Here is a 54,294-nt window from a genome sequence, read left to right on the forward strand (position 1 = left end):
CGTGGGACATGAAGGCCTCCTGGTCGTGAAGCGGTTCCTAGATAGCTCCACTCCACAACAGGAGGCCTTCACCCGTCAGATCGACTCGCCCCGCAAAACGGGACAACCTCCCTGGACATCACACCTAGGAACGACGAACGGCGGGCCCCCGAGGGGACCCGCCGTTCGATGGTGACCTGATCAGAAGATGATCTGGCCGCCGGAGGTTGCTGCGGTGAAGCGCTCCTGGGCGTCGGCCCAGTTGGCGATGTTCCACCACGCCTTGACGTAGTCGCCCTTGACGTTGAGGTAGTCGAGGTAGAACGCGTGCTCCCACATGTCGAGCTGCGTGATCGGGATCAGCGTCGCCGGGATGTTGTTCTGCTGGTCGAACAGCTGCACGATGACGAGCTTCTTGCCCAGGGAGTCCCAGGCGAGGATCGCCCAGCCGGAGCCCTGCAGACCGAGCGCCGTGGCCTCGAACTGGGCCCGGAAGCCGTCGAACGAGCCGAAGTCCTGGTCGATCGCCGCGGCGAGCTCACCGGTCGGCTTGTCGCCACCCTCCGGCGAGAGGTTCTTCCAGAAGATCGAGTGGTTGATGTGACCACCGAGGTGGAAGGCGAGGTTCTTCTCCAGCAGGTTGATGTTGCCGAAGGCCTCCTTCTCGCGCGCCTCCTCGAGCTGCTCGAGGGCCTGGTTGATGCCGGCGACGTAGGCAGCGTGGTGCTTCGAGTGGTGAAGCTCCATGATCTTGCCCGAAATGTGCGGATCCAGAGCGCCGTAGTCGTACGGCAGGTCCGGAAGTGTGTAGACAGCCACGTTCCTCCTCGGGACGAGGGCACCTCGTGCCCTGTAGTTGAGTCGTATGGGTTCAACGCCCAGTCTGTCAGCACTGTTCCCGTGCGCAACGGCGGTGCCCAACCCGTGGTCACCGGACCCGTGTCCGGGACGTGCGGTCCGGGACCCATGTCCTAGTCTGTCTGTGGACATTCCGGACCTGGGACGACGTGAGGAGGCGGTCACCGTGAACGACCGCATCCTCACCATCCCCAACCTGCTGAGCTTCGTGCGCCTGCTGCTGGTGCCGGTGTTCCTGTGGCTCGTGCTGGGGCCCGAGCGCGACGGCCTGGCCCTGCTGGTGCTGATGATCTCCGGCATCACCGACTATCTCGACGGCAAGCTCGCGCGCAAGTTCAACCAGGCGTCCAAGATCGGTGCGATCCTCGACCCCGTCGCCGACCGGTTCTACATCCTCGCGGTCGTGATCGGGCTCAGCTTCCGCGACATCATCCCGTGGTGGCTGGCCGTGATCCTGCCGCTGCGCGACGTCTTCCTGTTCAGCCTGGTGCCGTTCCTGCGCACCCGGGGCTACAGCTCGTTGCCCGTCCACTTCCTCGGCAAGGCCGCCACGGCCAGCCTGCTCTACGCCTTCCCGCTGCTCCTGCTCGGCGACTCGACCGGCACGGTGGCCGACCTCGCCAACGTGTTCGGCTGGGCCTTCACGGTGTGGGGCGTGGCGCTCTACTGGTGGGGCGGCATCCTCTACGCGTTCCAGGTCAGGCGGCTGCTGACCACCACCGAGCGCGTCGTCCGGAGCTGACGATGGCCGAGTCGGACACCGCGAGCCAGGCCGAGGGCCTGCTCGAGCAGATCGCCGACACCGCGCTCGACGACGACTACTACGTCGTCCGCAGCGGGCCCGGCGACCAGCGTCGCGAGTTCAACACGGTGCTGACAGGTCTGGTCCTCGGGGTATTCGCCCTGCTGGTCGCGGTCGCCGCGATCCAGACCCGGTCCGACCGGCCGGCGACCGAGCGCGAGCGCGAGACGCTCATCAACGACGTCGACTCCCGCAAGTCCCTCCTGGCCAGCCGTGAGGCCTCGGCGGCCCAGCTGCGCACCCAGGTGCAGGACCTGCAGAGCCAGGTCGACAGCTTCGACCCCGCCTTCCAGGAGCTTCGGCTGCTCAGCTCCGACGTCGGTGCCGCCGGACCCGGCGTCACCGTCCGGGTGAGCCCGAGCGCGTCGGGCGACGTCCTGGGCCAGATCCGCGACCGCGACCTGCGGATCCTGGTCAACGGGCTCTGGTACGCCGGGGCCGAGGCCGTGTCGGTCAACGGCAACCGGGTCGGGTCGCTGTCGGCGATCCGGTTCGCGGAGGGTGTCATCAAGGTCAACTACCGGGGCGTCGCGCCGCCCTACGTCGTCGAGGCGATCGGCGACCAGGACACGTTGGCCGATCGGTTCGAGGAGAACCCCGCCGGCCTCTACTGGGCTGCGAGGCAGCAGGATGCGGGAGTGGCGTTCACCGTGGCAGGATCATCCGACCTGACGCTGGGTGCCGTGCCGGACGCGCGGCTCACGATCCGACACGCGACAGCCATCAAGGGGGAAGAATGATCCCGGTCATCGGGCTCGCGATCGGTGTCATCGCCGGACTGGTGTTCCAGCCGACCGTTCCCACCGACCTGCAGCCATACCTCCCGATCGCGATCGTGGCTGCGCTCGACGCGGTCGTGGGAGCATTGCGCGCCCTGGGGGAGCGGCGGTTCGACGACCGCGTCTTCGTGGTGTCGTTCATCTCCAACGTCGTGATCGCCGCCTTCATGGTCTATCTCGGCGACCAGCTCGGCGTCGGGTCGCAGCTCTCCACCGGCGTCGTCGTGGTCCTGGGCATCCGCATCTTCGCCAACGCCGCCGCCATCCGTCGCCGGATCTTCCATGCCTGAGCCCCGGACCGACGACCGTCCGAAGCGGTCACCGTTCAAGGTCAGCGTCTCCCAGCTGGTGGTGGCGGCCCTCATCGGCGGGCTGGCCTTCGCCATCACGGTGCAGGTCCGCGACGACGACACCGACGACTACTCCGGCGTCCGTGGCGACGACCTCGTCGAGCTGCTGAAGTCGCTCGACTCGGCCAACGAGCGGCTCAACGGACAGATCGACGACCTCACCGACACCCGCAACGGGCTGCTGAGCAGCACCCAACGCAGCCAGAAGGCCCAGAAGCAGGCCAAGCAGCGCGCCGAGCAGCTCGCGATCCTCGCCGGCAGCGTCGGCGCCTCCGGCCCCGGGATCGAGGTCGTCGTCCAGGACCCCAACCAGCAGATCGACGCCGCCGCGATCCTCGACGCCGTGGAGGAGCTGCGCGACGCAGGTGCCGAGGTGATCGCTATCAACGGCGTCGCGCGCGTCGTCGCGCAGACCTACTTCCTCGACGACGCCGACCAGATCCGGGTCGGTGGCCGGGAGATCAAGAGGCCGTACCGGATCGAGGTGATCGGCGACGCGTCCGGCCTGGCGGAGGCGGTACGCTTCCCCGGCGGACTCGTCGACAGCCTCGAGAATCGCGGCGCATCCGTCATCGTGACAAAGAAGGACAAGATCACGATCACCGCGTTGGCCGACGTCAAGAGCCCAGAGTACGCTCGACCCACATCCTGACCCGGCAAGGAGCTACACGGTGATTCCTGAGGACCTCTTTTACAGCGAAGAGCACGAGTGGGTGCGACTGGACGAGGACATCGCGACGATCGGCATCACCGACTTCGCTCAGGACCAGCTCGGAGACATCGTCTATGTCGAGCTGCCGGCGGTCGGCGACCGCGTCGAGTCGGGCTCGGTCATCGGTGAGCTCGAGTCGACCAAGTCCGTCAGCGAGATCTACTCGCCCCTGACCGGCGAGGTCGTGGCCCGCAACGACGCCCTCGACGGCGGAGCCGAGGTCATCAACTCCGATCCGTACGGCGAGGGGTGGCTCATCAAGGTCCGCTCGGCCGAGGACGACCCCACAGCAGCGCTGCTCGAGGCCGAGGCCTACGCGGCTCTCACGACCGACTGATCCACCCGCGTGAAGTCCCGCGTGGCGCCACGCGCCGGGTGCTACGTTGGACTCGGAAGTCTCCACCCGCACTCTAGGTCGAACCCACAGGAGAGATGACGATGTCAACGCCGGACCACGAGCCCGACGACACCGCCGTTGCGCCCGCGCCGGAGCCCGTCAGCGATCACACGACGCACATCCCGATCCTCGATGCCGACACCGAGGAGATGTCCGCGTCCGACGTGTCGGCCGTCGAGAACCTCCCGGCCGGCAGCGCGATGCTCCTGGTGCAGCGCGGACCTGACTCGGGCGCCCGCTTCCTGCTCGACAGCGACGTCGTCACGGTGGGGCGTCATCCCGACAGCGACATCTTCCTCGACGACATCAGCGTCTCGAGGCGGCACGCGACCTTCACGCGCAGCGCCGGTGGCTATGCGATCGCCGACCTCGGCAGCCTCAACGGCAGCTACGTCAACCGCGACCGCATCGACAGCGAGATCTCGCTCTCTGGCGGCGACGAGGTCCAGATCGGCAAGTACCGGCTGATCTACTTCTCCGGCGCGCCGAAGGGCCTGGCGTGACCGAGCCCCTTCCGGAGCTGTCGCGGCTCGGGATCGGCAAGGTGCTCGACGAGCTGCTGCCGGAGTTCCCGGACCTGACGATCACCAAGATCCGCTACCTGGAGTCCGAGGGGTTGCTCGAGCCCGAGCGCACGCCGTCGGGCTACCGCAAGTTCTCGTTCCACGACGTCGAGCGACTGCGCTTCATCCTGCGTCAGCAGCGCGACAAGTTCTGGCCGCTCGGTCACATCCGCCAGGTCCTCGACGAGATGGACCGTGGTGTCGTGCCCGACACCGAGCAGGGGGCGACGGCGCGGGTGCCGCACCTGAGCCTGGCCGAGGACGGACTTCCTGACGAGCAGTCGTTCCTCGACGGTTCCAGCACGGTCCGCTTCTCGCGGGCCGAGCTGCTCGAGTCGGCCGGCATCGACGACGCGACGCTCGACGCGATCGAGGAGTTCGGGCTGATCTCGCGTCGTCCCTCCCAGACCTACTACGACGGCGCCGCCCTGCAGGTCGCCGCGCTCGCCGGGGAGTTCGCCGAGCTCGGGCTCGAGCCTCGCCACCTGAGGATGTTCAGCGCCGCCGCCGACCGCGAGGTCGCCCTGTTCGACCAGGTCGTGTCGCCGAGGTCGCGCCAGCTCGACAAGGAGGCAGCCGAGCGGACGATCGCCGCACTCGCTGCGCTCTCCATCCGCCTGCAGACCGTGCTCGTCAGAAGCAGACTGCGCGGCTGACCTGATGCGCGAGGTCGAGGTCGTGGGCGTCCGCGTCGAGATGCCGACCAACCAGCCGCTGGTGCTCCTGCGCGAGACCGAGGGCAGCCGCTACCTGCCGATCTGGATCGGTGCGGTCGAGGCGTCCGCCATCGCCTATGCGCAGCAGGGCACCGAGACGGCGCGACCCCTGACCCACGAGCTCATGCAGCACATGGTCGAGGCGCTCGGCGACGAGCTCGACGAGGTGCGCATCCTCGACGTCCACGACGGTGTCTTCTTCGCGCGGCTGGTGTTCGTGTCAGGGGCCGAGGTCGAGGCGCGTCCGTCCGACTCGATCGCGCTGGCCCTGCGGGCCGGGGCACGGATCGTGTGCACCGAGGACGTTCTCGACGAGGCCGGCATCGCGTCCACGACCGACGAGGACGCCGAGGTCGAGAAGTTCCGTGAGTTCCTCGACGACGTCGCCCCCGAGGATTTCGAGGCGTAGGAGCGCTCAACTCTCAACCTTCGAGTGAGGGTTGAGAAAACGACACGCCGACTCGCACGCTCGGTCGTTGACCGGACAAACTCTCACCCCTACCTTGAGAGTGCTGCCGAAGGTACACGGATGTAGTTCCGTGGCGGTAGTCTTCCCCCATACCAGCTTTGGAAGGCCCCCGGATGATCGAGTCACAGGACAACGACGCCACCGCCACGACTGATGCCGCAGCCGAGGCCAGCGACCAGGGTCTGTTGTTCAACGACGACGTCTCCCCGCTGCCGCAGGACGCGGGCTTTCGCGGCCCCACCGCGTGCAACGCGGCCGGCATCACCTATCGCCAGCTCGACTACTGGGCCCGCACCGGGCTGGTCGAGCCGACGGTCCGCTCCGCGACCGGCTCGGGCACGCAGCGCCTCTACTCGTTCAAGGACATCCTGCTCCTCAAGATCATCAAGCGACTGCTCGACGCCGGCGTCTCGCTGCAGCAGATCCGCATCGCGATCGACCACCTGCGCGTGCGCGGCACCGACGACCTGACCCAGGTGACCCTGATGAGCGACGGCGCCAGCGTCTACGAGTGCCGCTCCGCCGACGAGGTCATCGACCTCCTGCAGGGCGGCCAGGGCGTCTTCGGCATCGCCATCGGCGGTGTCTGGAAGGAGATCGAGGGCTCGCTCCACACGCTGCCCAGCGAGCGTGCGATCGAGGAGCCCGTCGCCGACGACGAGCTCGCGGCCCGCCGCCGCGCCCGCCTCTCCAGCTAGTCGAGGCACCGCGCAGCACCTCAGTGCGCGACATCACCTGATCGAGGCGCCCATCACGGGCAGGCCTTGGTAGGCTGGCCACGCTGTCGATCGCGCGTGGGAGAGTTCGCCCAGGCGACGCCGAAGGGGCAATTCCTCCCCGGAACCTCTCAGGCACCAAGGACCACGCGACCGAGGCAATTCTGAAGCAGTCCGCCGTCGACCGGTGGGGGTGACAGAAGGGGAGGCGTCGTTCGACCACGCCTCTACCCTCGGAGCTCCCCAGTGCCTCTCGACAGCGCAGTCCACGTCTTCGCCAGCCGCCACATCGGTCCCACGCCGTCCGACCAGGAGGCGATGGTCCGCCGGGTCGGCTACGACTCGCTCGACGCGCTGATGCAGGCGGCCGTGCCGTCCGGCATCCGCAGCACCTCGGCGCTGAACCTGCCGCCTGCGCAGAGCGAGACCGAGGCGCTGGCCACCCTGCGTGCGCTCGCCGACCGCAACAAGCCGGGCGTCGCGATGATCGGTCTCGGCTACCACCCGACCGTGACGCCGGCCGTGATCCGCCGCAACGTGCTCGAGGACCCGTCCTGGTACACCGCCTACACGCCCTACCAGCCGGAGATCTCGCAGGGACGGCTCGAGGCGCTGATCAACTTCCAGACCCTGATCTCCGACCTCACGGGCCTGCCCACGGCGAACTCGTCCCTGCTCGACGAGGGCACCGCGGTGGCCGAGGCCATGACCCTGATCCGCCGCGCGACCAAGGGCAAGGACGAGCTGCCCATCATCATCGACGCCGGCCTGCTGCCGCAGACCCTCGCGGTCACGCACACCCGCGCCGAGGCGCTGGGCATCGAGCTGCTCGAGCTCGACCTCGCCGACGGCGTCCCGCAGGTCGAGGCGGCCGGCACGATCATCGCCTACCCGCGAGCCGACGGTCGCATCGTCGACCCGCGTCCGGCGATCGAGGCAGCGCACGCGAACGGCGGGCTCGCGGTCGTCGTGGCCGACCCGCTGGCGCTGGTGCTCCTGTCGTCTCCCGGCTCGCTCGGCGCGGACGTCGTGGTGGGCTCCAGCCAGCGGTTCGGTGTCCCGATGTTCTACGGCGGACCCCACGCCGGCTTCATGGCCGTGCGTCAGGGCTTGGAGCGTCACCTCCCGGGCCGCCTCGTCGGTGTCTCGGTCGACAGCGCGGGACGTCCGGCCTACCGGCTCGCGCTGCAGACCCGTGAGCAGCACATCCGCCGCGAGAAGGCGACGTCCAACATCTGCACCGCACAGGTGCTGCTGGCCGTGGCTGCGTCGATGTACGCGGTCTACCACGGTCCCGATGGGCTGCGTCAGATCGCGACGGAGGTCAACGGGTCGGCACGGCTGCTGGCCGCCGGTCTGCGTGACGGGGGAGTCGAGGTCGCGACCGGCGAGTTCTTCGACACCGTGATCGCGTCGGTGCCCGGCTCGGCCGCTGGCATCGTCGCGAAGGCTCGCGAGGCCGGCATCCACCTGCGACTCGTCGACGCCGACCACGTCGGCGTCACGACCAACGAGTCGACGACGCGTGACCACCTTGACGCGGTCTGGAACGCGTTCGGCGTCGCCGGGGTCACCGAGGCGCCGGACTCGCTGCCGTCCGAGCTGCTGCGCACCGACGACATCCTGACCCACCCGGTGTTCCACGAGCACCACAGCGAGACCCAGATGCTGCGCTACCTCAAGAAGCTCAGCGACCGCGACTACGCGCTCGACCGCGGCATGATCCCGCTCGGCTCGTGCACCATGAAGCTCAACGCGACCGCCGAGATGGAGCCGATCAGCTGGCCGGGCTTCGCCGACCTGCACCCCTTCGTGCCGGCCGAGGACGCCGCAGGCATGATCGAGCTGGTCGAGACGCTCGAGGCCTGGCTCGCGGAGGTCACCGGCTACGCCGGGGTCTCGATCCAGCCCAACGCCGGCTCGCAGGGCGAGTTCGCCGGCCTGCTGGCGATCCGCGCCTACCACCTGAGCCGCGGCGACGACCACCGCACGGTGTGCCTGATCCCGAGCTCGGCGCACGGCACCAACGCCGCGTCGGCCGTGATGGCCGGCATGCGGGTCGTGCTGGTCAAGTCGACCGACCAGGGTGAGGTCGACCTCGACGACCTGCGCGCCCAGTGCGACAAGCACTCCGACGACCTCGCCGCGATCATGGTGACCTACCCGTCGACGCACGGCGTCTACGAGCACGGCATCACCGAGCTGTGCGACATCGTCCACGAGCACGGCGGCCAGGTCTACGTCGACGGCGCCAACCTCAACGCGCTGCTGGGCCACGCCCAGCCCGGCGTGTTCGGCGGCGACGTGTCGCACCTCAACCTGCACAAGACCTTCTGCATCCCGCACGGTGGCGGCGGCCCCGGCGTCGGGCCGGTCGCGGTGGCCGAGCACTTGGTGCCGTTCCTGCCCACGCACCCGCTGCACCCGGTCGAGAGCAAGCGCGAGGGTGTCGGCGCCATCAGCGCGGCTCCCTACGGGTCAGCGGGCATCCTGCCGATCCCGTTCGCGTACGTCGCCATGATGGGCGCCGAGGGCCTCACCGATGCAACCTCGGTCGCGGTGCTGTCGGCCAACTACATCGCCAAGCGCCTCGAGAGCGCGTTCCCGGTGCTCTACACCGGCGACAGCGACCTGGTCGCGCACGAGTGCATCCTGGACCTGCGGCCGCTCACGAAGGCGGCGGGCCTCAGCATCGACGACGTCGCCAAGCGACTCATCGACTACGGGTTCCACGCTCCGACGATGAGCTTCCCGGTGCCCGGCACGCTCATGGTCGAGCCGACGGAGTCCGAGGACCTCGCCGAGCTCGACCGCTTCTGCGACGCGATGCTGGCGATCCGCTCCGAGATCGACCAGGTCATCGCCGGTCAGTGGCCGGACGGCGACAACCCGCTCGTCCACGCGCCGCACACCATGCGGACGCTGCTCGACTGGCAGCACGCCTACGACATCGGCACGGGAGCCTTCCCGGCCGGATCGGTCGACGACAAGTACTGGCCGCCGGTCGGCCGCATCGACCAGGCGTACGGCGACCGTCACCTCGCCTGCTCCTGCCCCCCGGTCGAAGCCTTCGCCGAGCGCTGACGAGAGCGTTCCCGCCCCTCGAGGAGAGGGTTTCCGCCCCTAAGAGGGCGGCAACCCTCTCGCGAAGGGACCGCAGAGGTCTCGCGAAGGGGCGGGAAGGGTCTCGTCAGCGGGGGAGGGTGGACCACCAGTCGACGATGCGGTCGACGACGGGGTCCGGCGTCCGCGCCCAGTGGACGTGGTCGGTCGTGCCGCCCTCGGGCACCGCGTCCTTGGTGTAGACCCACCGGGTCGTCACCGTCTGGTCGAGCAGCTGGTCGGCAAACGCCTTGTTGGCCTTGGAGACGGCCAGCGCGTCGCCCTGCAGCTGCACGACCAGCGACGGCGTGCCGATCGTGCCCTCGGCCCGGAACGGGGGACGTCCGGTGCGCAGGAAGCCCGCCCACTCGCGCATCAGCGTGCGGGCGCCCGGAGCACCGAAGAAGGGCTTGGGCAGGTAGCCCCGCACCCGGGTCACGACGGGGATCATGACGCTGATCGCCAGCAGCGGCGCTCCGCCGTAGGGATAGTTGCGGAAGTGGGGGATGCCGGCGCCGACCGTGACGAACCCGTCACTCGGCGGGTGGTTGAGCTCGTGGCCTGCACCGAGCTGGGCACCGAGGCTGTGCCCGAGGACGATCACCGGACGCTCCGGACGATCGGCACGCGCCTTCGCCACGGCGTCGGCGATCTGCTGGATCTCGTCGGCATAGCTCCAGTCGTGCTGCCGGGAGGCGACCGGCTCCCCGCGCTCGAACCCGCGCGTCGGGAGCGCCTGCGCCTCCCAGCCACGGTCCTCGAACGCCGCGACCAGCGGGCGGTAGAACGCCGACGGCACCGCCATCGCGGCGGAGATCAGGACGAGTGGTGAAGTCACGTCGTCATGATCCCACCGCGGTGACGGTGCCGTGGTCGCAGGTCAGACGGGGATCGTCGCGACCGGCGCCGAGGTGGGCTGCTTGGAGCCGCCCTGGGGCTCGACCGTGACGGCGACGCGATCGGCGCCGGCCACGCCCTTCATGATCATCTCGCCGTCGTCGACGAACGTGCCCTGCGAGGTCGGACCGGACTTGTCGATCATCCAGACCTGGTAGACCTTGCCCTTGCCCGGGCTGGGCATGTCGTGCGCGATGATGACCGCCGCGTCGGCGCTCGGCGAGGCGTACATGCGCACCGTCCCACCCGCGGTGAAGCTCTTGGCGGACGTCGCGACGTCATCGGCACCGATGACCTGGGAGATCGCCACCTTGTCGTTGCGGGCCTCCGAGGCGTTCTCGTGCTCGACGACGTAGCCGCCGACACCCACAGCGCCGACGAGGAAGGCAGCAGCCATCGCGAGCCGGGGGAGCGTACGGCGCAGGCTCCGGCGCTGGGCGAGGGCCGTGACCACCGGACGCTCCTGCGAGGTCTGCGTGATCTCTGACAGCAGCCGGTCGCGCAACGCCGGGGGAGGCGTGTGGCTGACCGCGTCGCCGAGGCGCACGGCCGTGGCCATGAACCCGGCCAGCTCGGCCTGGCAGTCGACGCACTGGTCGAGGTGGGCCTCGAAGCGCGTGCGCTCGTCGCGTTCAAGGGCGTCGAGCGCATAGGGCGCCATGAGGGAGTGCAGATCGATGCTCATGCTTCTACTCCCATGCAGTCGCGCAGACGGACGATGCCGTCGCGCATGCGGGTCTTGACGGTGGCGGTGTTGGCGCCGAGCGCGGTGGCGACCTCGGCGTAGGTGTAGCCCTTGTAGTAGGCCAGGTTGACGGCTTCACGCTGCAGCTCGGTGAGTCCTTCGAGACAACGCTTGACCTGCTCGTGCTCCAGGCTGATCGTCACGGTCTCCTCGACCTCGTCGAAGTCGGGGCCGTTGGACCAGTCGTACTTGTTCTCGCGGTTCGTCGCCGCCTGGTCGTGCCGGACGGCATCGACGGCGCGACGGTGGGCGAGGGTCAGGACCCAGCTCTTGGCGCTGCCACGCGACGCGTCGAAGCGTGCGGCGGACTGCCAGACCTGGATGAAGACCTCCTGGGCCACTTCCTCGGCGCGGGAGGGGTCACGGATCACGCGGCGGGCCAGTCCGTAGACCGACGAGCCGAGGGCGTCGTAGACGGCGGCGAACGCCCTCTCGTCACCGCGACCGACCAGGGTCAAGAGATCACCGAGGTCGGCAGTGTCCGACGCGTACGCCGGTGCATCTGCGAGTCTCAGCTGTGCTGATGGCGACACCGTGTTCTCCTTTCCGAGAAGCTTCCTACGAGCCATTCGGTGCAGCCTCCGGTCGGGATGGGTCGATCTCGCCAGAATTTCCGGCGTGTCCTCCATCTCATCGTAGGCGATTCGTCCCGAGGGATACCGTGAGCGCATGACTGCCTTCGACCGACTCGACCCGCTCTCGCTCGACGACGTGCTGACGTCCGACGAGATCGCCGTGCGCAGCAGCGTCCGCGCCCTGCTGGACCAGCAGGTGCAGCCCCACATCGCTGAATGGTTCGAGGCAGGCGGGTCGCCCGCGCCGCGCGAGCTGTTCCGCGAGTTCGGCAAGCTCGGCCTGCTCGGCATGCACCTCGAGGGCTACACCTTGCCGGGCATGTCGTCGGTCGAGTACGGGCTCGCGTGCGTCGAGCTCGAGGCGTGCGACTCCGGCATCCGGTCGATGGTCTCGGTGCAGGGCTCGCTGGCGATGTACGCCATCTGGCGCTGGGCGTCGGAGGAGGAGAAGCAGCGCTGGCTGCCCGGCATGGGCACGGGCGAGATCGTCGGCTGCTTCGGCCTGACCGAGCCCGATCACGGCTCCGACCCGGCCAACATGCGGACGACCGCGCGCCGTGACGGCACCGACTGGGTCCTCGACGGCACCAAGATGTGGATCTCCAACGGGACGTTCGCCGATGTCGCCGTCGTCTGGGCCCAGACGGACGAGGGGATCCGGGGCTTCGCCGTCCCGACCGACACCCCTGGGTTCAGCGCCCGCGAGATCAAGCACAAGATGTCGCTGCGCGCGTCGGCCACGGCCGAGCTCGTCCTCGAGGGCGTACGCCTGCCCGACTCCGCCCGCTTCCCCGAGGTGCGCGGCCTGAAGGGGCCGCTGTCGTGCCTCAACGAGGCCCGCTACGGCATCGTGTGGGGATCGATGGGCGCGGCGCGGTCGTCGTACGAGGCGGCGCTGGAGTATGCGCGCACCCGTGAGCAGTTCGGCCGGCCGATCGGTGGCTTCCAGCTGACCCAGGCCAAGCTCGCCGACATGTGCCTCGAGCTGCACAAGGGGCTGCTCCTGGCGCTGCACCTGGGCCGCCGCAAGGACGACGGAGGGCTCACGGTCGAGCAGGTCAGCTTCGGCAAGCTCAACAACGTCCGTGAGGCGCTCGAGATCTGCCGGACGTCCCGCACGATCCTCGGCGCCAACGGCATCTCGTTGGAGTATCCGGTCATCCGGCACATGAACAACCTCGAGTCGGTGCTGACCTACGAGGGCACGGTCGAGATGCACCAGCTGATCCTCGGACAGGCGCTGACGGGGGAGAACGCCTTCAGCTGACCGCTGCCGCTTGGGCCATCAGGCTTCGCCCTGCCCGCCCGCGGCCGACGTGACCAAACCCTCAGCAACTCGTCGTGCGGGCTCAGGGGTGCCGTGTCAGCATCGGTGTCGTGACCGATCCCCGCCTCGACTCCTTCAGCGATCCCGCGCAGCCGCGCGCGATCATGCTGCTGCTGCACGGCGGCCAGGAGCACAGCGAGGAAGCGGTTCGCAACAAGCACGCCAGCTGGTGGCGCATGGCGGCCATGGCGCGCTCGCTGCGGGGCTTCGCCGATGACGGTCACCTGTCGATGACCCTGCTGCAGTACCGCATGCGCGGGTGGAACGGCTCGCACGACCCTGCTCCGGTGCGCGACGCGCGCTGGGCGCTCGACCAGGTCACGGCACAGCATCCCGGGCTGCCGGTCGTGCTCGTGGGTCACTCGATGGGCGGACGCACCGCGTGCCGGGTCGCCGACGACCCGCGTGTCGTCGGGGTCGTGGCCCTCGCGCCGTGGCTGCCCGAGGGGGAGCCCAACGGGGCCGTCGCCGGCCGCCACCTGCGGGTGCTGCACGGGTCGCGCGACAACTGGACGTCCGCCTTCTGGAGCCGCAGCTACGTCGAGCGCAGCAGGCCGATTGCCGCGAGTGCGACGTGGGAATCCCTCCCCGGTGCGGGACACTTCATGTTCCGCCGCCCGTCGGTCTGGCGGCGCTTCGTGGAAGACTCTGTGTCGGACATCCTGGACAACGCCACCTCGCACGAGGAGGCATCGAGCAAAGGCAGTGCGTGACTGATCTGGTCGCCTATGGCATCGCGATCGTGGCCCTCGGCGTGGCGGCCTACGCGGGCTGGCACACGTACCACCGCCGGGACTTCAGCAATCCGCTGTTCTACGCGATCGCGGTGCTCGAGCTGCTGCTGATCGCCCTGCTGATCGGCGGGTCGGTCGCTCTCAGCTCCACGACGCGCGACGTCGACGGAGTCTTGTTCGTCTCCTACCTCGTGACGCTGGTCGTCATCCCTCCCGCGGCAGTCCTGTGGGGCATCGCCGAGAAGTCGCGATGGGGCACCGGCGTCGTCGTGATCGCGATGCTGACGGTGGGCGCACTCTCGGTCCGCCTCCTCGGCATCTGGAAGGGCACCTATGCCTGATCGCTCCGACACCTCGCACGGCTTCGGCCGGGTGCTCGTCGCCGTGTACGCCGTGTTCGCACTCGCCGCGTCGGCGCGGTCGATCTTCCAGCTCGTCTCCAAGGTCGAGTCCGACACCGTGGTGCCCTACGCGCTCTCGGCGTTCGCCGGCATCGTCTACGTCGTCGCCACGTACGCCCTGGCGCGCAACCACACGCGCCTCGCCCTCGTCACGATCACGATCGAGCTAGTCGGCGTGCTGCTGGTCGGCGCGCTGTCGCTCGTCGACCAGGGGCTGTTCCCTGACCAGACGGTGTGGTCCGACTTCGGCCAGGGCTACGGCTTCATCCCGCTGGTGCTGCCGTTCGTGGGGCTCTGGTGGTTGCGACGCTCGAGGTCGCCGCAAGACGTTTGAGGCCCCACGCACTCATACTGCGTAGGGCCGACTTCATTGAATCCCGGCGGTCACCCTGGTCTTGGTAGCGACACGGAGAAGCGATGATGAATTCGGACTACGTGCTCGTCTCGCGATGGTCCGTGCCGTTGTCGCGGGAGAACCTCTGGGACGTGCTCGACGAGCTGCTGGCGACCGACGACCCGATGGTCTGGTGGCCGTCGGTGCAGGTCACGGCCTATGACGGCGACACGATGACGGTGCGGGCCTCGAGCGCCTTCGGGTATGCGTTGACGTTCTCGCTCGCCGACCTCACGGCACGGCGTCCGGACTCGTTGACGTTCACCTCGGTGGGCGACCTGCGGGGGAGTGGCGACGTGACGTTCGCCGATCTCGGACCCCGCGGATGTGCCATGACGATCGACTGGCGGGTCGCCACTGATCGACGGTGGATGCAGGTCACCGGCTGGGTGCTGCGGCCGGTGTTCGTCGCCGGGCACCACCTGATCATGCGGCAGGGAGAGAAGCACCTGCGGGCCTATTTGGAGAAGCGAGACCGCTGACGTCGGCCGCGCCCGGTCTTCGACAGGAACCGCGATCGTGGTGTAACGTCCTGCGACGCATCGCACCACGACGACGAAGGAAGGCCGAGATGATGACCACCTCATCGACCAACGGCTATTTCGTCGTGCCCGAATGCTCGCTGCGACGCGAGCAGAAGTGGCCTGCGGTCGATGCGCCCTGCCCGGAAATCTGTACTGGCTGACCCGCCAGCAGCTCCGGAACCCGAGCCTCGACCGCACCTGCGGTCGGGGCTCTTGTCATGTCAACCACCACTCACAGAGAGAGAACATCATGGAGAAGATCACCCAGCGGTTGTTCAGCTGGGCATCCATCCTGGACGCGAAGGCTCGCGACCAGGCGCTGGCGGCGAGCACGATGCCGTTCATCCATCCGCACCTCGCGCTGATGCCCGACGCCCACCTGGGCAAGGGGGCGACGGTCGGCTCGGTCATCCCGACGCTCGAGGCGATCATCCCCGCCGCCGTCGGCGTCGACATCGGCTGCGGCATGATCGCGGTCAAGACGCCGTACGCGGCGGCCGACCTGCCGGCCGACCGGCGTGCCCTGCGCGAGGCGATCGAGCGTGCGGTCCCGCTGTCGGCTGGCAACTACAACGCCGACGTCACCCGGGACCACACGGCCGAGCGTCTGGCCGAGCTCACCGACGACGCCCGGAAGGCGGGCTTCGACCCGGCGTCGTACGCGTCGAACTGGCAGCTGCAGCTCGGCACGCTCGGCTCGGGCTGCCACTTCATCGAGGTCAGCCTCGACGAGGACGACCAGGTGTGGCTGTTCCTGCACTCCGGGTCGCGGGGAGTCGGCAACAAGATCGCGCAGCACCACATCCGGGTCGCGCAGGACCTCTGCACGAAGTGGTGGATCGACCTCCCCGACAAGGACCTGGCCTACCTGGTGCAGGGCACGGACGAGTTCTGGGCCTACATCCGCGAGCTGCGGTGGGCACAGAAGTTCGCGCTGCTCAACCGGGCCGAGATGATGGACCGGGTCGTGACGTGCTTCGCGGCGTGGGTGGGGGCTGACTCGATCGAGCGGCTGGAGGAGATCAACTGCCACCACAACTACACGACCCAGGAGAGGCACTTCGGCAAGGACGTCTGGCTGTCCCGCAAGGGCGCGATCGACGCCTCGCTCGGGACGCCGGGGCTCATTCCGGGGTCGATGGGCACACGGTCGTACGTCGTGGTCGGGAAGGGCAACCCGGTGGCACTCAACTCGTCCCCGCACGGGGCCGGGCGGGAGTTCAGCCGAGCGGCAGCTCGGCGTGAGTTCACCCAGGACGACCTGCGGGTCGCGATGGGGGACATCGAGTACCGCGACACGGCGGCATTCGTCGACGAGATCCCCGGCGCCGACAAGGACATCGACGTGGTCATGCAGGACGCTGCCGACCTCGTGGAGGTCCGGCACACGCTGCGGCAGATCGTCAACGTCAAGGGCGACTGACGGGCCCCGCGGTGGTCACGGCCACCACGGGGTCAGTGCCGTCTGCTCACTCCAGCCCGCAGCTGCTGCGGAAGAAGTCGAAGAACGCCAGCTTCTGGTCACGGGTGAGCGGCAGGAAGTACGACGCGTCCGTGCCGACGTCGTCGGCCAGCACCGTGACCGGGAAGAGCCGGCCGACCTTGTCCTCGGCGAGCGCGTGGGGGTCGCACCGTGCGGGGACGACCTGCATGTCGAGGCGGGCAGGTGGATCGCCCGGGCCGAGCGGGACGTCGACGTCAGCGGGGGAGTCCGCCGTCTGCCGGAAGAGGACCGTGCTGCCGAACCCGCCGAAGCGCACGTCGGACCGGTCTCCGGTCGGCGTCATCGTCACGGGCAGGCGCAGGACGGAAGCCCGGCCGGTCCCGGACACGGTCGGCTCGCCGACGACCACGTCCGCGGCGTCCTCGAGGGTGATCTCGGCACAGTCGCGGTCGGCGAAGGCAGCCGCATTGCCATAGCGGTCGTCGGCCGTCGTCGTCGACTCCTGCAGCTCGCCGCCGTCGACGCGGTAGGTGAACCGGACCGTGGCGTCGATATCGGCGCCGCAGCGGCCGACCGGCATGGTGAACTCCAGGTCGGTCTCGTACGTCGAACCGATCTCCTCCGCGCCGCTCCAGGCGACGTCCTCCAGACGGGGAGAGGTGAGGACGAACCGCTCGATCGTGATGTCGTGCCGGGTGTCATTCTCGACGCGGAGGAACACCTCCCGTCCCTGACGCTGGATGCGTGACTGGTCGAGGTGGACCGAGACACCGTTCGGGAGCTGTGTCTGCGCGATCGAGTCGCTGCAGGCTGACAACCCGGCGACCAGCGAGAGCGCTGCGACGATCCGTCCGGGGTGCACGTCTCAGCTCCTGGCCTCGACGAGGTGCTCGATCGGACCAGAGAGCAGCAGGATCACCAGCGCCCACAGCCCAATCGCCGGCACGAGCACGGCGACGACCAGCGCCGCCGTCATCAGGCCCAGTGAGACCAGGTCGGAGTGCAGCGGACGCGCCGTGCCACCGTCGCGCAGGATGAGCCACTTCTGCGCGGCCTGCGCGGCGCTGGCCGCGACGAGCGTGCCGATGTAGAGACCGTGCGTCAGGCGTTGGTCCTGGTCAGCGCCCAGCAGCTCGGTCGGGAACGGGAGGAACACGATGGTCGCCAGCCACGCCAGGTTGGCCCTGACGAGGGCGGGTGTCGAACGCTCGACGTGCTCATACATGGAGTGATGCAGCCGCCAGAAGAGGGCGATCACGACGAAGCTCAGCGCGAACGAGAACAGCTCGAAGGACTGCTCGTCGAGGAACTCTCCGACCGGCTTGTCCTGGACCTCCTGCGCGATCTCGACGAGCGGGAGAACCAGCAGCGTGATCGCGATGGCCACGGTCGCATCGCTGAAGGCGAGCAGCCTGTCGAGGCCGCGAGTGGTGGACATGTCCATCAGTATGGTCGCTCGCGACAGGCTGTGTCCGGGGCGTCGTCTAGGCTGGTTTCACCGGTTCTGTCGGTCCACAATTCTGCTGTTATTGCAGCGAAATATTGGCTCGAATGCCTTGTATTGACGGGCGCATCCAGATACACTCGAACATACGTTCTAGTCCATCTCGGAGCCGCGCATGATCATCGACCAGCTGTCATCCCTGACGGGTGACGCTGCTGCGCTCGAGCCGTGGACGTTGACCGGTGCCGAGGTCCGCGAGGTCACCCGGGCCGTGCTGCAGGCCCGCACAGCGCTGGACGCGCTGGCCTCGCGGTTGGCGGGTTGCGCTGAGGGGATGGGGCTGCCCAAGGATGACGGTGCGACCTCGACCACCGCGTGGGTCGCCGCACAGACCGGGATCTCCAAGGGCGAGGCATCGCGACTCGTCGCCCTGGCAAGGGTGAGCACCGACCACACCGAGGCCACTCGGACCGCGTGGGCCAACGGGCAGATCTCGACCGATCAGGCCAAGGTCATCATGGAGGCCGTCGACGCCCTGCCGGACTGGGTTGACGATGAGCCCCGGACTGACGCCGAGGCTCACCTGCTGCGACTCGCTGCCGAGCACACCCTGGACGACCTGAGGAGACTGGCCAACCGCGTGCTGGAGGTCATCGATCCCGACGGGGCTGACGAAGCCCTGGGCAAGAAGGTGCTCGCCGAGGAGCAGAAGGCCTGGGAGGCGACTCGGCTGTCGATGAAGCGGCGCGGTGACGGCACCACCCGGATCATCGGCACCATCCCGGACGCTGACAGCGACACGTTGCGCGCCGCGATCGAGGGGATCATCGCCCCGCGCCGGTCCGCCGACAACGCGATCCGCCTCGGCATGGGCGTCGGCGAGTACAACGCCCTGCCGAGGGACCAGAAGATGGGGCACGCCTTCACCGAGCTCATCGCCCACCTGCCGACCGGAGCTCTCCCGCAGCACGGTGGCCTTGCCGCGACAGTCGCCGTCACCATCGACGTCGACGATCTGCGCACCGGCAACGGCACCGCGACCAACACGTCCGGCACCACCACCTCGGCCGCCAGAGCCCAACGGATGGCGTGCAATGCCACCCTCGTCGCGCTCTACCTCGACTCGGAGTCTCGCCTGCTCGACCTGGGCACCTCCAAGCGCCTCTACACGCGCCACCAGCGACTCGCCCTGGCGGCGCGAGACCAAGGGTGCATCTGGGCCGGCTGCGATCGGCCGCCCGCCTGGTGCGAAGCGCATCACATCACCTGGTGGTCAGAAGGCGGGCCGACCGACCTGGCCAACGCGGCTCTGCTGTGCCACTTCCACCACTTCCTCGTCCACGAGGGCGAATGGGTCGTCGTCATGGCTGACGACGGCATCCCCGAGGTCGTCCCGCCCAGCCGGGTCGACCCCGACCAGAAGTCCCGAAGACACGCCAGGTTCACCCGGCTGCAACCGCGAGCCTGCTGAGCAGGGGCACGCAAGCAGGTCCTGAACTACGGCGAGCGCAGAGAGAGTCGGCGTCGTCGACGTTGCTTCACGCGTGATTCGAGCGGAACCGCACCAGAGCCGCTCCCATCCCTGCGAAACCCAGCGCGCGAACACCAGCCGCACCGAGCTGAATCCCGTCCGACATGCCTTGCGTGGCCGCAACCAGTGCCACGCCAGTCATGAGAGCGACGGCCGTCCAGGCCGGGAGCTTCCGTGCTCGAATCACGGCCCACCCGAACCCCAGACCGGCGACGACCATGATGACGCCGTGGACGAGCATCAGCAGTCCGAGGTCGTCGCTGAGCGTCTCATAGTCGGGGGTGTCGTTCGCGAGAGCGTAGATCACGGTGCCGGTGAAGAACACGTACACGTAGGCGTACGCGGCGGCGCTGATGAGTCCCACCCGTCCCCAAGCAGGCCGATGGGCCAAGGCGAGGCCGACGACGAAGATCGGCACAGCTGCTTCAGCGATCAGGGTGAGCCACAGCTGGGCCGAAGAGAACCCGCCCTGGACGCTTTCGATGACGTCGGACAGGAAGTAGACGGCTGAGAAGCACAACGCCATGATGCCGACGATCTTGTCTGGTCGTCGGCGAAGGGCACGGTTGTGGCACGTCGACGGTCGATGCGCGGTTCGGTGCACGGGTGCTCCCTGACTCGGGGCGGCTGGCGGCCGCCGGTTGCCCGATCCTGCTCGCAGCACGCCCCCTCGGCCAGAGCCGAATGACCTCCTTCGCGGGCCTGTCGCGGCCGCGCTCAGCTCTCGGACGTGTTGTCGGTGAGGTTCTCGCGGTCTTGGGCGGAATGAGCTCGGTCGCCCTTCGCGTGGACGCGGTCGAGGGCGGCGTCTCGACGGGCTGGCATCCTGTCCACGTATCCCGGCTCGTCGCCGAGGAGCGCCTTCAGGTCCGCGTCACGCTCGCGGCCGTCGGCGACGTCATCACGATCGTCGGCCCTCGCGTCACGGTCGTCCGCGTCCTTCAAGATCGACCTCGCTGACTCGAGTCGCTCGTCCAGAGCGGCCTCTCGACGCGCCAGGTCCTTTTCGCGCTGCTCGATGTCTCGTGCCTGCTCTTTGACCATGCTTGGAGTCTGCACCCCGAACGCCGACGAACCTAGGCGATGTGGGTCATTGGTCCCGTCAGGTGGGGACGATCGCGCATGTCGTGGACGGCAATGGTCCGCGACGCTCAGTGCTATCGGAGGACATTCCTCCCCATCGGGGAACGATCATGAAGCCAAGCTCGACGTCGCTGGTGCTGGGCATCAGCGACGGCGACACCTCAACGGTCCGACAGCGCGGCTGTGTCGACCCCCGTCCGGCGATAGACGTTCGATGAGCCGCAAGGCAAGGCGCAGCTGGGACTGCTGCTGTTCAACGGATTCAGCTCCGTGGTCGGAGGTCTCGCACTCATGACGGACTGGATCCCCGAGCAGTCGACCTGGGTGAGGAGCACGGACTTCCCCAGCAACTACTTCCCGGGAGTGGTTCTGCTGGCGGTGGTCGGAGGCAGTTCCTTGATCGCGGCCATCGCGATGGTGAAGCGCAGCGAGGGCTGGCCGCTCGCAAGCATCGTGGCCGGGACCATCATGGTGTTCTGGATCGTGGGAGAGATCGCGTCGATTCGGGGCTTCCACATTCTCCAGCTGATCTACTTCATGACTGGGGCACTGGCGGTGACGTGGACACCGTCGCGCAGCGACTCGCCTGACCTGCTCCGGCGCCGGGACGAAGTGAGCGACGCAACCTGACGGACTCCGTTCGCCTCAGCGCCACAATCTCGCTGTTCTGGGAGGGGTCAGTCAAGGCTCTCATCGACGTCGCGTCCGATCGCGCGGCGGGTGACCGCCTTCGGGGCTACGCTCCTGCCACATGACTGATCAGCCGACGGTGCCACGTGACGGGCTGACCTATGCCGAGGTGGGCGCCACCGAGGGCGTCCTGCCTGACGGCTTCCACCACCTGCAGGAGTCGCGCGAGATCGGTCATGGCCGGGCTGCGTTCGAGTCTGCATCGGCGACGTTGCTCACGTGGGGCATGCACCGCCGTGCCGGCGTGCGCAGGACGGGCGGGCCGGATCGTGCCGTCGCCGGCGCAGACGTCGCCTTCGTGTGGCGAACGGTGAAGTTCGAGTGCCGGGTCGTGTCGGTGGTCGACGAGGCTGTCCGCCGCGGATTCACCTACGGCACTCTTGCGCGGCATCCCGAGAGCGGTGAGGAGCGCTTCATGGTCACCATCGACCCGGCGAGCGGCACCGTCACCGCGTCCATCACAGCGTTCTCGCGCCCCGGCAGCGTCCTGACCCGCCTGGGCGGCCCGGTCGCACGGCTGGTCCAGCGCCGGATGACACGCCGATACCTCGATGCTCTCGAGAGTGCTGCCCGTGACGGAGAGCCTCGCTGACCTAGGCGCCGGGCGGCCAGGCGGGCGACAGCGTGACGACGTCGCCGACGATCGTGATGGCGGGTGGCTCGACACCGGCCGCCTCAGCCGTGTCGGCGAGGGTCTCCAGCGTCGCGACCGTGACCCGCTGGGTCGGGGTGTAGCCGCGCTCGATGATCGCGGCCGGCGTGTGTGCGGGGTGACCGGAGGCGATGAGCTCGTCGCAGGTCTCCGCGAGGCGCTTGACGCCCATCAGCATCACCAGGGTGTGCGAGCCGTCGTGGGGGAGGGCCGTGATCTCCTCGTGCCCCGTCACGACGGTGAAGCCGCGCGAGACGCCCCGGTGCGTCACCGGGATGCCGGCGGCGGCAGCCACCGAGATGGCGCTCGTGACACCGGGGACGACCTCCACCGGGATGCCGGCGTCGCGGCACGCGATGAGCTCCTCGCCACCGCGTCCGAAGACGTATGGATCACCGCCCTTGAGCCGTACGACGATCTTGCCCTGCTGGGCGCGGTCGACGAGCAGGGCGTTGATCTCGTGCTGGGGGATGGGGTGGTGATCGGGCTTCTTGCCGACGTCGATGACCTCCACGTCGGCGTCGAGCTCGGCGAGCAGTGCGTGCGGTGCCAGCCGGTCGACGACCACGACGTCGGCCTCGGCCAGGAGGCGTCGGCCACGTGTGGTCAGTAGCCCGGGGTCGCCGGGGCCACCGCCGACCAGTGCGACGAACCCGTCCGGGTGGTGGGTGCGGTGGCGCATCGGCAGCTCGCCCGCCTGCAGTGCGGCCGCCACGCCGTCGCGGAGCGCCGACGCACGTCCCGCATCGCCTCCGCCACTGACGGCGACCATGACGTCGTCGACCCGCGCGACGGCCGGGGCCCACGCCGTCGCATTCTCGGGGTCCCCACCCTTGAGGCACCAGATCTGTGCGGCCTCGGCGTCTGCCGCGACCTGGTCGTCGACGGGGGAGTCGGTGGCCGTCTGCACGAGCCAGGCGCCTGCGAGGTCACCCGGAGCGTACGTGCGGGGCACCCACTCGACGTCACCGCGACCGATCGACGACGCCAGGGAGTCGGAGACCTCCGGGGAGACCACGACCACCGCGGCGCCGGCGTCCACGAGCGACAGCGTGCGCCGGGTCGCGACGTGACCACCGCCCACGACCACGACCCGCCGCCCGGCGACCCGCAGCGTCAGCGGCAGGCTGCCGGTCATGCCGTCCCCGTCATGCAGGAACTGTAGCGGCGCTGACCGCTTCGACCTCAGCCTTGGTGTCGAGCAGGGCGTCACCCACCATGCCGGCGGCGAGCGTCGTGCCGTCCTGGGCGTCGATCAGCAGGAACGCACCCGTGCCGCGGGCGTGAAGGTACTCCTCCGCCGGGATCGGGGCGGCGAGGCGGAGCGTCACGTGGCCGATGTCGTTGAGGCCCAGCGACTGTGCCGGCAGCAGCCGGGCGTCGTCGAGGTCGAGCTTGCCGCTGATGACCTTGACCATCGCCTGCACCGTCTTGGTGCCGTGCTTGAGCAGCACCTTGGTGCCGGGCACGAGGTTGCCGTCGGCGAGCCACGCGATCGTTCCGTCGATGTCCTGCGTGACGGGCGGGACGCTCCGCGAGGTGACGATCAGGTCACCGCGTGAGATGTCGATGTCGTCCTGCAGGCGCAGCGTGACCGACTGCGGCGCGAAGGCCTCGTCGAGCTCTTGGCCGGCGAAGTCGATGCCGGTCACGACGCTGGTGCGGCCGCTCGGCTGCACCGTGATCGCGTCGCCGACGCGGACGAGGCCCGACGCGACCTGCCCGGCGTAGCCGCGGTAGTCACGGAACTCCTCGCCGGCAGCGGACTGCGGACGGATGACGAGCTGCACCGGGAAGCGGAGCGGCTCGGAGTGCGGGTCGCCCACGGGGGAGAGCTGCTCGAGGAACGTGAGCAGGCTGGGCCCGTCGTACCACGGCGTCCGCTCGGACCGGTCGACGACGTTGTCGCCAGCGAGGGCCGAGACGGGAATCGTGGCGACGTCGTAGAGCCCGAGGCTCCGAGCCGACTCCAGCACCTCGTCCGAGACACGCGTGTAGGTGTCCTCGTCGAAGTCGACGAGGTCGATCTTGTTGACGACCACGACGACGTGGGGAACCCGCAGCAGCGACGCGACGGCGAGGTGGCGACGCGTCTGCTCCTGGATGCCGTGACGCACGTCGACCAGCAGGACGACGACGTCGGCGGTGCTCGCGCCGGTCACGGTGTTGCGCGTGTACTGCACGTGGCCGGGGCAGTCGGCGAGGATGAACGAGCGCTCCGCAGTGGCGAAGTAGCGGTAGGCGACATCGATCGTGATGCCCTGCTCGCGCTCGGAGCGCAGCCCGTCGGTGAGCAGAGCAAGGTCGGCCGAGGCGAGACCGCGGTCGCGGCTGACCCGCTCGACGGCGTCGAACTGGTCGGCGAGCACCGACTTGGAGTCGAACAGGAGCCGTCCGACGAGGGTCGACTTGCCGTCGTCGACCGAGCCGGCGGTCGCGAGACGCAGGAGCGTGCGCATCAGAAGTAGCCTTCCTTCTTGCGGTCTTCCATGGCAGCCTCGGACGCCCGGTCGTCGGCGCGGGTCGCGCCACGCTCGGTGAGGCGGGTGGCCGCCACCTCGACGATGACGTCGTCGACCGTCACGGCGTCGCTCTCGACGGCACCGGTGCACGACATGTCGCCGACGGTGCGGTAGCGGACCTGACGCTTCTCGACCGTCTCGCCCTCGCGGGGGAGCGACACGTCGCTGACGGCGACCAGCATGCCGTCGCGCTCGAACACCTCGCGGTGATGGGCGTAGTAGAGCTCGGGAAGGGCGATGTCCTCGGCGCCGATGTACTGCCAGACGTCGAGCTCGGTCCAGTTGCTCAGCGGGAACACGCGGACGTGCTCGCCGGGGCGATGGCGACCGTTGTAGAGGTTCCACAGCTCGGGCCGCTGGTTGCGCGGGTCCCACTGGCCGAACTCGTCGCGCAGGGAGAACACGCGCTCCTTGGCGCGGGCCTTCTCCTCGTCGCGTCGGCCGCCACCGAACACGGCGTCGAACTTGCCGTCGGTGATGGCGTCGAGCAGGGGCTGGGTCTGCAGCTGGTTGCGCGTGCCGTCGCTGCGCTCGCGCAGTCGTCCGTCATCGATGTAGTCCTGCACGCTGGCGACCTCGAGTCGCAGGCCGAGCCGCTCGACCGTGGCGTCGCGGTAGGCGAGCACCTCGGGGAAGTTGTGGCCGGTGTCGACGTGCAGCACCGGGAACGGGACCGGGGCCGGCCAGAAGGCCTTGGTGGCCAGGTGGAGCATCACGACCGAGTCCTTGCCGCCGGAGAACAGCAGCACGGGCTTCTCGAACTCGGAGACCACCTCGCGGATGATGTGGATCGCCTCGGACTCCAGCCACTGCAGCTGGGTGAGACGGCGTTCGTCAGTCAGGGTCATCGGTGCCTTGTCGGTGCTGGTGCGGGCAGGTCAGGTGTGCAGGCCGCACTCGGTCTTGTCGAGTCCGGCCCAGCGGCCGGCTCGGGGGTCCTCGCCGGGGGCGACACGTCGCGTGCACGTGGCGCACCCGATCGAGGGGTAGCCGTCGTTGACGAGCGGGTTGACGATGACGTCGTTGTCATCGGCGTAGGCCAGGACGTCGTCGAACGTCCAGGCCGCCAACGGGTTGATCTTGACCAGCCCGTTCTTGTCGTCCCAGGTGATGAAGGGGGTGTTGGCGCGGGTGGGTCCCTCGTCACGGCGCACGCCGGTGATCCAGACTTCGTAGCCCTGCAGCGTGTCGTGCAGCGGCTGGACCTTGCGCATGTCGCAGCACAGCGCGGGATCGCGCTCGTAGAGCTTCTCGCCGAACTCGGCGTCCTGCTCGGCGACGCTGCGGCGCGGCTTGACGTCCACGATCGACAGCTGCATCGAGGCCTCGACGGCGTCGCGCGTGCCGATCGTCTCGGCGAAGTGGTAGCCGGTCTCGAGGAACAGCGTGTCGACCCAGGGGAGGTGCTCGGCGACGACCGCGGGCAGGACGGCGTCCGCCATCGAGCAGGCGACGGCCGTGCGGTAGCCGAACTCCTCGGCGACCCAGGCGAGCACGGTCGCGGCGTCGGTGTCTCCGAGGCGCTCCTGGGCGGCCTCGGCGATCGCTCGCAGCTCGTCGTTGCTGCGCCGCGGCGCGAGCATCGCCTCGCGGGAAGCCAGGTGTGCCGTGCGGGCGTCGTTGTGGGCGATCTGCCGGTCGCGGCGCTCGGACAGGGTTAGTGCGGCTTCACTCATCGGGCGGCACCCCTCTCGGACGCGGGTGGAGCAATCATCTCGTCGTCCAGAATAGGTCGCGCCCGGTCGGGCGTCCCACGACACGGACGCGCGTCCGCATGGCGGAACGCATCTGAGTGACCCAGGTCACAAGCAGGTCGAACCTGCGGGATTGAGACAGGCGGGGAGGGGTACTCCTGTTCGGACGACATGGGTCGTCGCCGAAAGGGAGGGAAACCATGTGGGAGACCATTCTGTGGATCGCCGCAGTCATCATCGGAGTGTTCGGAGTCATCCGGATCATCCAGCGTGACTTCTTGTACGGAGCCGTGCTGATCGTCGTCGCGCTCCTCGTGGGCCCGGGCGGCGTCAGCGTCTTCAGCTGACCGCAGGTGAGGGGCCGCGCGTGATGCGCGGCCCCTCACCATGTCCGGCCGTTTGGCCGTAGCCTCAGATCATGCGCTTCATCGACATCCACCCCGAGAACCCGCAGCAGCGGTCCGTCGACCAGGCTGCGGCCGTCATCCAGGAGGGCGGACTCATCGCCTACCCGACCGACTCGGGGTACGCGCTCGGCGCACAGCTCGGCAACAAGGAGGCGCTCGACCGCATCCGGACGATCCGCAAGCTCGACGCCAAGCACCACTTCACGCTGATGTGCAAGGACTTCGCGCAGCTCGGTCAGTTCGTCCACGTCGACAACGCGATCTTCCGGGCGGTCAAGAACGCGACCCCCGGGCCCTACACGTTCATCCTGCCGGCGACCCGCGAGGTGCCCCGGCGTCTGTTGCACGAGAAGAAGAAGACCGTCGGCGTGCGCATCCCCGACAGCCGGATCGTCATGGCCCTGCTCGAGGCGATGGGGGAGCCGCTGCTCTCCACGACCCTGATCCTGCCCGGCGAGACCGAGCCGATGTCGGCCGCATGGCTCATCGCCGACGAGCTCGACGGCCAGGTCGACGCGGTCGTGGAGTCCGGCGAGGACGTCATCGCCGAGCCGACGACCGTCGTCGACTTCTCGGACGGATCGGCCGAGGTCGTCCGTGTCGGCGCGGGAGACCCCTCGCCGTTCGAGTGACCCATCAGCCCCCGGCTGCCGCCTCCTTGAGGAGTCGGATGGCTCTGGGGCCGACGCCGTGCAGCGCGAGCAGGTCGTTCTCGTCCGCGGCGAGCAGCTCTTCGAGCGTCGTGTAGCCGGCGGCGTCGAAGGCGCGTCGTGCCGGCGCGCCCACCGGGGGGATGTCCGTCATGCGCCGAGAATCGTCTCCGCGACGGTTGTCTGTCAAGGCTCCTCGTCGTACGGTGCCGAGACCTGACACTGACTGCGAGGAGCCAGACATGGTCGACTACCGAAGCCCGTTCAGCGGGTTCTCCGTGCGCGACGTGCCCGAGTCGGTGGCGTTCTATCGCGACGTCCTCGGCCTCGACGTCAGCGAGGACGAGAACGGCATGGGGATCATCCACCTGGGCGACGACCACGCGGTGCTGGTCTATCCCAAGGGTGAGGCCCACTCACCTGCCTCGTTCACGGTGCTGAACCTGCCGGTCGACGACGTCACGTCCGCCGTGGCCGAGCTGGCCGAGCGCGGAGTCAACTTCGAGCGCTACGCCGGGATGCCGCTGGGCGACGACGGCGTCATGCGCGGCCACGGCCCCGACATCGCCTGGCTGACCGACCCGTCGGGCAACGTGTTCGCGGTCATCGCCGCGACATAGGCCTCGATGCCAGCACCATCGGGATCGTCACCGCGATGACGGCCAGTCCGACGAGCATGAGCTCTTCGGGCGTGATCACCGTCAGGGCCAGCGTGCTGAGCAGGGGAGCGGCGAAGCCGATGTAGGTCAGGCTGTAGAAGATCGCGTTGAGCGTGCCGAGGTCGTCGGGATGGGCCATCGACTCGACCGCCGTGAGCCCTCCGACCAGGATCAGCCCGTAGGCCGCGCCGAGCAGGACGGCAGCGGGCAGCACGAGCCAGGCCGCGCCGGTGAGGTCGAGCGCGGTGCCGACAGCGAGTCCTGCCGCTGCAGCGCCGAGCCCCGTCGTGATGATGCGACGAGGATCGCCGAGGCGCCGGCCGAGAGGCTGGATCGCGACGCCGGTCCACAGGGTCAGGCCCGCGAGTGCGCCGATCACGGCGATCGGGGCGACGCCGATGTCGACGAACGTCGGCAGGGTCGCGAAGCCGATGGACGCGCAGCCGAACACCCACGGGGCCGTGAACAGGACGCCCAGCACGAACGGGCGCGACGACACGATGCCCCAGACCTCGGTGTGACGCCGCGGCTCGTCGGTGCTGCGCGGGACGAACGGCTCCGGCGCGTGCCACGCGATCGCGATGACGACGGCCATCAGCACCAGGTGCGGCAGGTAGGGGAGGATCGTCGGCCCCGGCAGCCACTGCGCGACGATGCCGGCCACGAGGGGGCCGGAGCCGAAGCCGGCGGACAGCGCGAGCGTCGCCCGGCGGGCGCCGGTGCCACCGGGCCGGTCGGTCGACAGCTCCTTGATCCAGGCGGTGCCGGGGGCGAACGCAGCGCCGGACGCGATGCCGGCGACGAGTCGGCCGATCAGCAGCAGGGCGAAGCTGTCGCCGCCGACGATGAGGATGACGGTCGCGATGGTCGAGAGCACGAGCACGGGCCGCATGACGCGCCGACGACCGATCCGGTCGGAGATCGGTGCGACGACGAGCAGGGCCGGGATGAGGCCCAGGGCGTACGCGCCGAACAGCGCCGTGACGATCTCGGTCGAGGCGCCGTCCTCCTCGCGATAGACCAGCAGCATCGCCGCGAACTGGTTGGCACCCCAGCCGACGGCGAACATGGCCAGGGCGACGCGGACCCAGCCGGGGATGCGGCTCACTGGGCCGTGCGGGTGGTGAGGTCCAGCCCGAAGAGGGCCTTGGCGCCGTCGATCTCGGGGACGAGCACCTGCCAGCCGCGACCGGAGTAGAGGCGCGCAGCCGGGCCATCGTCGGGAGCGGTCGCGAGCAGTGCGCGCTCGTGGGGGAGGTCCTGGACCAGCGCGTCGTGCAGCAGGCCTGACAGCCCCTGGCCGCGGAAGGCAGGATCGACCACGAGGTCGACGAGCTCGAAGTGGTCGCCCACCCAGTCCTCGACAATGGCCTCGGGTGCTGCGCCCGCGAGCCAGTCGCTCCAGAACTGGCCGCGACGTCCGGTGAATCCGTAGCCGTAGCCCGACACGACGTCGTCCGTGGTGGCGACGACGAGGCGGAAGCCTGCGCGGCGAGCGTGCCGGGGGAGCGTCGAGGTCACGAAGTTGTCGGCGTCGAGGGCGCTCTCGGGCAGCGCCGGATCGCCGTAGGCGGCGAGGTAGACCTGCGCGAGGGAGTCCTTGACGGACCGGTCGACCTGTCGGCGGGTGAGCGTGCGCAGCGTCGTGGTCATGTCCATCTCAAGTCGTTCGGCACTCGATTTCATTCCGTCAGATGTTGCGATGGTCGACACGGGGGGCTCGCGGCCCTCGTCTGACCTGCGGCGCGAGCGGGCTGAGGGCGACGAGACGCACGACCCGCTGTCGGTGGGGACGCCACGGCTCGAGGACGCGCTCGAGCTCGGCGTCGTCGAACGGTCGGCCGGCGAGTGCCTGCCCGATGTCCTTGGCGACGTGGAAGTCTCCGAACGAGACAGCATCGGCGTCACCGAGGGCCCGGATGCCGACCTCGGCAGCCGTCCAGCGGCCGACGCCCGGGATCGACCGCAGGCCGCGATAGACAGCCGCGTGGTCGCGATCGTGGGTCACGACGAGGTCGTCGACCTGGCGGCCGAGGCGTGCACACGCCTGCGCCGTGCGAGCCCGTTGAGGGTCGACGCCTGCGAGGTGCCAGTCCCACGAGGGGACCGACGCCCAGGTCTCGGCCGTCGGGAACACCCTCATGCCGTCGGGGGCAGGCCCGGGTGCCGGGTCGCCGAAGCGCAGGTGGAGCCGCCGCCACGCAGCGAACGCGTCGATGCCCACGACGCGCTGCTCGATCACGGCGCCGATCAGGGCCTCGAGCACGCGGCCCGTGCGGGGGACCCGCAGCCCGGGGTGACGACGGTGCGAGTCGAGGACCACGGGGTGCTCGGGCTCGAAGCCGGTCGGGTCGTCGTCATCTCCGACGAGCGACTCCAGGCCGTCGAGCATCTCGGCAGCCCCGGGACCCCACGCGTCGGCCAGCACGACGCGCCGATCGGGCTGGCGAAGCCGGTAGGTGACCGCTCCGGTCGTCATCCGGCTCGTGCGCCACAGGGTCGAGCCGTCGCGCCGCGAGGTGGGGTCGTACGCGCCACGGCGCAGCAGCGACAGTGTCAACATCACGTTGACGTCGGAGCCGAGCGTCAGCTCACGCGTCATCGGGAGGTCGTCGGACGCCGGCATGGCTCTCAGTGTGCCCGCGGCATCGGACATCACGACGTGGCGCGGCGAAGGATGCGGAGCCGGGCGAGCAGGCGACGCCACCACGCAGGGGGAGTGGCTGCTCGCTCCTCGGCCCGCAGCTCGGCCAGGCGGCGCTTCTGGGCGGCGACCTTGTCAGCCCGGCGCTGCGTCCAGGCGGCGACCTCGGCATCGGCGTCGCGCAGGGGAGTGATGACCGGAGGACCGCCCTGCAGCTGACGCCGAGCGTCGATGACACGGGCGTTGAAGTCGTCGATCACGCGGCGCACGCCGGCCTCGACGGACTCGCGGTCGAGCACCTCGTCGAGGCGAGCGTCCTCGGTACGGAGGGCGAGCGCCGGGGGGAGGACGCTGATCTTCTCGCGCTCGATGAGCCGCTTGAGCCACCAGTCGGGGTCGTGCGGGCGGTCGATGCCCGGGATGGGCTTGCCTGCCCCGGGCAGGTTGTCGAACTCTCCGTCGCGCATCGCCTGCTGGATCTGGATCTCGACCCACGCCGGCTGATGGGTCCGGCGACGCTGGCGCGAGGCGGCCGCCTCGTCAGGAGCCTTGTCCGGCTCTGCGTCGGCGTGATCCTGACCCTGATCCTGTGCCTGACCCTGCGCGGCGGCCTCGGTCTCGAGGCGCAGACGGTACTCGTGCCGCTTGCGGTCGCGCGCGCTCATCGGCACCTCCTCGTCGTCCGTGGCCCTGCAGCCATTCTACGAGCGGGTCGTGAGGGGAGTGCCCGCGTTGCTAGGGTCCGATCATGCTCGGCACTGTCCTCGCCCTCGGTGGCGGCGGGTTCTCGATGTCCGACGATGGCTCCTTGGCGCTCGACGACTTGCTGCTCGAGCTGACCGGCAAGGGTCGGCCGCGCGTCTGCTTCATCCCGACCGCCAGCGGTGACGTCGACGGCTAGCACTGTCTTGGCCGACTGGTCGCCGCCGTGGAACAGGGGAGTGGCGCATCCTCTCCCCGACGAGTCCCGTCCTTCACCATCTGGTTGAACCCGGCCACAGCGGCATCTGCATCGTCCTAGGGGGTTCCGGAGGCTATGGCCGCGAGTGCCGCAGCGTATGGGTCGGCAGACGTGCGGACCGTCTCGCCGTCGCTGACGAGCAGGAGGTACATGCTGGCGCTGTCCCCGGCGAACAGGCGGGCGGCAAGCATGGCGCGCTCCCACCGAAGCACCAGCTCGACTCCGAGCGTGTAGTCGGGGCCGTATCCGGAGAAGATCTTCAAACGTCCGAGCCCGGCCATCGAGGCGAGGTGCGCGCGGATCTTTCGAAACTCCAAGGGGCTCTGGACGCCGCCTGCAAAGGACTCGACGAACAGGCGGGCAGCCAGGATGTTCTTGTCCTCGCCGAGCAAGGCGGCGAGCTTGTCATCGATGGGCTTGCTCATCGATGAACGCTACCAAGTCGGCAGGGGGAGAGGACGTCATGACGCGACCGGAGCGCGACCCGGAGCACGCCGAAGACAGGGATTGACGGCGTGGCCCGTTACGATCCGCGTGTGCTGAGAGCCGACGTCGCCGCTGCGTACGACGCCCGCGCGGACGAGTACGTAGCCAAGCTGGGCTCGGTCGAGCAGATGGCGCCGCAGGACGTGGCCACGATCGAGTCCTGGCGTGATGCCACGACCGGTTGCCTTCTGGACGCTGGCTGCGGGCCCGGGCACTGGACGGACGTGCTCTCGGCCGACGGACAGCGCAACGTGGTGGGCGTCGACGCTTCAGCGCGCTTCGTGTCGTCAGGACGCGGGCGGTTCCCGCACGTCAGTCTGCTCGTCGCGGATCTGGTGGCGCTGCCCATCGCCACTGCTTCGCTGGGCGGGATGCTCGCGTGGTTCTCGCTCATACACGCTGCGCCCACGGACGTCCCGGAGATCCTGGGGGAGGTCGCGCGAGTCCTCGCGCCCGGCGGATCCCTCTTGCTCGGCTTCTTCGACGGCGACGCCGGCGAACCGTTCGATCACGCCGTGACGACGGCGTACTACTGGTCCGCTGCCGCGCTCGGTGAGCTTCTCGTGCACCACGGGTTCGTGGTCGACGAGTCGGTAACGCGCCAGGATCCGGGAGCTCGACGACACGGGCATCTTGTCGCCACGCTGAAGCCATGAACAGCCTCAGCCTTGGCTGCGGAGAGATCGAGCTCAGGGGAGGCCTGTTCAGCAGGACGTGACGCTAGATCCTCATCAGTTGACATAATGTGCATTATCGGACACATGTCGAACGGGGCTCAGAACCCCGCAAGGGGCGATCAGCCGGTCGGTGTCTGGTTGATCGCTTCGCGCGTCACGCCTGACCGAAGATCTCGACGCCGAAAGACTCCGTCGGTGTGACGTGCGCGGTGGTGACGCCGTTGACGACGTCGTTGACCGCAGCGACGACCTTGCCGGCAGCCTTGCCGTTCTTCCAGCCGTCCATCAGGGCTGCAGGCGCACCGTCGACGCCGCCGCAGACGAGACTCAGCTCGGCGCCGGTGGCCCCCTGGGCGACCTCGACCAGGTAGTCGTGTCCCCACGACAATGCCGTCTTGCCGCTGCTGAACGCGATCCTGTGCCGCTCGTTGTCCAGCGCAGCCAGGGTGAACTTGCCGTTCTGGACGACGCCCAGGACGGCCTCGAAGACCTCAGGCGCGGGCTGGGTGAATGGTGCGGTCGTGAGCTTGGGCTTCTGCACGGGACCCCCGATGGTGTGGACGTGGTGAAGTCATCCTGTCTCATCCCCTCCCCAGTTCGTCAACCGCAACTTGACATAACGACAGCGCCTCCTGCCACCACGATGGTGACAGGAGGCGCCGCGACGTGCGGGGTCAGGCCTGCTGGCCCAGCCCGAACTGCACGGAGCCATCAGGATCGACCTGGGCGTCGAGCACCTTGTCGCCGAGCAGATCGGCGGCGGTGGGGTCGAGGAACACCCGGGCTCCCCCGTCGTCGACGACCTGGTCGCCCGGCTGCGGCGCCTCGACGGGCGTGAGGGCGAGGCCGGCTTCTTCCTCGGAGCCGGCCTGGCTGATGCGGAGCCCGGACTCGGCGGAGTCGGGAACCTGTTCGGCAATCTTCTTCACCACATCGGCGGCATTGTCGGTCAGGGTCAGCATGTCGTTCTCCTGTTCGTCAGTGTCGTGGCCAAACGTCCACACTTGCCGACGATCCACGAGGAGGCAAGTCGAGCAGGTCGGCGGCGGACGCTCAGGCGCACCCGATGGGGTCCTTCGCACGGGGCCACTTCTCGACGTCGTCGGCCTGTCCGACCTTGACCAGATAGGCCGCGTCGTCGGTCAGCCACAGCTGTCGTCCGTCACGGCGGTAGCCGGTGTCGCGAGCATCCTTCGGGACGGTCGCGTCGCGGTCGAGGACGCCGGTCAGCAGGTCGTTCAGCTCGCCGCTCGGGTCACGCACGTAGCCGGGCTGCCGGGGGTCCTCCCCCAGCTGCAGGAAGGTGATGTCCCGCCAGTCACAGTGCTCGGCACCCTGGTAGGAGGAGATCACTGACGCCGGCACCCGCTGGCCACTGACGTCCGTCCACACCTGGAGGTAGGAGTCCTCCGTCAGCTCTGCCGGCAGCTCCGCCGGGTCGCACTGGGCCCATGACTCCACTCCCCAGCCGGTCTCGCCGCGATAGTCGGTGACGCGGTCGGAGACGATGAAGGCGATCACGGTCCGCCGGTCGACGTCGAAGGAGTAGAGGGAGCGCAATTTCTCCTGTCGTTCCAGCCGATATCCGTTGTCGGGGACGCCCGTGCCCGCGCCCTCCTCGGTGATGAAGTTCTCGATCGCGTCGGGTGCGGAGTCCTGGACCTCCTCGAGCCCACCGTCGTAGTCTCCGCCACCGCCCGCATACGGCGTCCCCGTGCACTCCAGGGCTCTGCCGGCCGCGCCGGAGCGCTCGACCGCGGTCGCGTCGTCGGCGAAGTCCTGCGGCAGGACCATCGGGCCGTCGTACGGCTTCTCGGGCGGTGGAGACGACGGCACGCCTGCACCACATCCCGCCACGACGAGCAGCAGGCCGAGGACCCCGACGAATGACTTCATGGCAACGGATGTCCGGCCATGACCGTCAGGTCTCGTCGTGATCGGAGCGCTCGGCGAGGAGCCAGGCGGCCAGTGCGCCGGCGAGCGCGCCGAACAGGTGTCCCTGCCACGAGATGCCGGGGCGTCCGGGCAGCACTCCCCACAGGATTCCGCCGTAGATGAGCAGCACGCCGAGCCCCATGACGATCTGTCCAAGACTGCGCGTGAACACGCCCCGGACGACGAGGTAGGCCAACCAGCCGAACACCAGGCCCGAGGCTCCGATGTGGTTGCTGTTCGACCCGGCCAGCAGCCAGACACCCAGACCGCCGAGGACCCAGACGATCGCGGTGACCTGCACCCACGTCCGCACCCCTGACAAGCCGATCAGGAAGCCGAGGAACAGCAGCGGCACGGTGTTGCCGATCAGGTGAGGCCAGTCGTCGTGCAGCAGGGGCGCGAACAGGACGCCGTCGAGCCCGTCGAGGCTGCGCGGGTGGATGCCGTTCTGCTCCAGGCGTCCTGAGCTGACGACGTCGACGACCTCGACGACCCACAGCAGCGCGACGCACGCGCCGACGAGGAGGCCGGCACGCACCGGGATGGACCCCAGGGACGGCTCGTTCGAGGTCTCGCTCATGTCGTCGATGCTAGGTGGTCGTCGGTGGGTCCAGACCCACCCTGAGACGGGTCACAGCACCATCGCCCGCGACGCCGGGCGTTCCTAGCGTGGAGGCATGACCTCGACGACGACCCCAGACCGTCCAGCAGACCGGTACGTGAGCCTGTACGCCGGGCTCCTGAAGGACGTCCGGCGGCAGGGCCTGCTCGAGCGCCGCCACCTGTACTACTGGACCCAGATCGTGCTCGCCGTGTCGGCGTTCGTCGGCGTGTGGGTGGCGTTCTTCGCGCTGGGAGACTCGTGGTGGCAGCTCGGCGTCGCCGCGGCGCTCGGCCTCGTCGTGACCCAGTTCGGGTTCCTCGGTCACGACGCGGCCCACCGGCAGATCTTCACGTCGGCCAGCTGGAACGCCTGGTCGGCGCGCATCTTCGCCGGCGCCTTCGCCGGCCTGAGCTATGCGTGGTGGCGTGCCAAGCACGCGAAGCACCACCAGGCTCCCAACCAGGAGGGCATCGACCCCGACATCGGGCCGGGTGCGATCGCGTTCACGCCGGCGATCGAGGCGGCGCGCCAGACAGGCTTCGCCGGCTGGTTCGTGCGGCGGCAGGGCTGGCTGTTCTTCCCGCTGCTGACCCTGGAGGGGCTCAACCTGCACGTCAGCAGCATCCGCGCGGGTCTCGACCGGGGCTCGCGCCAGCCGTGGCGTCGCACCGAGCTGGCCATCGTGGTGACGCGCCTGGTCGCCTACGTGTCGGTGCTCGTGGCGTTCCTGCCCCTGCCGATGGCCGTGGCCTTCTTCGCCGTTCAGATGGCCGTCTTCGGGGTGTGCCTCGGTGCGTCGTTCGCACCGGCCCACAAGGGCATGCCGATCGTGCCGCCGGGCATGCGGCTGGACTTCCTGCGGCGTCAGGTGCTCGTGTCGCGCAACGTGCGGGGCAACCCGCTGACCGACGTCGCGATGGGTGGCCTCAACTACCAGATCGAGCACCACCTGTTTCCGAGCATGCCGCGGTGCAACCTCAAGCGGGTCCGGCCCACCGTCCGCGCCTACTGCGCCCGCGAGGGCATCCCCTACCAGGAGGTCGGTCTCTTCGAGTCGTACGGGATCGTCGTCGACTACCTCAACCACGTGGGTCTGCGCGCCCGCGACCCGTTCGACTGCCCCCTCGCCGCCCAGCTGCGCGGCTGAACGGTCCCCGACGGCGGACGTAGACTCCGGACATGACGACTGATCAGGGAATCCACGAGCACATCACCGCTCTCGTGACCGAGGAGAAGGTCCTGCGCCAGCAGCTCGCCGACGGCGAGATCACCCGCGACGACGAGCACGCACGTCTCAAGCAGCTCGAGGTCGAGCTCGACCAGGCCTGGGACCTGCTGCGCCAGCGCAAGGCGCTGCGTGAGACCGGCGGCTCGGCGGACGACGCCGCAGAGCGGTCCGGCGACGTGGTCGAGAAGTACCTCAGCTGACGTCCCGAGCAGTGGCCCTCCCCCGGGTCTAGGGTCTCTGCATGACGAACAGATCCACCGCCCGCCAGGGGCAGGACGACCGCTCGGCCTTCGACCGTTTCGTCGAGGGCGCCTATCAGCACGTCAGCCGCGCGCCGTTCTTCGCCGTGATCATCGTGCTGATCGTCGCCTGGCTGCTGAGCGCCCCGCTCTGGGTCGACCTCAAGGCGTGGCAGGTCGCGATCCACACCGTGGGCACGGTGATCTCGCTCATCCTGCTGGTGCTGCTCGAGAACGCCGGACGCCGCTCGGAGGAGGCCGCGCAGGAGAAGCTCAACGTCCTGGCCGAGGCGCTCGCCGACCTGATGGCGTCACGCGCGCAGGACGACCCGGCGCTCGAGGAGTCGGTGGCCCGTCTGCGTGAGGCCGTCGGCCTCGAGGACCGGCACTAGCCGCACCGCAGGACGGACGCCTCTCAGCTGTCGACGACGCCCGAACGGGTCACGACAGGCGGCTCGGTCGACCACGGGAAGTTGATCCAGCGATCGGTGTGCTTCCAGGTGTAGTCGGCCTTGATGACCGACCGCGGCTTCTCGAACAGCACCGCGGTGCGGACCTCCGAGACATGGCCGCGGCAGAAGTCGAAGACCAGCTCGAGCGTCTTGCCGCTGTCGGCCACGTCGTCGACGACGAGGACGGACAGGTCGTCGAGCTCGGTCGCGTCGAGGAGCGGCGGCAGCATGACCGGGGCGTCGAGCGTCGTCCCGACGCCGGTGTAGAACTCGACGTTCATCGTGAACAGGTTCTTGCAGTCGAGCGCGTAGGCCAACGACCCGGCCGGCACCAGGCCGCCGCGTGCGATCCCGAGCACGACGTCGGGCCGAAAGCCGCTGTCGGCGATCGCGTGCGCGAGCTCGCGGCTCGCCGTCCCGAACAGCTCCCAGGTCAAGATCTCGCGCTCAGACATGCGGACACTCTGCCACCTGGCCGAAGGCATCCCGTCAGTCAGGGGCCCGGCCGCCGAGCGCGGTGCGGACGTGGGTCGCCAGGTCGTCCAGCAGCCCGCGCGCCTGCCGCGGGTCGTCGCCGTCGAGGAAGTAGTGGTCGCGGCGCGGCACCACCCGGTGCTCCACGAGCAGGCCGGCCTCGTCGAGGCGGGCGGCGTACGCATCGCCCTCGGCGCGCAACGAGTCGTACTCGGCGGTGTAGACCACCGCCGGCGCCAGCCCGGCCACGTCGTCGACGAGCAGCGGCGACGCATAGGGCTCGGACCGCCTCGAGGCGTCCTTGAAGTACGTCGACCGCACGAGGGTGAGCAGACCGGGGCCGATCATGGGGTTGGACACCACGGACGGCTTGCCGTTGACGTCACCGGCGACGTCGAGCGACGGCACGCCGAGCAGCTGCAGCAGCGGACGCGCGGTCCCGAGGTCCCTGGCCTGCAGGCAGGCCGACGCCGCGAGGTTGCCACCGCCGCTGAAGCCGCCGATCGCCAGACGCTCCGGATCGAGCCCCCACTCCCCTGCGTTGTCCGCGAGCCACGCGAGGACGTCGTGGGACTGGTGCTGCGCGACGGGATAGCGGACGCGTGGCGCGGCGAGGTAGTCGACGTTGACGACGGCGACCCCGGCCTCGGCCACGATGAACCGGCAGAAGAAGTCGTCCATCTGGGGGAACCGCATGATGAACGCTCCGCCGTGCAGGTGGACGTACGTGCCCGGCCGTTCGACCCCGGGTGGCACGTAGAGGTCGACCTTGACGCGACCGTGGCGGGTCGGCACGCGGCGTGACACCGGGGCCGGGAGGTCGGAGCCAGCGAACCGCAGCTGCTCGCCGTAGCGGACGGTCCAGCGCGCGGTCAGGCCGGCGGCCAGCGCCGAGAGGTCGGAGGTCAGTGGCATGACCATGATTCGGAGCCGGTCACGGCACGGCTGGGCGCCGGTGCAAGATGGATGACATGCAGATCACTCGCTTCGGGCACGCCGCCATCCTCGTGGAGGCCGCCGACACCCGCCTGCTCATCGACCCGGGCGTGTTCAGCCCCGACGAGACGTTCGCGCTCGAGGGGCTCGACGCCATCGTCGTCACCCACCAGCATCCCGACCACCTCGACCAGGACCGCGCGACGGGCCTGCTCGAGCGCAACCCCGACGCGGTGCTGATCTGCGATCCCGAGACGGCGTCCCAGGTGGGCGGCGGCTGGACGTCCAACACCGACGGCACCGAGACGGTCGTCAAGGGCCTCACGATCCGCGGTGTCGGAGCCCGTCACGCGGTGATCCTGCCCGAGATCCCCCGCATCGCCAACGTCGGTGTGCTCGTGTCGGCGGCCGACGAGCCCGTCCTGTTCCACCCGGGAGACACGTACGAATACGCACCCGAGGGTGTCGACGTGCTGGCGCTGCCGCTCTCGGCGCCGTGGGCCAAGCTCAGCGAGACCGTCGAGTTCGTGCAGCGAGTCTCGCCGACGTCGCTGATCCCGATCCACGACCGGACGGTGTCCGACGCCGCCTACGGGATCTACTGGGGCCAGCTCACGGCGCACAGCGGTGTCGAGGATGCGCGCCTGCTCGGGCAGACCGACGCCAGCGCCTTCTGAGGTGAGCGAAGCTCCCACGTGGCTCCGTGCTGCCTCCGTGCCGCTGATGCTCGGGGCCGGCGCGCTCGTCGCCTGTGAGGCCCGGATCAACGGCGAGCTGGCCGACAAGCTCGGTGACGGGCTCCGCTCCGGCGCGGTCGCGGCGACGATCAGCTTCGGCAGCGGGCTCGTGCTGCTCAGCCTGCTGCTCATAGCCCTGCCCAGCGCCCGGCACGGCGTCGGCCGCATCCGCGGCGCTCTGGCCACCCGACGGCTCCGTCCGATCGAGGTGCTCGGTGGTCTCGGCGGCGCATTCTTCGTCGCGACCCAGGGCATCACGGTCGGCACGATCGGTGTGGCGTTGTTCATCGTCGCCTTCACGGCCGGGCAGTCCGCCAGCTCCTTGCTCACCGACCACGTGGGCCTCTCCCCCAGCGGCCGTCACGCGGTGACAGCGCCCCGCGTGCTCGCGGCGGCCCTCGCGGTCGTCGCCGTGGTGCTGACGGCCGGCGAGCGACTCGTCGACGACGCCGACCTGCTCATCGCGTTCTTCGCGCTGCTCGCGTTCGTCGCCGGCACCCTCCAGGCCGTCCAGCAGGCGCTCAACGGCCGGGTCGCCGCGGTCGGCGGGTCGTGGGCCACGACGTGGAACAACTTCCTCGTCGGCACGACCGGCCTGGTCGTGTTCGCCCTGGTGAGCCTGGCGTTCGACGGTCAGCTGGACGGGCTCCCGGCGGCGCCATGGCTCTACCTGGGCGGTCTGTGCGGGGTCGGATTCATCTGGATCGCGTCGTGGACGGTGCGCCTGCACGGCGTCCTCGTCCTCGGGCTGTGCATGATCGCCGGACAGGTGGTCACGGCCGAGGTGATCGACCTGTTGGGTGACGACTCGCAGGTCGGTATCGTCGGGGTGCTGGGGGGCGCGCTGACGCTCGTGGGGGTCGCGATCGCGCTCCTCGCTCGTCGCGTCGCCACGCCGATTTCAACAGATTGAGTTATCTCATATCTGAGATATGGTGGAGAACATGACTGTGCGCGACGACTATCTGGCCCGTATCGGAGCTCTCATCAGGGACGCCCGACAGCACAGCGGGCTGACGCAGGCCGAGCTCGCGACCGAGCTCAAGACCAGCCAGAGCGCGATCAACCGCATCGAGAAGGGCCAGCAGAACCTGACCCTCGACATGCTGGCGCGCATCGGCAGCGCCCTCGACTCCGAGCTGGTCAGCGTCGGTACGTCCGGCCCCAGCCACCTGCGGGTGGCCGGGGGCACGACGCTCTCGGGCACGATCGACGTCAAGTCGAGCAAGAACGCCGGCGTCGCCCTGCTGTGCGCGTCGCTGCTCAACGCCGGGACCACGATCCTGCGCAAGGTCGCGCGCATCGAGGAGGTCAACCGCCTGCTCGAGGTGCTGACCTCGATCGGCGTCAAGGCCACGTGGCTCAACGACGAGAACGACCTCGAGCTCATCGTCCCCGCCCACCTCGACCTGGCCGCGATGGATGCTGACGCCGCCCGCCGCACGCGCAGCATCATCATGTTCCTCGGCCCGCTGATGCACCGCTACGACGACTTCGAGCTGCCCTACGCCGGTGGTTGCGACCTCGGCACCCGCACGGTCGAGCCACACATGACGGCCCTGCGCCCGTTCGGCCTGAAGGTCGTCGCGACCGAGGGCAGCTATCACGCGACGGCAGCCGTCGGCGTCGGTCCCGAGCGGCCGATCGTGCTGACCGAGCGCGGAGACACCGTCACCGAGAACGCGCTGCTGGCCGCGGCCCGCTACGACGGCGTCACCGTCATCCGCAACGCGAGCCCCAACTACATGGTCCAGGACCTGTGCTTCTTCCTGCAGAAGCTCGGCGTCGGCATCGAGGGCATCGGCACCACGACGCTGCGCATCACCGGTGCCACCGAGATCAACCGGGACGTCGAGTACGCGCCGAGCGAGGACCCCATCGAGGCCATGAGCCTCATCGCGGCCGCGATCGTCACGAAGTCGAGCATCACGGTGCGCCGGGTGCCGATCGAGTTCATGGAGATCGAGCTCGCGCTGCTCGAGGAGATGGGCTTCCAGTACGACCGGAGCCCCGAGTACGCCGCCGAGAACGGCGAGACCCGCCTCGTCGACATCACCACGTACGAGTCCCGGCTCCACGCCCCGATCGACAAGATCCACCCGATGCCCTTCCCGGGCCTCAACATCGACAACCTCCCGTTCTTCGCCGTCATCGCGGCGACCGCGGAGGGGCAGACGATGCTGCACGACTGGGTCTACGAGAACCGCGCGATCTATCTCACCGAGCTCAACAAGCTCGGCGCCCAGGTCAAGCTGCTCGATCCGCACCGCGTGCTGATCGAGGGGCCGACGCACTGGAGCGGCGCCGAGCTGATCTGCCCGCCCGCGCTGCGCCCCGCTGTCGTGATCCTGCTCGCGATGCTCGCAGCCAAGGGCACGTCGGTGCTGCGCAGCGTCTACGTCATCAACCGGGGCTACGAGGACCTCGCCGAGCGCCTCAACGCCCTCGGCGCGCAGATCGAGACCTTCCGCGACATCTGAGCCGGGGGTTGCGGCGCGCTGGCCCTCCGAGGGCATAGCGTGGCGTCGTGCCCGGCTTCCTTGATCGACCACCCTTGGCGATGGCGCACCGGGGCGGTGCGGGAGTGGTCGACAACGTCGGCATCGAGAACTCCCTCGCGGCGTTCGGCCGCGCGTACGCCCTGGGCTACCGCTACCTCGAGACCGACGTGCGGTGCACGTCCGACGGCGTGGTCTACGCGGTGCACGACGAGCGGCTCGACCGGCTGACCGGCGGCAGCGAGGCCGTGGGAGAGATGTCGTCGACCGCGTTCGACCTGCAACGCCTCGACGGGCGTGAGCCGTTCGCCCGCCTCGCCACGCTGCTCGAGGCGTTCCCCGACGCCCGGCTCAACATCGACGTCAAGTCCGACGACGCGGTCGAGCCCACGTGCGAGGTCCTCGAGGCACACGACGCCGTCGACCGCACCTGCCTGAGCTCGTTCTCCCATGCCCGACTCAGTCACATCCGACGCACCCTGCCGGGCGTGGCGACATCCGCCTCGACCCGCGAGGTCGTGCTGGCGCGGTTCGTGCCCGCTCCCCTGCTCCGGGTCGCCGGCCGTCCCCGCGGAGCGTGCTTGCAGGTGCCGCACCGCCGCGGACCTTTCACGGTGGTGACCCCGCGCTTCGTGCGTCGTGCCCACGCGCTGGGGCAGCAGGTCCACGTGTGGACGATCGACGAGCCCGACGAAATGAACCAGCTGCTCGACCTCGGGGTCGACGGCATCATCACCGACCGCACCGACGTCCTCAAGGACGTCCTCGTCACCCGAGGCACGTGGAGGGAGCCCAGATGAGCGGCAGGAAGACCGACAAGGTCAAGGCCAACCCGGAGCAGAGGGCCTGGTTCTTCTACGACTGGGCCAACTCGGCCTACATCACGACGATCGGGACGGTGCTCTACGCGCCCTACCTGACCAGCGTCGCCGAGCGGGCGGCTTGCGGGTTCGTGGGCGACGAGGACCGCAAGTGCACCGAGAACCTCTCGGTGCTGGGCCTCTCGGTCTCGGCCGGGTCGCTCGTGTTCTACGTCGTGACGCTCGCCACGGTGATCTCGGCCTTCGTCCTGCCGATCGTGGGCGCGATCGCCGACCGGGTCGAGTCCAAGAAGACCCTCATGGCCCGGCTGGCCTGGTCCGGCGCGGCCGTTGCGGCGCTGATGTTCTTCGTGACGGGCACCAACTGGCAGCTGGGTGCTGCGCTGCTGGTGGTGGCCAACCTGTTCTACGCCTCGTCGATCGTCGTCTACGACGCGATCCTCGTCGAGGTGGCCGAGCCCGACGAGCGCGATCGCATCTCGTCGAGGGGCTGGGCGCTGGGCTACCTCGGCGGCGGCCTGCTGCTGGCGATCAACCTCGCCCTCGTCACGGTGCTTCCGTTCGGGCTGTCCACCGAGATGGCCGTGCGGATCAGCCTGCTCTCGGCGGCGCTCTGGTGGGCGTACTTCACACTGATCCCCTACCGCGGCATCAAGGACCGGGCGCCGCGCGGTGCGGTGCCCAGCGACGACGCGACGCTGATGCAGCGCAGCTTCGGTCAGTTGGTCCGGACGCTGCGCGAGCTGCGCAACTACCCGCAGACGCTGCTGTTCCTGGTCGCCTACCTGTTCTACAACGACGGCATCCAGACCGTGATCTACTCCGCGTCGGTCTACGGCGACAAGGAGCTCGGCTTCGAGACCAGCGTGCTGATCGCCACGATCCTGGTCGTGCAGTTCGTGGGCGTGGTCGGTGCGCTGGTGTTCGGCCGTCTCGCGGCCCGCATCGGCAGCCACAGGACGATCCTCTACGGGCTCGGCGTGTGGATCCTGGTCGTGTGCTTCGGCTTCTTCCTGCCCAAGGAGCAGATCGCACCGTTCCTGCTGCTCGCCGTGGCGATCGGGCTGGTCCTGGGCGGCACCCAGGCCCTGTCTCGGGCCTTCTTCTCCCAGCTCATCCCCCGCGGCCGTGAGGCGGAGTACTTCAGCCTCTACCAGGCGTGCGAGCGGGGCACGAGCTGGATGGGGACCCTGGTCTTCGGCGTCGTGCACCAGCTCACCGACTCCTACCGGCCGGCCATCCTGGCCCTGATCGCATTCTTTGTGATCGGCGGGGTACTGCTGTGGAAGCTTGACGCACGGCGAGGCATCGTCGAGGCCGGCAACATCGCGCCTGCAGTGGTGTGACCTGAAACTGATCTGTGTTCAGGGGAATCTCATGTGTGTCATCTACGTTGTCATAGGTAAGGCACTAGGAAGGGGACGCACATGGCTGAACGTGCATTGCGAGGTGCTCGGCTCGGGACACAGAGCTTCGAGGACGAGCGCGGCGTGGAGATGGCTCCCCGGCAGCAGGTCGAGTACGTCTGCCCGGACGGGCACACGTTCTCCGTGACCATGGCTGACGAGGCCGAGATCCCGTACGAGTGGGAAGACCCCAAGACCGGTCAGATCGGACAGCTGGCCGACGGCGTCAAGCCCGAGGGCAAGGCCGAGAAGCCTGTCCGCACCCACTGGGACATGCTGCTCGAGCGTCGATCCGTCGACGAGCTCGAGGAGATCCTGACGGAGCGGCTCGAGCTGCTCCGCGGTGGGGAGATCGGACCGCCACACCTTCACCGGCCCGCCAAGAAGAGCGCGGCCAAGAAGAAGAGCGCCTGAGGCTCACGCAGTCTCACGTGAAGAGAGACCCCGGCTTCGGCCGGGGTCTTTTGGCGTCCCGGGGTGCTACCGCGACAGGCTCAGCGCCGTGGAGCGACGCAGCGGCGGCGGCACCAGCCGGGCCAATCCCCAGACCGTGACGCGCCACAGGGCCTCCCGCACGATCGCGCCGCTCATCTTGGACTGCCCGCGCTCGCGCTCGACGAACGTGATGGGCACCTCGACCACCGACATGCCGGCCGCCACGACCCGCCGGGCCATGTCGATCTGGAAGCAGTAGCCCTGCGACGCGACCTCGGCGAGCGGCAGCTGCTCGAGGGTCTCGCGCCGGAACGCCCGGAAACCGCCGGTGGCGTCGTGCACGGGGATGCCGAGCATCAGGCGGGCGTAGAAGGTGCCGCCCCGCGAGATCAGACGACGGTGCCACGGCCAGTTGACAACGCCGCCGCCGGGGACCCAGCGTGATCCGAGCACCAGGTCGGCGCCCGCCTCGCTGGCGGCGAGGATCTGGACGAGGTCCTCCGGCCGGTGGGACCCGTCGGCGTCCATCTCGAGCAGGACGTCGTAGCCACGCTCGAGACCCCAGGCGAACCCGGCGCGATAGGCCGAGCCGAGGCCCTGCTTGGAGGTGCGGTGCAGGACGTGGATCCGGGGATCGTCGTGCGCGAGGCGGTCGGCGATCCCGCCCGTCCCGTCAGGAGAGCCGTCGTCGGCCACCAGCACGTCGACACCGGGCTGCTGCGCGTGGATGCGGTCGAGGATGATCTCGAGGTTGCTCGCCTCGTTGTAGGTCGGAACGATGATGAGAGCTCTCATGGCGTCTCGACCTCCTTGCGTCGTCGTGTGCCGAACCACCATGCTCCCACCCCGAGGGCCACGAGCACCCACTCCAGGTAGCGGCCGATCACGAGCGCCGGCGTCGTGCCCGACGCCAGGGTGACCTGGGCGCTGATCGTGGCCGGCTCGTGCATCGGTGCCCGGTCGACGCTGCGCCCCGACGGGTCGACCACGCCGCTGATGCCGTTGGTCGACGGCACCACGACCCACCGGCCGGTCTCGATGGCGCGCAGGCGCGAGATGTCCCACTGCTGCTCGGGCTGCGACGTGCCGGTGAAGGCCGCGTTGCTGGTCTGCACGACCATCATCTGCGCTCCCCCGTCGACCGCGCGTCGGGTGACGCTGTCGTAGGCGATGTCGTAGCAGATCGTGTCGCCGATCAGGGTGTTGCCGATCGTCATCGCGCCGGGCTGGTCGCCGGCCAGCATGTCGCGCGGGATGTCGCGGGCGAGGCGGTTGACGATGAGGCCGGCCTGCTTGCGGAACGGGACGTACTCGCCGAACGGGACGGGCTTGAGCTTGTCGTAGCGGTCGCCCGGCCCGTCGGCGGTCCAGACGACCCCGGAGTTGCGCGCCGTGTCGACCGTCGGGCCGTCGAAGATGCCACCCACGAGGATGGGCGCCCCGAGACGGGCTGACAGCGACTCGATCTGGGTTCGGATCGTCTCGTCGTTGTACGGATCGATGTCGGTCGCGTTCTCGGGCCACAGCACCATGTCGGGCTGCGGCGCGCTGCCGTCCTCGATCGCCGCGGCGAGACGCTCGGTCTCGGCGACGTGCAGCTGCATGATCTCGCCGCGGGGCCAGGTGAGGAACACCCCGGGGACGTCACCCTGGACCAGTGCCACCTGCCGCGTGCCGTCAGCCCCTGCGATGCCGGTCGGCAGCACGACGCCGATGCCGGCGAGGACGACGATGCCACCGGCAGCGACGAGCCTGACCCGTGAGGCCGTTCCGGTGACCACGACGACGAGCAGGGCGGCGACGAGGAACAGCACGGCGCTCGTGCCGGGCATCGCCACGAGGCGCGCGTAGGACGAGAACGGGGTGTCGATCGACGTGTGCGCCAGACGTCCCCACGGGAAGCCCGTGAACGGGAACCGGCCGCGGGCCCACTCCCCTGCGACCCAGACGCCGGCGCCCCAGAGAGGCCACGCCGTCAGACGGGTCGCTGCCCGCAGCGCCAGCATGATCGGCACGAAGAACAACGTCTCGGCGATCACCAGGCCGACGTAGGCCCCCTGGCTGACCGCGTTCATCCACCAGATCAGCGGGCCCATGAATCCGAGGCCGTACAGCAGGCCGGTGACCGCCACGGTGCGCTTGCGGGCGCCGTCGAGGGACCGGGCGAGCCAGATGAGCCCGGCCACGCCCACGACCATCGCGAACGGCAGCGCCACCGGGTCGAAGCTGAGGGACGACAGCACGCCCAGTGCAGCAGCGGCGGGCCAGGCGACCTTCCACCCGATGCGGGGTCGTGTCACAGGGCGACGAGCCCGCGCGGGGTGTTGTTGAGCACCTCGAGCCCGTCGGCGGTGCAGACGGCGATGTCCTCGATCCGCGCGCCGAACTGCCCGTCGAAGTAGAGGCCGGGCTCGATCGAGAACGCCATGCCCTCCTCGATCACCAGGTCGTTGCCCTCGACGATGTAGGGCTCCTCGTGGGTCTCCTGACCGATGCCGTGACCGGTGCGGTGGATGAAGAGGTCGCCGTAGCCGGCGTCGGCGATGATCTGGCGGCCGATCAGGTCGATCGACTCCGCGGTCACACCGGGCCGGGCATGCTCGCGCTGGGCCTGCTGGGCCGCCTCGAGCACCGCGTACGCCTCGACGTACGCGGCGGGTGCGGTGCCACCGGCCAGGTAGTTGCGGGTGGAGTCGGAGCAGTAGCCGGACGGCATGGTGCCGCCGATGTCGACGACGACCGGGTCACCCACCTCGATGACGCGGTCGGAGACCTCGTGGTGCGGCGACGCGCCGTTGGGGCCCGAGCCGACGATGACGAAGTCCACGGTCACGTGCCCCTCGTCGATGATGGCGCGCGCGATGTCGGCCCCCACCTCGCGCTCGGTGCGACCTGGACGCAGCCACTCGGCCATGCGGGAGTGCACCCGGTCGATCGCGAGGCCCGCCTCGCGCAGCGCGGCAACCTCCGTGTCGTCCTTGCGGATGCGCAGCTCCTGCACCAGCGGGCCGGCGAGCACCTGACGGGCCGACGGCAGCGCCTCGCGCAGGGCGAAGACCCGCGAGGCCCACATGTGGTCGTCCACGCCGATCGTGGCGGCGTCGCCCACCAGGCTCGCCACGAGGTCGAAGGGGTTCTCGGTCTCCTGCCACGACGCGATCGCGGTGTCGACGCCCGAGGCGACGGCCGCCTGCCGCTCCAGGTGAGGGACGACCAGGGTCGGCTCGCCCTGCGCGGGCAGGACCAGACAGGTCAGTCGCTCCAGCGGCAGGGCGACGTATCCCGTGAGATAGCGGAGGTCAGCCCCCGGGGTCACGAGCAGGGCGTCGATCCCCTGCGTTGCTGCCAGTTCCTGAGCCTTGCGCCACGTGTTCACGTGACGACGATACCGGTGGCCCACACGCGTCAGGGCATGCCATATCGGCCGGACTGGCCTACTGTGAGGCGCACACCACAACGACCGGGGGGTCAACATGCGCAAGACGCTGTACTCCGCAGCTGCTGTCGTCCTGACGAGCAGCCTCGCCATCGCCGTACCGGCGGACGCGAAGAGCAATCACCATCCCAAGGGCGTCGACACCAGTCGGCTCACCAAGGCGGTCACCGTCAACGGCCAGCTCACGACCTTGCGCCAGCTGCAGGTCATCGCCGACCGCAACGACGGCAACCGCGCCTCGGGTCTGCCGGGCTACGACCAGTCGGCCAGCTACGTGGCGGCCCAGCTCAAGAAGGCCGGCTACAAGGTCACGAAGCAGACCTTCACCTTCCCCTTCAGCCGCGACCTCGAGCCGGCCACCTTGGCCCAGGTGACGCCCGAGGCCAAGGACATCGAGACCGAGGCGTTCGACTACTCCGGCTCCGGTGACGTCACGGGAGCCGTGACGCCGATCAACGTCAGCATCCCGCCGGGCGACCCGGGCTCGACGCCGTCGGGCTGCGAGGCGTCCGACTTCCCGGCGGCGGGCTCCGAGCCGTCGGTGGCCCTGGTGCAGCGCGGACTCTGCAACTTCGGCGTCAAGGCCGCCAACGCCGAGGCCGCCGGCTACGACGCCGTCATCATCTTCAACGAGGGCCAGGAGGGACGCCAGGAGCTCCTGACCGGAACCCTCGGAGACCCGGTCGACATTCCCGTCGTCGGCATCTCGTACGACGACGGTGTCGCGCTCAACGAGGCCGCCGGCGCGACCGTGCGGGTCACGACCAAGACCGAGGTCGACCTGAACCGCGAGACGACCAACGTCATCGCCGACCTGCCGCGCAAGACCAAGAACCCCGACCAGGTCGTCGTCGTGGGCGCGCACCTCGACAGCGTCGCTGCCGGTCCCGGCATCAACGACAACGGCACCGGCACCGCCGGCGTCCTCGAGATCGCCAAGCAGTACGTCAAGACGGGCTATGCCAAGAAGGCCCAGCGTCCGGTGCGGTTCGCCTTCTGGGGAGCCGAGGAGAAGGGCCTGCTCGGCGCCTACCACTACGTCGAGAGCCTGACCGACGCCCAGCGGGCGAAGATCTACGCCAACCTCAACTTCGACATGATCGGCTCGCCCAACTTCGCGCGCTTCGTCTATGACGGCGACGGGTCGTCGGACGGCAACGCCGGTCCGGCCGGCTCGGCGGAGATCGAGAAGGTCTTCCTCGACTACTTCGGCAAGAAGAAGCTCTCGTCGGCGCCCACCTCGTTCGACGGTCGCTCCGACTACGGGCCGTTCATCGAGGTCGGCATCCCGGCCGGTGGTCTGTTCAGCGGCGCCGAGGGCATCAAGACGCCCGAGGAGGCCACGCTGTTCGGTGGCACGGCCGGCGCGGCGTACGACTCGTGCTACCACCAGGCGTGCGACGACATCACCAACCTGAGCACACGGTCGATCGACCAGCTCGGTGACGCTGCGGCTCACTCCGTGGCGGTGCTGGCACTGTCGAAGAAGGGTCTCTACGGCGACCAGAAGCGGTCCACGTCCGCATCGGCCGCCAAGAAGCTCGCCCAGAAGGCGAGCCACGGTCACGCGCTGACGCGCTGATCCACGCAACCCCGCGACCGTGGGGCATGTCCTAGAGTCAGACTGTGTCTCCTCAAGGCGTGCCCCACGGTCGACTTCTGCTGCTCGACAGCGCGAGCCTGTACTTCCGGGCGTTCTTCGGCATCCCCAAGACGCTCACGGCTCCTGACGGCACGGCCGTCAACGCCCTGCGCGGCATCCTCGACTTCACGTCGTCGCTGACGACGCAGTACTCCCCCGAGGCCGTCGTGGCCTGCTGGGACGACGACTGGCGGCCGCAGTGGCGTGTCGACCTGCTCGACACCTACAAGACCCAGCGGCTCGACGCCGCGGGCGAGGAGGCTGACACGACCGACGGCCTCCTCGGCCCCCAGGTGCCGCTCATCGCGGAGGCCTTCGGCCTGCTCGGCATCCCGGTCGTCGGTGCTGCCGACGCCGAGGCCGACGACGTGATCGGCACGCTGGCCGAGGCCTGGGACGGGCCCGTCGACGTCGTGACGGGAGATCGTGACCTGTTCCAGCTCGTGGACGACGCGCGCGACATCCGAGTGCTCTACGTCGCTAAGGGCGTGTCGAAGCACGACGTCGTCGACAACGACTGGATCCGCGCGAAGTACGGCATCGACGCCGCGGACTACGTCGACTTCGCGGTCATGCGGGGTGATCCGTCCGACGGCCTTCCGGGCGTCGCCGGCATCGGCGACAAGACCGGCGCCGTGCTGCTCGAGGAGTTCGGCGACCTCGACGGCATCGCCGCGGCGGCCCGTGACGAGTCGTCGTCGATCAAGCCGCGGGTGCGGCAGTCCTTGCTCGACTCGGGCGACTACATCGCCGCCGCCCGCAAGGTCGTCGCGGTTCGGCGCGACGTCTGCGAGCTGCCCGACCTGTCCGGCACACCCGACACCGAGGCCTTCACGGCGTTCGGCGAGCGCTGGGGGCTCGGCGGCGTCACGGAGCGCGCCCTGAAGGCTCGCGACCTGCCCTGACCCATCGGTCGAGAGTCGGTCACTGACACCGGGCAGACCTGGTGCTTGATTTCCGGTCATCAAGCACCAGCTCGGATGGCGCGTCGTCGCCAGAAGCTCAATGGACGCGGGCTTGGCAGCAGACAACTTGAGGCGACGCGCCTTCACACGGGGCGGTCCTTCACGTCAGGAGACTGGCGACCCAATGCGAATCAAGTTTCCGCTTCGATCGACGACCGCGAACTCGCACATCTCATAGTCGGTGACCACAGGTGCCACGATCCGACTTCCGGTCGACCTGTCCGCGACGACACTGTCGACCCATGAGTCGTAGAGGCGCCGAGCATCAGCGACGTAGACGTAGCAGCTGGCCGCAGTGCGAAGCGGATCAACACCAGGCTCGGCGTAGAAGTGAAGAATCACTGCACCTCGGCCAAGGATCAGGTAGTCCCACTCCTCGGGCGGCGCGCCGCGATTCTCGAAACCGAGTGCCTCGTAGAACGCCAAGGTCTCCAGCAGATCTCTGCTCGGCAGGATCGGCACAGCTAGCTCGTCCACAGGGCGAGTCTAGGGGGAGAGCCGTGAGTACCGTGGCGGTCCCGTGTTCTCGACCAAGGCACTGTGTGATCGAGGATCCACAGCCCTCAGGCTACGACGTCTCCGGGAGCACTGGGACTTCGCGGGCTTGCCTGCTCCGTCGCGCAATGAATGAGGCATATGGGTAGTCCCCGCTACCGAAAACACTCATCGTCCGATGGGCCACCACGGATGATGAGGCCTTTGGGTAGCTCCAGCTGCCCAAAACCCTCATCATCCGCGCAAGAACTGGCCGCCGCGGCCGTCAGCTCGAGATGCTGGTGTAGCTGACGACGCCGTGCCGCAGCAGGTCGAGCGACTCGCGGGCCGTCGTGCGCAACGGCCCTGAGCCTGCCGCGTCGGCGACCTGCGCGACGACATCGATGAGCTGCTTCATGGCCCGGACGAAGTCGCCGGCCGCAAGGTCCATCTCGCTGAGGACGTCGTCGAGGGTCGCGTCGTTGCACCATGACCAGACGGCCTGGGCGAAGCCGAAGTCGGGCTGGCGGAGGAACCGCACACGGTGCTCACGCTCGAGGCGTTGCAGGTCGGTGCAGACGTCGGTCATGGTCGTCGCGACCTCGCGGACGTTCTTGGTCGGGAACCGTGCCGTGGGCAGCTCGTCGGCGCTGCGGGACTCGAACGTCAGCCCGCTGACGACCGCGGCGAGCTCGGCGGCGTCCAGACCCTCCCACGTGCCCTGGCGCAGGCACTCGCTGACCAGCAGGTCGAGGTCGCTGTAGAGCCGCTTGAGCTTCATGCCGTCGGCGGTGACCTCGTCGCCGTCGAGGTAGCCCAGCACGTCGAGCACCTCGCACACGCGGTCGAACTGACGAGCGATGGTGTTGGTGCGCTGCTCGATCCGGCCCCGCTGGTTCTTGGTGTCGCGCTCGAGCTTGAGGTAGCGCTCGGCCCACCGGGCGTGCTTCTCGCGGTCCGGGCACTCGTGGCACGGGTGCTCGCGCAGCTTCTGGCGGATGGCCGCGATCCGCGGGTCCTCGCGGGTCGGCTGGTCACGATAGGGCTTGTCGCGGCGCCACGAGGCGGCGTCGGCGCGTCCACGCAGCGCCGACGCGAGATCGCGCCTGGCCTGCGGGTTGCGGGGGTTGAACGACTTGGGGATGCGCATCGTCGTGAGGGCCTCGACGGGCGCCGGGAAGTCGATCAGGGCGAGCCGGCGCGCGTGCCTGTTGGCCGTCAGCACCATGGGGCGCGGACCCTCGTTGTCGGTGACGCGTCCCGGGTCGAGCACGACCGCCAGGCCGGCGAACTTGCCGACCGGGACGTGGATGACATCGCCGGGCTTCAGCTTGACCAGCGAGGCGATGACGTCCTCGCGCTCGGCCTGACGACGGGCCTTGGAGCCGGACGCCTCGATGTCGGTCAGGTCGCGACGCAGCTGGGCGTACTCCATGAAGTCGCCCCGGTCGCAGGAGATCTGCTCGCTGTAGCCCTCCAGGACGTCGTCGGAGCGGCGGATGTCGCGCGCCATCCCCACGACGGCCCGGTCGGCCTGGAACTGCGCGAACGACTGCTCCAGCAGCTCGCGGGCAACCGTGCGGCCGACCTGGCCCACCAGGTTGACCGCCATGTTGTAGGAGGGGTGGAACGACGAGTTGAGCGGGTAGGTGCGCGTGCTCGCGAGGCCGGCGACCTGCTTGGGGTCGAGCCCGGGCTGCCACAGGACGACGCCGTGCCCCTCGACGTCGATGCCGCGGCGCCCGGCGCGACCGGTCAGCTGGGTGTACTCCCCCGGCGTGATGTTGGCGTGCGTCTCGCCGTTCCACTTCGAGAGCTTCTCGATGACGACCGACCGTGCCGGCATGTTGATGCCCAGCGCGAGCGTCTCGGTGGCGAAGATGACCTTGACGAAGCCGTCGCTGAACAGGTCCTCGACGCATTCCTTGAACGTCGGCAGCATGCCGGCGTGGTGGGCGGCGATGCCGCGGACGAGCGCGTCGCGGAACTCGTAGTAGCCGAGCACGTGCAGGTCGTCCTCGGGCAGGTGCGAGCAGGCGGCGTCGACGAACGCGCCGATCTCGGCCTGCTCCTCGGGCGTCGTGAGGGTGATGCGGGCGTCGAGGCACTGCTGTACCGCGGTGGCACACCCGGCCCGGCTGAAGACGAAGCAGATCGCGGGCAGCAGGCCCTCGGCGTCGAGCCGTTCGACGACCTCGACCCGGCTGGGCGTGCGGTTGCGGCTGTGCGGCCGCTTGCCGCCCTTGCCCTTGTGGCCCTTCATCATGCGGCTGAGCTGCCAGTCCTCGCGCGCCAGGCGCTCGAGCGCCCGGTTGACCTCGATGCCCCGGTCGTCGGCGCTGGGCTCGAAGAGCGGGAACATCTTGCGCCCGACCAGCACGTGCTGGTGCAGCGGGATGGGGCGTCGTTCCTCGACGATCGTGACGGTGTCGCCGCGCACCTCGGTGAGCCAGTCGCCGAACTCCTCGGCGTTGGACACGGTGGCCGACAGCGAGATCACCGACACCGACTCGGCGAGGTGGATGATGACCTCCTCCCACACGGCGCCGCGCATGCGGTCGGCCAGGTAGTGGACCTCGTCCATCACGACGTAGCCGAGCGTGTCGAGCGTGCGCGAGCCCGCGTAGAGCATGTTGCGCAGCACCTCGGTCGTCATCACGACGACGGGAGCCTCACCGTTGATCGTGTTGTCACCGGTCAGCAGGCCGACGTTCTCGGCGCCGTAGCGGTCGACGAGGTCGGCGAACTTCTGGTTGGACAGGGCTTTGATCGGCGTCGTGTAGAAGCACTTGCGGCCCGTCGCGATCGCAAGATGGACGGCGAACTCGCCCACCAACGTCTTGCCCGAGCCGGTCGGGGCCGCCACCAGGACGCCGTGCCCGTCCTCGACGGCCCGGCAGGCCTCGACCTGGAAGCCGTCGAGACCGAAGTCGTAGAGACCGCGGAACTCCGCGAGGTGGGGATACTGCCTGCTGGCCCGGGACTGTGCGTACTTCTCCGCCGGCGAGCTCATGCCCCCAGCCTACGGGGGCGGCCGTGGGGCGAAGACGCGCAACGCGCCCGGCTGGACGGTCGTCGTCATCGGGAGGGGCCCGAGACGCTCGCCGTCGCCGTACGCCACGATGTCCGGCGACGAGAGCGTCACCTCCCGCACGAGGTGCCGCTCGAACTCCGGCAGCGTGACGTGCGTGCCGCGGTACAGCTGCGGGAAGACCCGCAGGAACTTCACCTTGCTCACGGGGTTGATCACGACCACGTCAAGCAGGCCGTCGTCGAGCTCGGCTCCCTCGCAGATCCGCAGTCCGCCGCCGAAGGACGGACCGTTGCCGACGGCGACGAGCATCGCCTCACGCTCGATCGTCACGCCGTCGAGGGTCAACGTGAAGGGCAGCGGCTGGAACGCGCGCAGCTCGGCGACGATCGCGATG

Annotated in this window: 64 protein-coding genes, 1 pseudogene and 1 riboswitch (1 of these 66 only partly in view); of the genes and pseudogenes, 35 read left to right on the forward strand and 30 right to left on the reverse strand. The window is 69.2% G+C overall.

The annotated features are described in order from the left end of the window. Positions 1-180: 180 nt before the first annotated feature. Complete coding sequence (locus HQK15_RS12360; RefSeq protein WP_367649159.1) at positions 181-798, reverse strand: superoxide dismutase; 618 nt, start codon at positions 796-798, stop codon at positions 181-183. A 205-nt stretch (positions 799-1,003) separates the two neighbouring features. On the opposite strand from HQK15_RS12360, the gene clsA reads away from it, so the two are divergent. From clsA to gcvP, 10 genes are all read left to right on the forward strand, one after another. After that, positions 1,004-1,579 (forward strand): cardiolipin synthase ClsA, encoded by a 576-nt coding sequence (gene clsA / locus HQK15_RS12365; RefSeq protein WP_173491803.1) that lies wholly within the window; start codon positions 1,004-1,006, stop codon positions 1,577-1,579. 2 nt (positions 1,580-1,581) lie between these two features. Next, the gene (locus tag HQK15_RS12370; protein ID WP_173491805.1) at positions 1,582-2,379 is read left to right on the forward strand and encodes a DUF881 domain-containing protein; all 798 of its coding nucleotides are present in this window, start codon (positions 1,582-1,584) and stop codon (positions 2,377-2,379) included. After that, positions 2,376-2,708: a small basic family protein gene (locus tag HQK15_RS12375; RefSeq protein WP_173491806.1), complete on the forward strand. Its 333-nt coding sequence runs from the start codon at positions 2,376-2,378 to the stop codon at positions 2,706-2,708. The genes HQK15_RS12370 and HQK15_RS12375 overlap by 4 nt, the downstream gene beginning before the upstream one ends. Further along, positions 2,701-3,420, forward strand: a complete 720-nt coding sequence (locus tag HQK15_RS12380; RefSeq protein WP_173491807.1) for a DUF881 domain-containing protein — start codon at positions 2,701-2,703, stop codon at positions 3,418-3,420. The genes HQK15_RS12375 and HQK15_RS12380 overlap by 8 nt, the downstream gene beginning before the upstream one ends. Positions 3,421-3,439: 19 nt before the next feature. After that, on the forward strand, positions 3,440-3,817 hold the full coding sequence (gene gcvH / locus HQK15_RS12385; RefSeq protein ID WP_173491808.1) for a glycine cleavage system protein GcvH: 378 nt from the start codon (positions 3,440-3,442) through the stop codon (positions 3,815-3,817). 101 nt (positions 3,818-3,918) lie between these two features. Next, the gene (locus HQK15_RS12390; RefSeq protein ID WP_302477618.1) at positions 3,919-4,380 is read left to right on the forward strand and encodes an FHA domain-containing protein; all 462 of its coding nucleotides are present in this window, start codon (positions 3,919-3,921) and stop codon (positions 4,378-4,380) included. Beyond that, complete coding sequence (gene ftsR, locus HQK15_RS12395; protein ID WP_173491810.1) at positions 4,377-5,096, forward strand: transcriptional regulator FtsR; 720 nt, start codon at positions 4,377-4,379, stop codon at positions 5,094-5,096. The genes HQK15_RS12390 and ftsR overlap by 4 nt, the downstream gene beginning before the upstream one ends. Positions 5,097-5,100: 4 nt before the next feature. Beyond that, entirely contained in the window at positions 5,101-5,565 is a 465-nt protein-coding gene (locus HQK15_RS12400) for a bifunctional nuclease family protein (RefSeq protein ID WP_173491811.1), read from the forward strand. A 173-nt stretch (positions 5,566-5,738) separates the two neighbouring features. Then, complete coding sequence (locus tag HQK15_RS12405) at positions 5,739-6,323, forward strand: MerR family transcriptional regulator (RefSeq protein WP_173491812.1); 585 nt, start codon at positions 5,739-5,741, stop codon at positions 6,321-6,323. 87 nt (positions 6,324-6,410) lie between these two features. Further along, positions 6,411-6,499, forward strand: a riboswitch (glycine riboswitch). An 88-nt stretch (positions 6,500-6,587) separates the two neighbouring features. Beyond that, positions 6,588-9,425, forward strand: a complete 2,838-nt coding sequence (gene gcvP, locus HQK15_RS12410) for an aminomethyl-transferring glycine dehydrogenase (protein WP_173491813.1) — start codon at positions 6,588-6,590, stop codon at positions 9,423-9,425. Positions 9,426-9,531: 106 nt separating this feature from the next. Here the strand turns inward: gcvP and HQK15_RS12415 are convergent, their stop codons facing one another. The 3 genes from HQK15_RS12415 to sigK are packed head-to-tail and all read right to left on the reverse strand — an operon-like array spanning position 9,532 to position 11,618. After that, positions 9,532-10,281 (reverse strand): serine aminopeptidase domain-containing protein, encoded by a 750-nt coding sequence (locus tag HQK15_RS12415; protein WP_173491814.1) that lies wholly within the window; start codon positions 10,279-10,281, stop codon positions 9,532-9,534. A gap of 42 nt (positions 10,282-10,323) precedes the next feature. After that, positions 10,324-11,025, reverse strand: coding sequence for an anti-sigma factor (locus HQK15_RS12420; RefSeq protein WP_173492217.1), 702 nt, complete (start codon positions 11,023-11,025; stop codon positions 10,324-10,326). Then, the gene (gene sigK, locus HQK15_RS12425; RefSeq protein ID WP_367649160.1) at positions 11,022-11,618 is read right to left on the reverse strand and encodes an ECF RNA polymerase sigma factor SigK; all 597 of its coding nucleotides are present in this window, start codon (positions 11,616-11,618) and stop codon (positions 11,022-11,024) included. The genes HQK15_RS12420 and sigK overlap by 4 nt, the downstream gene beginning before the upstream one ends. A 136-nt stretch (positions 11,619-11,754) precedes the next feature. Here sigK and HQK15_RS12430 point away from each other — a divergent pair, with 136 nt between their 5' ends. The 6 genes from HQK15_RS12430 to HQK15_RS12455 all read left to right on the forward strand — a co-directional run bounded on the left by HQK15_RS12430 (position 11,755) and on the right by HQK15_RS12455 (position 16,463). Next, positions 11,755-12,927, forward strand: coding sequence for an acyl-CoA dehydrogenase family protein (locus HQK15_RS12430; RefSeq protein ID WP_173491816.1), 1,173 nt, complete (start codon positions 11,755-11,757; stop codon positions 12,925-12,927). A 110-nt stretch (positions 12,928-13,037) separates the two neighbouring features. Next, the gene (locus tag HQK15_RS12435) at positions 13,038-13,700 is read left to right on the forward strand and encodes an alpha/beta fold hydrolase (protein ID WP_217361658.1); all 663 of its coding nucleotides are present in this window, start codon (positions 13,038-13,040) and stop codon (positions 13,698-13,700) included. After that, positions 13,697-14,062 (forward strand): hypothetical protein, encoded by a 366-nt coding sequence (locus HQK15_RS12440; RefSeq protein WP_173491817.1) that lies wholly within the window; start codon positions 13,697-13,699, stop codon positions 14,060-14,062. Before HQK15_RS12435 ends, HQK15_RS12440 begins: the two co-directional genes overlap by 4 nt. Then, complete coding sequence (locus HQK15_RS12445) at positions 14,055-14,456, forward strand: hypothetical protein (RefSeq protein WP_173491818.1); 402 nt, start codon at positions 14,055-14,057, stop codon at positions 14,454-14,456. Before HQK15_RS12440 ends, HQK15_RS12445 begins: the two co-directional genes overlap by 8 nt. Before the next feature lie 86 nt (positions 14,457-14,542). After that, positions 14,543-14,998 (forward strand): SRPBCC family protein, encoded by a 456-nt coding sequence (locus HQK15_RS12450; RefSeq protein ID WP_173491819.1) that lies wholly within the window; start codon positions 14,543-14,545, stop codon positions 14,996-14,998. A 292-nt stretch (positions 14,999-15,290) separates the two neighbouring features. Beyond that, positions 15,291-16,463, forward strand: a complete 1,173-nt coding sequence (locus tag HQK15_RS12455) for an RtcB family protein (RefSeq protein ID WP_173491820.1) — start codon at positions 15,291-15,293, stop codon at positions 16,461-16,463. A 46-nt stretch (positions 16,464-16,509) separates the two neighbouring features. On the opposite strand, the gene HQK15_RS12460 is transcribed toward HQK15_RS12455, so the two are convergent. Together HQK15_RS12460 and HQK15_RS12465 are read right to left on the reverse strand one after the other, a co-directional pair. Continuing rightward, positions 16,510-17,346 (reverse strand): hypothetical protein, encoded by an 837-nt coding sequence (locus HQK15_RS12460; protein ID WP_173491821.1) that lies wholly within the window; start codon positions 17,344-17,346, stop codon positions 16,510-16,512. Between the two features lie 3 nt (positions 17,347-17,349). Then, positions 17,350-17,922: a TMEM175 family protein gene (locus HQK15_RS12465; RefSeq protein WP_173491822.1), complete on the reverse strand. Its 573-nt coding sequence runs from the start codon at positions 17,920-17,922 to the stop codon at positions 17,350-17,352. Positions 17,923-18,103: 181 nt separating this feature from the next. Between HQK15_RS12465 and HQK15_RS12470 the strand changes: the two genes are divergently transcribed. After that, positions 18,104-19,399: an HNH endonuclease signature motif containing protein gene (locus tag HQK15_RS12470; RefSeq protein WP_173491823.1), complete on the forward strand. Its 1,296-nt coding sequence runs from the start codon at positions 18,104-18,106 to the stop codon at positions 19,397-19,399. A gap of 67 nt (positions 19,400-19,466) precedes the next feature. Here HQK15_RS12470 and HQK15_RS12475 read toward each other — a convergent pair whose 3' ends face one another. Both HQK15_RS12475 and HQK15_RS12480 read right to left on the reverse strand, forming a co-directional pair. Beyond that, complete coding sequence (locus tag HQK15_RS12475) at positions 19,467-20,063, reverse strand: hypothetical protein (protein WP_173491824.1); 597 nt, start codon at positions 20,061-20,063, stop codon at positions 19,467-19,469. Between the two features lie 113 nt (positions 20,064-20,176). After that, positions 20,177-20,503, reverse strand: coding sequence for a hypothetical protein (locus HQK15_RS12480; protein ID WP_173491825.1), 327 nt, complete (start codon positions 20,501-20,503; stop codon positions 20,177-20,179). A gap of 330 nt (positions 20,504-20,833) precedes the next feature. Between HQK15_RS12480 and HQK15_RS12485 the strand changes: the two genes are divergently transcribed. Both HQK15_RS12485 and HQK15_RS12490 read left to right on the forward strand, forming a co-directional pair. After that, the gene (locus HQK15_RS12485) at positions 20,834-21,172 is read left to right on the forward strand and encodes a hypothetical protein (protein ID WP_173491826.1); all 339 of its coding nucleotides are present in this window, start codon (positions 20,834-20,836) and stop codon (positions 21,170-21,172) included. A gap of 121 nt (positions 21,173-21,293) precedes the next feature. After that, positions 21,294-21,824, forward strand: coding sequence for a DUF1990 domain-containing protein (locus HQK15_RS12490; protein ID WP_173491827.1), 531 nt, complete (start codon positions 21,294-21,296; stop codon positions 21,822-21,824). A 1-nt stretch (position 21,825) separates the two neighbouring features. Here the strand turns inward: HQK15_RS12490 and cobA are convergent, their stop codons facing one another. From cobA to HQK15_RS12510, 4 genes are read right to left on the reverse strand one after another with little or no spacing between them, the layout of a single operon-like run. Then, positions 21,826-23,022 (reverse strand): uroporphyrinogen-III C-methyltransferase, encoded by a 1,197-nt coding sequence (gene cobA / locus HQK15_RS12495; RefSeq protein WP_173491828.1) that lies wholly within the window; start codon positions 23,020-23,022, stop codon positions 21,826-21,828. Positions 23,023-23,032: 10 nt separating this feature from the next. Next, a complete protein-coding gene (locus tag HQK15_RS12500) occupies positions 23,033-24,343 on the reverse strand; it encodes a sulfate adenylyltransferase subunit 1 (RefSeq protein ID WP_173491829.1) in 1,311 nt (436 codons plus the stop codon). Next, positions 24,343-25,254 carry a sulfate adenylyltransferase subunit CysD gene (gene cysD / locus HQK15_RS12505; RefSeq protein WP_173491830.1) on the reverse strand — a complete coding sequence of 304 codons (912 nt, stop codon included), beginning with the start codon at positions 25,252-25,254 and terminating at the stop codon, positions 24,343-24,345. Before cysD ends, HQK15_RS12500 begins: the two co-directional genes overlap by 1 nt. 30 nt (positions 25,255-25,284) lie before the next feature. Beyond that, a complete protein-coding gene (locus HQK15_RS12510; protein ID WP_173491831.1) occupies positions 25,285-26,082 on the reverse strand; it encodes a phosphoadenylyl-sulfate reductase in 798 nt (265 codons plus the stop codon). 218 nt (positions 26,083-26,300) lie between these two features. On the opposite strand from HQK15_RS12510, the gene HQK15_RS12515 reads away from it, so the two are divergent. Together HQK15_RS12515 and HQK15_RS12520 are read left to right on the forward strand one after the other, a co-directional pair. Continuing rightward, positions 26,301-26,447: a GPGG-motif small membrane protein gene (locus tag HQK15_RS12515; protein ID WP_173491832.1), complete on the forward strand. Its 147-nt coding sequence runs from the start codon at positions 26,301-26,303 to the stop codon at positions 26,445-26,447. A gap of 68 nt (positions 26,448-26,515) precedes the next feature. Then, positions 26,516-27,139, forward strand: a complete 624-nt coding sequence (locus tag HQK15_RS12520) for an L-threonylcarbamoyladenylate synthase (protein ID WP_173492219.1) — start codon at positions 26,516-26,518, stop codon at positions 27,137-27,139. 4 nt (positions 27,140-27,143) lie between these two features. On the opposite strand, the gene HQK15_RS12525 is transcribed toward HQK15_RS12520, so the two are convergent. Continuing rightward, positions 27,144-27,311, reverse strand: coding sequence for a helix-hairpin-helix domain-containing protein (locus HQK15_RS12525; RefSeq protein WP_173491833.1), 168 nt, complete (start codon positions 27,309-27,311; stop codon positions 27,144-27,146). 88 nt (positions 27,312-27,399) lie between these two features. On the opposite strand from HQK15_RS12525, the gene HQK15_RS12530 reads away from it, so the two are divergent. Next, the gene (locus HQK15_RS12530) at positions 27,400-27,777 is read left to right on the forward strand and encodes a VOC family protein (protein WP_173491834.1); all 378 of its coding nucleotides are present in this window, start codon (positions 27,400-27,402) and stop codon (positions 27,775-27,777) included. Here the strand turns inward: HQK15_RS12530 and HQK15_RS12535 are convergent. The 4 genes from HQK15_RS12535 to HQK15_RS12550 are packed head-to-tail and all read right to left on the reverse strand — an operon-like array spanning position 27,761 to position 31,125. Beyond that, positions 27,761-28,924: an MFS transporter gene (locus HQK15_RS12535; RefSeq protein WP_217361660.1), complete on the reverse strand. Its 1,164-nt coding sequence runs from the start codon at positions 28,922-28,924 to the stop codon at positions 27,761-27,763. The genes HQK15_RS12530 and HQK15_RS12535 overlap by 17 nt on opposite strands. After that, the gene (locus tag HQK15_RS12540) at positions 28,921-29,469 is read right to left on the reverse strand and encodes a GNAT family N-acetyltransferase (protein WP_173491835.1); all 549 of its coding nucleotides are present in this window, start codon (positions 29,467-29,469) and stop codon (positions 28,921-28,923) included. The genes HQK15_RS12535 and HQK15_RS12540 overlap by 4 nt, the downstream gene beginning before the upstream one ends. Positions 29,470-29,506: 37 nt before the next feature. Next, positions 29,507-30,442 carry a DNA-3-methyladenine glycosylase family protein gene (locus HQK15_RS12545; RefSeq protein WP_173491836.1) on the reverse strand — a complete coding sequence of 312 codons (936 nt, stop codon included), beginning with the start codon at positions 30,440-30,442 and terminating at the stop codon, positions 29,507-29,509. Positions 30,443-30,471: 29 nt separating this feature from the next. Continuing rightward, a complete protein-coding gene (locus HQK15_RS12550; protein WP_173491837.1) occupies positions 30,472-31,125 on the reverse strand; it encodes a DnaJ family domain-containing protein in 654 nt (217 codons plus the stop codon). Between the two features lie 83 nt (positions 31,126-31,208). Here HQK15_RS12550 and HQK15_RS12555 point away from each other — a divergent pair. Continuing rightward, positions 31,209-31,349 (forward strand): annotated as a pseudogene (locus HQK15_RS12555) (Type 1 glutamine amidotransferase-like domain-containing protein); the annotation flags it as partial. A gap of 128 nt (positions 31,350-31,477) precedes the next feature. Here the strand turns inward: HQK15_RS12555 and HQK15_RS12560 are convergent. Beyond that, positions 31,478-31,846 carry a hypothetical protein gene (locus tag HQK15_RS12560; RefSeq protein WP_173491839.1) on the reverse strand — a complete coding sequence of 123 codons (369 nt, stop codon included), beginning with the start codon at positions 31,844-31,846 and terminating at the stop codon, positions 31,478-31,480. Between the two features lie 90 nt (positions 31,847-31,936). On the opposite strand from HQK15_RS12560, the gene HQK15_RS12565 reads away from it, so the two are divergent. Further along, complete coding sequence (locus HQK15_RS12565; protein WP_217361661.1) at positions 31,937-32,563, forward strand: class I SAM-dependent DNA methyltransferase; 627 nt, start codon at positions 31,937-31,939, stop codon at positions 32,561-32,563. 175 nt (positions 32,564-32,738) lie between these two features. Here HQK15_RS12565 and HQK15_RS12570 read toward each other — a convergent pair whose 3' ends face one another. From HQK15_RS12570 to HQK15_RS12585, 4 genes are all read right to left on the reverse strand, one after another. Then, positions 32,739-33,125 (reverse strand): hypothetical protein, encoded by a 387-nt coding sequence (locus tag HQK15_RS12570; RefSeq protein WP_173491841.1) that lies wholly within the window; start codon positions 33,123-33,125, stop codon positions 32,739-32,741. 133 nt (positions 33,126-33,258) lie between these two features. Next, the gene (locus HQK15_RS12575; RefSeq protein WP_173491842.1) at positions 33,259-33,546 is read right to left on the reverse strand and encodes a HesB/IscA family protein; all 288 of its coding nucleotides are present in this window, start codon (positions 33,544-33,546) and stop codon (positions 33,259-33,261) included. Positions 33,547-33,637: 91 nt separating this feature from the next. Continuing rightward, positions 33,638-34,480 (reverse strand): hypothetical protein, encoded by an 843-nt coding sequence (locus HQK15_RS12580; protein WP_173491843.1) that lies wholly within the window; start codon positions 34,478-34,480, stop codon positions 33,638-33,640. 25 nt (positions 34,481-34,505) lie between these two features. Then, on the reverse strand, positions 34,506-35,099 hold the full coding sequence (locus tag HQK15_RS12585) for a rhomboid family intramembrane serine protease (RefSeq protein WP_173491844.1): 594 nt from the start codon (positions 35,097-35,099) through the stop codon (positions 34,506-34,508). A 97-nt stretch (positions 35,100-35,196) separates the two neighbouring features. Here HQK15_RS12585 and HQK15_RS12590 point away from each other — a divergent pair, with 97 nt between their 5' ends. The 3 genes from HQK15_RS12590 to HQK15_RS12600 are packed head-to-tail and all read left to right on the forward strand — an operon-like array spanning position 35,197 to position 36,982. Next, complete coding sequence (locus HQK15_RS12590; protein ID WP_173491845.1) at positions 35,197-36,270, forward strand: fatty acid desaturase family protein; 1,074 nt, start codon at positions 35,197-35,199, stop codon at positions 36,268-36,270. Positions 36,271-36,302: 32 nt separating this feature from the next. Next, entirely contained in the window at positions 36,303-36,551 is a 249-nt protein-coding gene (locus tag HQK15_RS12595; RefSeq protein WP_173491846.1) for a DUF2630 family protein, read from the forward strand. Between the two features lie 41 nt (positions 36,552-36,592). Further along, the gene (locus HQK15_RS12600) at positions 36,593-36,982 is read left to right on the forward strand and encodes a low affinity iron permease family protein (protein WP_173491847.1); all 390 of its coding nucleotides are present in this window, start codon (positions 36,593-36,595) and stop codon (positions 36,980-36,982) included. A 23-nt stretch (positions 36,983-37,005) separates the two neighbouring features. On the opposite strand, the gene HQK15_RS12605 is transcribed toward HQK15_RS12600, so the two are convergent. Both HQK15_RS12605 and HQK15_RS12610 read right to left on the reverse strand, forming a co-directional pair. Then, positions 37,006-37,497, reverse strand: coding sequence for a phosphoribosyltransferase (locus tag HQK15_RS12605; RefSeq protein WP_173491848.1), 492 nt, complete (start codon positions 37,495-37,497; stop codon positions 37,006-37,008). Positions 37,498-37,531: 34 nt separating this feature from the next. Continuing rightward, positions 37,532-38,431 (reverse strand): alpha/beta hydrolase, encoded by a 900-nt coding sequence (locus tag HQK15_RS12610; RefSeq protein WP_173491849.1) that lies wholly within the window; start codon positions 38,429-38,431, stop codon positions 37,532-37,534. A gap of 56 nt (positions 38,432-38,487) precedes the next feature. Between HQK15_RS12610 and HQK15_RS12615 the strand changes: the two genes are divergently transcribed. From HQK15_RS12615 to HQK15_RS12640, 6 genes are all read left to right on the forward strand, one after another. Further along, positions 38,488-39,129, forward strand: coding sequence for an MBL fold metallo-hydrolase (locus HQK15_RS12615; protein ID WP_173491850.1), 642 nt, complete (start codon positions 38,488-38,490; stop codon positions 39,127-39,129). Between the two features lies 1 nt (position 39,130). Next, positions 39,131-40,102 (forward strand): DMT family transporter, encoded by a 972-nt coding sequence (locus tag HQK15_RS12620; RefSeq protein ID WP_217361663.1) that lies wholly within the window; start codon positions 39,131-39,133, stop codon positions 40,100-40,102. A 31-nt stretch (positions 40,103-40,133) separates the two neighbouring features. After that, entirely contained in the window at positions 40,134-41,669 is a 1,536-nt protein-coding gene (locus HQK15_RS12625) for a UDP-N-acetylglucosamine 1-carboxyvinyltransferase (protein WP_217361664.1), read from the forward strand. Positions 41,670-41,716: 47 nt separating this feature from the next. After that, on the forward strand, positions 41,717-42,487 hold the full coding sequence (locus tag HQK15_RS12630) for a glycerophosphodiester phosphodiesterase family protein (protein ID WP_367649161.1): 771 nt from the start codon (positions 41,717-41,719) through the stop codon (positions 42,485-42,487). Then, entirely contained in the window at positions 42,484-43,854 is a 1,371-nt protein-coding gene (locus HQK15_RS12635) for an MFS transporter (protein ID WP_173491851.1), read from the forward strand. Before HQK15_RS12630 ends, HQK15_RS12635 begins: the two co-directional genes overlap by 4 nt. A gap of 81 nt (positions 43,855-43,935) precedes the next feature. Next, complete coding sequence (locus HQK15_RS12640) at positions 43,936-44,328, forward strand: RNA polymerase-binding protein RbpA (protein WP_173491852.1); 393 nt, start codon at positions 43,936-43,938, stop codon at positions 44,326-44,328. A gap of 66 nt (positions 44,329-44,394) precedes the next feature. Here the strand turns inward: HQK15_RS12640 and HQK15_RS12645 are convergent, their stop codons facing one another. From HQK15_RS12645 to HQK15_RS12655, 3 genes are read right to left on the reverse strand one after another with little or no spacing between them, the layout of a single operon-like run. Beyond that, positions 44,395-45,144, reverse strand: coding sequence for a polyprenol monophosphomannose synthase (locus HQK15_RS12645; RefSeq protein WP_173491853.1), 750 nt, complete (start codon positions 45,142-45,144; stop codon positions 44,395-44,397). Beyond that, positions 45,141-46,649, reverse strand: coding sequence for an apolipoprotein N-acyltransferase (lnt, locus tag HQK15_RS12650; protein ID WP_173491854.1), 1,509 nt, complete (start codon positions 46,647-46,649; stop codon positions 45,141-45,143). The genes HQK15_RS12645 and lnt overlap by 4 nt, the downstream gene beginning before the upstream one ends. Then, entirely contained in the window at positions 46,646-47,725 is a 1,080-nt protein-coding gene (locus HQK15_RS12655; RefSeq protein WP_367649162.1) for a M24 family metallopeptidase, read from the reverse strand. The genes lnt and HQK15_RS12655 overlap by 4 nt, the downstream gene beginning before the upstream one ends. Before the next feature lie 97 nt (positions 47,726-47,822). Here HQK15_RS12655 and HQK15_RS12660 point away from each other — a divergent pair, with 97 nt between their 5' ends. Together HQK15_RS12660 and HQK15_RS12665 are read left to right on the forward strand one after the other, a co-directional pair. Beyond that, a complete protein-coding gene (locus tag HQK15_RS12660) occupies positions 47,823-49,367 on the forward strand; it encodes a M20/M25/M40 family metallo-hydrolase (RefSeq protein ID WP_173491856.1) in 1,545 nt (514 codons plus the stop codon). Positions 49,368-49,411: 44 nt separating this feature from the next. After that, entirely contained in the window at positions 49,412-50,332 is a 921-nt protein-coding gene (locus HQK15_RS12665; protein WP_367649163.1) for a 5'-3' exonuclease, read from the forward strand. A gap of 165 nt (positions 50,333-50,497) precedes the next feature. On the opposite strand, the gene HQK15_RS12670 is transcribed toward HQK15_RS12665, so the two are convergent. From HQK15_RS12670 to HQK15_RS12680, 3 genes are all read right to left on the reverse strand, one after another. Continuing rightward, complete coding sequence (locus tag HQK15_RS12670; protein WP_173491857.1) at positions 50,498-50,869, reverse strand: bleomycin resistance protein; 372 nt, start codon at positions 50,867-50,869, stop codon at positions 50,498-50,500. A 283-nt stretch (positions 50,870-51,152) separates the two neighbouring features. Then, entirely contained in the window at positions 51,153-53,879 is a 2,727-nt protein-coding gene (locus HQK15_RS12675; protein WP_173491858.1) for a DEAD/DEAH box helicase, read from the reverse strand. A 9-nt stretch (positions 53,880-53,888) separates the two neighbouring features. Next, on the reverse strand, positions 53,889-54,294 hold the 3' portion of the coding sequence (locus tag HQK15_RS12680; protein ID WP_173491859.1) for a diacylglycerol kinase. The gene runs 476 nt beyond the window's last position; 406 of the gene's 882 nt are visible here — the last part of the coding sequence; its start codon lies beyond the right edge, outside the window — the gene reads right to left on this strand; it ends in the stop codon at positions 53,889-53,891.

Origin of the sequence: Aeromicrobium stalagmiti (assembly GCF_013283745.1) — a bacterium.
Classification (GTDB): Bacteria; Actinomycetota; Actinomycetes; order Propionibacteriales; family Nocardioidaceae; genus Aeromicrobium; species Aeromicrobium stalagmiti.

Coding starts and splice junctions, on each gene's coding strand:
- HQK15_RS12380 (WP_173491807.1), top strand. CDS start 2,701: ATGCCTGAGCCCCGGACCGACGACCGTCCGAAGCGGTCACCGTTCAAG.
- HQK15_RS12480 (WP_173491825.1), bottom strand. CDS start 20,503: ATGGTCAAAGAGCAGGCACGAGACATCGAGCAGCGCGAAAAGGACCTG.
- HQK15_RS12560 (WP_173491839.1), bottom strand. CDS start 31,846: ATGAGCAAGCCCATCGATGACAAGCTCGCCGCCTTGCTCGGCGAGGAC.
- HQK15_RS12455 (WP_173491820.1), top strand. CDS start 15,291: ATGGAGAAGATCACCCAGCGGTTGTTCAGCTGGGCATCCATCCTGGAC.
- HQK15_RS12465 (WP_173491822.1), bottom strand. CDS start 17,922: ATGTCCACCACTCGCGGCCTCGACAGGCTGCTCGCCTTCAGCGATGCG.
- HQK15_RS12370 (WP_173491805.1), top strand. CDS start 1,582: ATGGCCGAGTCGGACACCGCGAGCCAGGCCGAGGGCCTGCTCGAGCAG.
- HQK15_RS12485 (WP_173491826.1), top strand. CDS start 20,834: ATGACGGACTGGATCCCCGAGCAGTCGACCTGGGTGAGGAGCACGGAC.
- HQK15_RS12605 (WP_173491848.1), bottom strand. CDS start 37,497: ATGTCTGAGCGCGAGATCTTGACCTGGGAGCTGTTCGGGACGGCGAGC.
- HQK15_RS12375 (WP_173491806.1), top strand. CDS start 2,376: ATGATCCCGGTCATCGGGCTCGCGATCGGTGTCATCGCCGGACTGGTG.
- HQK15_RS12490 (WP_173491827.1), top strand. CDS start 21,294: ATGACTGATCAGCCGACGGTGCCACGTGACGGGCTGACCTATGCCGAG.
- cobA (WP_173491828.1), bottom strand. CDS start 23,022: ATGACCGGCAGCCTGCCGCTGACGCTGCGGGTCGCCGGGCGGCGGGTC.
- HQK15_RS12530 (WP_173491834.1), top strand. CDS start 27,400: ATGGTCGACTACCGAAGCCCGTTCAGCGGGTTCTCCGTGCGCGACGTG.
- cysD (WP_173491830.1), bottom strand. CDS start 25,254: ATGACCCTGACTGACGAACGCCGTCTCACCCAGCTGCAGTGGCTGGAG.
- HQK15_RS12430 (WP_173491816.1), top strand. CDS start 11,755: ATGACTGCCTTCGACCGACTCGACCCGCTCTCGCTCGACGACGTGCTG.
- HQK15_RS12585 (WP_173491844.1), bottom strand. CDS start 35,099: ATGAGCGAGACCTCGAACGAGCCGTCCCTGGGGTCCATCCCGGTGCGT.
- HQK15_RS12390 (WP_302477618.1), top strand. CDS start 3,919: ATGTCAACGCCGGACCACGAGCCCGACGACACCGCCGTTGCGCCCGCG.
- HQK15_RS12545 (WP_173491836.1), bottom strand. CDS start 30,442: ATGCCGGCGTCCGACGACCTCCCGATGACGCGTGAGCTGACGCTCGGC.
- HQK15_RS12635 (WP_173491851.1), top strand. CDS start 42,484: ATGAGCGGCAGGAAGACCGACAAGGTCAAGGCCAACCCGGAGCAGAGG.
- HQK15_RS12510 (WP_173491831.1), bottom strand. CDS start 26,082: ATGAGTGAAGCCGCACTAACCCTGTCCGAGCGCCGCGACCGGCAGATC.
- HQK15_RS12445 (WP_173491818.1), top strand. CDS start 14,055: ATGCCTGATCGCTCCGACACCTCGCACGGCTTCGGCCGGGTGCTCGTC.
- HQK15_RS12660 (WP_173491856.1), top strand. CDS start 47,823: ATGCGCAAGACGCTGTACTCCGCAGCTGCTGTCGTCCTGACGAGCAGC.
- HQK15_RS12625 (WP_217361664.1), top strand. CDS start 40,134: ATGACTGTGCGCGACGACTATCTGGCCCGTATCGGAGCTCTCATCAGG.
- HQK15_RS12615 (WP_173491850.1), top strand. CDS start 38,488: ATGCAGATCACTCGCTTCGGGCACGCCGCCATCCTCGTGGAGGCCGCC.
- HQK15_RS12405 (WP_173491812.1), top strand. CDS start 5,739: ATGATCGAGTCACAGGACAACGACGCCACCGCCACGACTGATGCCGCA.
- HQK15_RS12645 (WP_173491853.1), bottom strand. CDS start 45,144: ATGAGAGCTCTCATCATCGTTCCGACCTACAACGAGGCGAGCAACCTC.
- HQK15_RS12590 (WP_173491845.1), top strand. CDS start 35,197: ATGACCTCGACGACGACCCCAGACCGTCCAGCAGACCGGTACGTGAGC.
- HQK15_RS12525 (WP_173491833.1), bottom strand. CDS start 27,311: ATGACGGACATCCCCCCGGTGGGCGCGCCGGCACGACGCGCCTTCGAC.
- HQK15_RS12640 (WP_173491852.1), top strand. CDS start 43,936: ATGGCTGAACGTGCATTGCGAGGTGCTCGGCTCGGGACACAGAGCTTC.
- HQK15_RS12515 (WP_173491832.1), top strand. CDS start 26,301: ATGTGGGAGACCATTCTGTGGATCGCCGCAGTCATCATCGGAGTGTTC.
- HQK15_RS12400 (WP_173491811.1), top strand. CDS start 5,101: ATGCGCGAGGTCGAGGTCGTGGGCGTCCGCGTCGAGATGCCGACCAAC.
- HQK15_RS12580 (WP_173491843.1), bottom strand. CDS start 34,480: ATGAAGTCATTCGTCGGGGTCCTCGGCCTGCTGCTCGTCGTGGCGGGA.
- HQK15_RS12675 (WP_173491858.1), bottom strand. CDS start 53,879: ATGAGCTCGCCGGCGGAGAAGTACGCACAGTCCCGGGCCAGCAGGCAG.
- HQK15_RS12470 (WP_173491823.1), top strand. CDS start 18,104: ATGATCATCGACCAGCTGTCATCCCTGACGGGTGACGCTGCTGCGCTC.
- HQK15_RS12610 (WP_173491849.1), bottom strand. CDS start 38,431: ATGCCACTGACCTCCGACCTCTCGGCGCTGGCCGCCGGCCTGACCGCG.
- HQK15_RS12575 (WP_173491842.1), bottom strand. CDS start 33,546: ATGCTGACCCTGACCGACAATGCCGCCGATGTGGTGAAGAAGATTGCC.
- HQK15_RS12540 (WP_173491835.1), bottom strand. CDS start 29,469: ATGACCACGACGCTGCGCACGCTCACCCGCCGACAGGTCGACCGGTCC.
- HQK15_RS12595 (WP_173491846.1), top strand. CDS start 36,303: ATGACGACTGATCAGGGAATCCACGAGCACATCACCGCTCTCGTGACC.
- HQK15_RS12450 (WP_173491819.1), top strand. CDS start 14,543: ATGAATTCGGACTACGTGCTCGTCTCGCGATGGTCCGTGCCGTTGTCG.
- HQK15_RS12550 (WP_173491837.1), bottom strand. CDS start 31,125: ATGAGCGCGCGCGACCGCAAGCGGCACGAGTACCGTCTGCGCCTCGAG.
- HQK15_RS12420 (WP_173492217.1), bottom strand. CDS start 11,025: ATGAGCATCGATCTGCACTCCCTCATGGCGCCCTATGCGCTCGACGCC.
- HQK15_RS12500 (WP_173491829.1), bottom strand. CDS start 24,343: ATGCGCACGCTCCTGCGTCTCGCGACCGCCGGCTCGGTCGACGACGGC.
- HQK15_RS12600 (WP_173491847.1), top strand. CDS start 36,593: ATGACGAACAGATCCACCGCCCGCCAGGGGCAGGACGACCGCTCGGCC.